At 69.6% G+C, this 54,565-nt stretch carries 54 protein-coding genes (2 of these 54 only partly in view); 31 read left to right on the forward strand and 23 right to left on the reverse strand.

Annotated elements, in window-relative coordinates:
* The 3 genes from AC1RAA_RS00780 to aspT (AC1RAA_RS00790) form a co-directional block, all read right to left on the reverse strand.
* Positions 1 to 1,190, reverse strand: partial view of a bifunctional aspartate transaminase/aspartate 4-decarboxylase gene (locus AC1RAA_RS00780; protein WP_070059429.1) — the 5' portion only. It extends 469 nt beyond the left edge of the window; only the first 1,190 of its 1,659 coding nucleotides appear in the window; it begins with the start codon at positions 1,188 to 1,190; its stop codon lies beyond the left edge, outside the window.
* A gap of 55 nt (positions 1,191 to 1,245) precedes the next feature.
* Complete coding sequence (aspT, locus tag AC1RAA_RS00785; protein ID WP_062475727.1) at positions 1,246 to 2,934, reverse strand: aspartate-alanine antiporter; 1,689 nt, start codon at positions 2,932 to 2,934, stop codon at positions 1,246 to 1,248.
* A gap of 73 nt (positions 2,935 to 3,007) precedes the next feature.
* Entirely contained in the window at positions 3,008 to 4,696 is a 1,689-nt protein-coding gene (gene aspT, locus AC1RAA_RS00790; protein ID WP_492725938.1) for an aspartate-alanine antiporter, read from the reverse strand.
* Between the two features lie 466 nt (positions 4,697 to 5,162).
* Between aspT (AC1RAA_RS00790) and AC1RAA_RS00795 the strand changes: the two genes are divergently transcribed.
* The 4 genes from AC1RAA_RS00795 to AC1RAA_RS00810 are packed head-to-tail and all read left to right on the forward strand — an operon-like array spanning position 5,163 to position 9,178.
* Positions 5,163 to 6,176 (forward strand): sugar ABC transporter substrate-binding protein, encoded by a 1,014-nt coding sequence (locus AC1RAA_RS00795; RefSeq protein WP_070059427.1) that lies wholly within the window; start codon positions 5,163 to 5,165, stop codon positions 6,174 to 6,176.
* A gap of 29 nt (positions 6,177 to 6,205) precedes the next feature.
* On the forward strand, positions 6,206 to 7,165 hold the full coding sequence (locus AC1RAA_RS00800) for an ABC transporter permease (RefSeq protein ID WP_095947395.1): 960 nt from the start codon (positions 6,206 to 6,208) through the stop codon (positions 7,163 to 7,165).
* Positions 7,165 to 7,962, forward strand: a complete 798-nt coding sequence (locus tag AC1RAA_RS00805) for an ATP-binding cassette domain-containing protein (protein ID WP_492725940.1) — start codon at positions 7,165 to 7,167, stop codon at positions 7,960 to 7,962. The genes AC1RAA_RS00800 and AC1RAA_RS00805 overlap by 1 nt, the downstream gene beginning before the upstream one ends.
* Positions 7,955 to 9,178 carry an ROK family transcriptional regulator gene (locus AC1RAA_RS00810; RefSeq protein WP_159272300.1) on the forward strand — a complete coding sequence of 408 codons (1,224 nt, stop codon included), beginning with the start codon at positions 7,955 to 7,957 and terminating at the stop codon, positions 9,176 to 9,178. The genes AC1RAA_RS00805 and AC1RAA_RS00810 overlap by 8 nt, the downstream gene beginning before the upstream one ends.
* A gap of 13 nt (positions 9,179 to 9,191) precedes the next feature.
* Here AC1RAA_RS00810 and AC1RAA_RS00815 read toward each other — a convergent pair whose 3' ends face one another.
* Together AC1RAA_RS00815 and AC1RAA_RS00820 are read right to left on the reverse strand one after the other, a co-directional pair.
* On the reverse strand, positions 9,192 to 9,623 hold the full coding sequence (locus AC1RAA_RS00815) for a hypothetical protein (RefSeq protein ID WP_492725942.1): 432 nt from the start codon (positions 9,621 to 9,623) through the stop codon (positions 9,192 to 9,194).
* Positions 9,608 to 9,865, reverse strand: a complete 258-nt coding sequence (locus AC1RAA_RS00820; RefSeq protein WP_062475704.1) for a hypothetical protein — start codon at positions 9,863 to 9,865, stop codon at positions 9,608 to 9,610. Before AC1RAA_RS00820 ends, AC1RAA_RS00815 begins: the two co-directional genes overlap by 16 nt.
* A 199-nt stretch (positions 9,866 to 10,064) precedes the next feature.
* On the opposite strand from AC1RAA_RS00820, the gene AC1RAA_RS00825 reads away from it, so the two are divergent.
* The 6 genes from AC1RAA_RS00825 to AC1RAA_RS00850 all read left to right on the forward strand — a co-directional run bounded on the left by AC1RAA_RS00825 (position 10,065) and on the right by AC1RAA_RS00850 (position 16,998).
* Positions 10,065 to 10,706, forward strand: a complete 642-nt coding sequence (locus AC1RAA_RS00825) for a hypothetical protein (RefSeq protein WP_492725944.1) — start codon at positions 10,065 to 10,067, stop codon at positions 10,704 to 10,706.
* 147 nt (positions 10,707 to 10,853) lie between these two features.
* A complete protein-coding gene (locus AC1RAA_RS00830) occupies positions 10,854 to 11,978 on the forward strand; it encodes a 3-deoxy-7-phosphoheptulonate synthase (protein WP_139703841.1) in 1,125 nt (374 codons plus the stop codon).
* 400 nt (positions 11,979 to 12,378) lie between these two features.
* Complete coding sequence (locus AC1RAA_RS00835) at positions 12,379 to 12,903, forward strand: Csu type fimbrial protein (RefSeq protein WP_492725945.1); 525 nt, start codon at positions 12,379 to 12,381, stop codon at positions 12,901 to 12,903.
* 33 nt (positions 12,904 to 12,936) lie between these two features.
* Positions 12,937 to 13,686: a fimbrial biogenesis chaperone gene (locus AC1RAA_RS00840; protein ID WP_159277426.1), complete on the forward strand. Its 750-nt coding sequence runs from the start codon at positions 12,937 to 12,939 to the stop codon at positions 13,684 to 13,686.
* A 25-nt stretch (positions 13,687 to 13,711) separates the two neighbouring features.
* Entirely contained in the window at positions 13,712 to 16,036 is a 2,325-nt protein-coding gene (locus tag AC1RAA_RS00845; RefSeq protein ID WP_492725947.1) for a fimbria/pilus outer membrane usher protein, read from the forward strand.
* Positions 16,024 to 16,998 carry a Csu type fimbrial protein gene (locus AC1RAA_RS00850; protein WP_492725950.1) on the forward strand — a complete coding sequence of 325 codons (975 nt, stop codon included), beginning with the start codon at positions 16,024 to 16,026 and terminating at the stop codon, positions 16,996 to 16,998. The genes AC1RAA_RS00845 and AC1RAA_RS00850 overlap by 13 nt, the downstream gene beginning before the upstream one ends.
* Before the next feature lie 33 nt (positions 16,999 to 17,031).
* Here AC1RAA_RS00850 and map read toward each other — a convergent pair whose 3' ends face one another.
* The 8 genes from map to AC1RAA_RS00890 form a co-directional block, all read right to left on the reverse strand.
* On the reverse strand, positions 17,032 to 17,823 hold the full coding sequence (map, locus tag AC1RAA_RS00855; protein WP_492725952.1) for a type I methionyl aminopeptidase: 792 nt from the start codon (positions 17,821 to 17,823) through the stop codon (positions 17,032 to 17,034).
* Entirely contained in the window at positions 17,823 to 18,083 is a 261-nt protein-coding gene (locus tag AC1RAA_RS00860; protein ID WP_062482851.1) for a ParD-like family protein, read from the reverse strand. Before AC1RAA_RS00860 ends, map begins: the two co-directional genes overlap by 1 nt.
* 66 nt (positions 18,084 to 18,149) lie before the next feature.
* Positions 18,150 to 18,554, reverse strand: a complete 405-nt coding sequence (locus tag AC1RAA_RS00865; RefSeq protein ID WP_492725955.1) for a DUF6194 family protein — start codon at positions 18,552 to 18,554, stop codon at positions 18,150 to 18,152.
* A gap of 15 nt (positions 18,555 to 18,569) precedes the next feature.
* Positions 18,570 to 19,589, reverse strand: coding sequence for a Bug family tripartite tricarboxylate transporter substrate binding protein (locus AC1RAA_RS00870; protein WP_492725957.1), 1,020 nt, complete (start codon positions 19,587 to 19,589; stop codon positions 18,570 to 18,572).
* A 22-nt stretch (positions 19,590 to 19,611) separates the two neighbouring features.
* The gene (locus tag AC1RAA_RS00875) at positions 19,612 to 21,027 is read right to left on the reverse strand and encodes a sensor histidine kinase (protein ID WP_492725961.1); all 1,416 of its coding nucleotides are present in this window, start codon (positions 21,025 to 21,027) and stop codon (positions 19,612 to 19,614) included.
* A complete protein-coding gene (locus tag AC1RAA_RS00880; RefSeq protein WP_095947407.1) occupies positions 21,028 to 21,693 on the reverse strand; it encodes a response regulator in 666 nt (221 codons plus the stop codon).
* A 26-nt stretch (positions 21,694 to 21,719) separates the two neighbouring features.
* Entirely contained in the window at positions 21,720 to 22,727 is a 1,008-nt protein-coding gene (locus AC1RAA_RS00885; protein ID WP_492725965.1) for a Bug family tripartite tricarboxylate transporter substrate binding protein, read from the reverse strand.
* 74 nt (positions 22,728 to 22,801) lie between these two features.
* The gene (locus tag AC1RAA_RS00890; protein ID WP_492725967.1) at positions 22,802 to 23,596 is read right to left on the reverse strand and encodes an IclR family transcriptional regulator domain-containing protein; all 795 of its coding nucleotides are present in this window, start codon (positions 23,594 to 23,596) and stop codon (positions 22,802 to 22,804) included.
* 199 nt (positions 23,597 to 23,795) lie between these two features.
* Between AC1RAA_RS00890 and AC1RAA_RS00895 the strand changes: the two genes are divergently transcribed.
* The 12 genes from AC1RAA_RS00895 to AC1RAA_RS00950 all read left to right on the forward strand — a co-directional run bounded on the left by AC1RAA_RS00895 (position 23,796) and on the right by AC1RAA_RS00950 (position 37,555).
* Positions 23,796 to 24,719 (forward strand): shikimate dehydrogenase family protein, encoded by a 924-nt coding sequence (locus AC1RAA_RS00895; RefSeq protein WP_095947409.1) that lies wholly within the window; start codon positions 23,796 to 23,798, stop codon positions 24,717 to 24,719.
* A 30-nt stretch (positions 24,720 to 24,749) separates the two neighbouring features.
* Positions 24,750 to 25,583, forward strand: coding sequence for a shikimate dehydrogenase family protein (locus tag AC1RAA_RS00900; protein WP_492725969.1), 834 nt, complete (start codon positions 24,750 to 24,752; stop codon positions 25,581 to 25,583).
* A gap of 14 nt (positions 25,584 to 25,597) precedes the next feature.
* Positions 25,598 to 26,812 (forward strand): 3-carboxy-cis,cis-muconate cycloisomerase, encoded by a 1,215-nt coding sequence (gene pcaB, locus AC1RAA_RS00905; protein WP_159277419.1) that lies wholly within the window; start codon positions 25,598 to 25,600, stop codon positions 26,810 to 26,812.
* Positions 26,809 to 27,255: a carboxymuconolactone decarboxylase family protein gene (locus AC1RAA_RS00910; protein ID WP_492725972.1), complete on the forward strand. Its 447-nt coding sequence runs from the start codon at positions 26,809 to 26,811 to the stop codon at positions 27,253 to 27,255. The genes pcaB and AC1RAA_RS00910 overlap by 4 nt, the downstream gene beginning before the upstream one ends.
* Entirely contained in the window at positions 27,252 to 28,493 is a 1,242-nt protein-coding gene (locus AC1RAA_RS00915) for a multidrug effflux MFS transporter (protein WP_492725975.1), read from the forward strand. Before AC1RAA_RS00910 ends, AC1RAA_RS00915 begins: the two co-directional genes overlap by 4 nt.
* Positions 28,490 to 29,266: an alpha/beta fold hydrolase gene (locus AC1RAA_RS00920; protein WP_070059403.1), complete on the forward strand. Its 777-nt coding sequence runs from the start codon at positions 28,490 to 28,492 to the stop codon at positions 29,264 to 29,266. The genes AC1RAA_RS00915 and AC1RAA_RS00920 overlap by 4 nt, the downstream gene beginning before the upstream one ends.
* A gap of 142 nt (positions 29,267 to 29,408) precedes the next feature.
* A complete protein-coding gene (locus AC1RAA_RS00925; protein ID WP_492725977.1) occupies positions 29,409 to 31,310 on the forward strand; it encodes a bifunctional sugar phosphate isomerase/epimerase/4-hydroxyphenylpyruvate dioxygenase family protein in 1,902 nt (633 codons plus the stop codon).
* Between the two features lie 49 nt (positions 31,311 to 31,359).
* Positions 31,360 to 32,781, forward strand: a complete 1,422-nt coding sequence (locus AC1RAA_RS00930; protein WP_095744853.1) for an MFS transporter — start codon at positions 31,360 to 31,362, stop codon at positions 32,779 to 32,781.
* Between the two features lie 47 nt (positions 32,782 to 32,828).
* Entirely contained in the window at positions 32,829 to 33,503 is a 675-nt protein-coding gene (locus AC1RAA_RS00935; protein WP_095747556.1) for a DsbA family oxidoreductase, read from the forward strand.
* A gap of 124 nt (positions 33,504 to 33,627) precedes the next feature.
* The gene (locus tag AC1RAA_RS00940) at positions 33,628 to 35,223 is read left to right on the forward strand and encodes a DUF1800 domain-containing protein (RefSeq protein ID WP_492725979.1); all 1,596 of its coding nucleotides are present in this window, start codon (positions 33,628 to 33,630) and stop codon (positions 35,221 to 35,223) included.
* A 14-nt stretch (positions 35,224 to 35,237) separates the two neighbouring features.
* Entirely contained in the window at positions 35,238 to 36,461 is a 1,224-nt protein-coding gene (locus AC1RAA_RS00945; RefSeq protein ID WP_492725981.1) for a DUF1501 domain-containing protein, read from the forward strand.
* 323 nt (positions 36,462 to 36,784) lie between these two features.
* Positions 36,785 to 37,555 (forward strand): tRNA-uridine aminocarboxypropyltransferase, encoded by a 771-nt coding sequence (locus AC1RAA_RS00950; protein WP_492725982.1) that lies wholly within the window; start codon positions 36,785 to 36,787, stop codon positions 37,553 to 37,555.
* Here AC1RAA_RS00950 and AC1RAA_RS00955 read toward each other — a convergent pair.
* Positions 37,552 to 38,439: an amidohydrolase family protein gene (locus AC1RAA_RS00955; RefSeq protein ID WP_492725984.1), complete on the reverse strand. Its 888-nt coding sequence runs from the start codon at positions 38,437 to 38,439 to the stop codon at positions 37,552 to 37,554. The genes AC1RAA_RS00950 and AC1RAA_RS00955 overlap by 4 nt on opposite strands.
* Positions 38,440 to 38,553: 114 nt before the next feature.
* Positions 38,554 to 38,844 carry a hypothetical protein gene (locus AC1RAA_RS00960; RefSeq protein ID WP_062474377.1) on the reverse strand — a complete coding sequence of 97 codons (291 nt, stop codon included), beginning with the start codon at positions 38,842 to 38,844 and terminating at the stop codon, positions 38,554 to 38,556.
* A gap of 155 nt (positions 38,845 to 38,999) precedes the next feature.
* Here AC1RAA_RS00960 and AC1RAA_RS00965 point away from each other — a divergent pair, with 155 nt between their 5' ends.
* On the forward strand, positions 39,000 to 39,200 hold the full coding sequence (locus tag AC1RAA_RS00965; protein WP_062474379.1) for a hypothetical protein: 201 nt from the start codon (positions 39,000 to 39,002) through the stop codon (positions 39,198 to 39,200).
* 16 nt (positions 39,201 to 39,216) lie between these two features.
* Here AC1RAA_RS00965 and AC1RAA_RS00970 read toward each other — a convergent pair whose 3' ends face one another.
* Positions 39,217 to 40,209 carry a Bug family tripartite tricarboxylate transporter substrate binding protein gene (locus AC1RAA_RS00970; RefSeq protein WP_492725985.1) on the reverse strand — a complete coding sequence of 331 codons (993 nt, stop codon included), beginning with the start codon at positions 40,207 to 40,209 and terminating at the stop codon, positions 39,217 to 39,219.
* 41 nt (positions 40,210 to 40,250) lie between these two features.
* The gene (locus AC1RAA_RS00975) at positions 40,251 to 41,471 is read right to left on the reverse strand and encodes a M20 aminoacylase family protein (RefSeq protein ID WP_492725987.1); all 1,221 of its coding nucleotides are present in this window, start codon (positions 41,469 to 41,471) and stop codon (positions 40,251 to 40,253) included.
* Positions 41,472 to 41,599: 128 nt separating this feature from the next.
* On the opposite strand from AC1RAA_RS00975, the gene AC1RAA_RS00980 reads away from it, so the two are divergent.
* The gene (locus AC1RAA_RS00980) at positions 41,600 to 42,586 is read left to right on the forward strand and encodes a LysR family transcriptional regulator (RefSeq protein WP_492725989.1); all 987 of its coding nucleotides are present in this window, start codon (positions 41,600 to 41,602) and stop codon (positions 42,584 to 42,586) included.
* Here the strand turns inward: AC1RAA_RS00980 and AC1RAA_RS00985 are convergent.
* The 3 genes from AC1RAA_RS00985 to AC1RAA_RS00995 form a co-directional block, all read right to left on the reverse strand.
* Entirely contained in the window at positions 42,577 to 44,181 is a 1,605-nt protein-coding gene (locus AC1RAA_RS00985) for a phospholipase D-like domain-containing protein (protein WP_492725991.1), read from the reverse strand. The genes AC1RAA_RS00980 and AC1RAA_RS00985 overlap by 10 nt on opposite strands.
* Before the next feature lie 100 nt (positions 44,182 to 44,281).
* Complete coding sequence (locus AC1RAA_RS00990; RefSeq protein WP_070095020.1) at positions 44,282 to 44,533, reverse strand: cell division protein FtsQ/DivIB; 252 nt, start codon at positions 44,531 to 44,533, stop codon at positions 44,282 to 44,284.
* Between the two features lie 89 nt (positions 44,534 to 44,622).
* Positions 44,623 to 46,719, reverse strand: coding sequence for a S8 family serine peptidase (locus AC1RAA_RS00995; protein WP_492725993.1), 2,097 nt, complete (start codon positions 46,717 to 46,719; stop codon positions 44,623 to 44,625).
* 107 nt (positions 46,720 to 46,826) lie between these two features.
* Here AC1RAA_RS00995 and AC1RAA_RS01000 point away from each other — a divergent pair, with 107 nt between their 5' ends.
* Complete coding sequence (locus tag AC1RAA_RS01000) at positions 46,827 to 47,096, forward strand: hypothetical protein (protein WP_492725995.1); 270 nt, start codon at positions 46,827 to 46,829, stop codon at positions 47,094 to 47,096.
* 11 nt (positions 47,097 to 47,107) lie between these two features.
* Here the strand turns inward: AC1RAA_RS01000 and AC1RAA_RS01005 are convergent, their stop codons facing one another.
* Positions 47,108 to 47,329, reverse strand: coding sequence for a DUF7661 family protein (locus AC1RAA_RS01005; protein WP_143599026.1), 222 nt, complete (start codon positions 47,327 to 47,329; stop codon positions 47,108 to 47,110).
* Between the two features lie 109 nt (positions 47,330 to 47,438).
* Between AC1RAA_RS01005 and AC1RAA_RS01010 the strand changes: the two genes are divergently transcribed.
* The gene (locus AC1RAA_RS01010; RefSeq protein ID WP_492725997.1) at positions 47,439 to 47,756 is read left to right on the forward strand and encodes a hemagglutinin; all 318 of its coding nucleotides are present in this window, start codon (positions 47,439 to 47,441) and stop codon (positions 47,754 to 47,756) included.
* 11 nt (positions 47,757 to 47,767) lie between these two features.
* Here AC1RAA_RS01010 and AC1RAA_RS01015 read toward each other — a convergent pair whose 3' ends face one another.
* Positions 47,768 to 48,487, reverse strand: coding sequence for a hypothetical protein (locus tag AC1RAA_RS01015; RefSeq protein WP_492725999.1), 720 nt, complete (start codon positions 48,485 to 48,487; stop codon positions 47,768 to 47,770).
* Between the two features lie 111 nt (positions 48,488 to 48,598).
* Between AC1RAA_RS01015 and AC1RAA_RS01020 the strand changes: the two genes are divergently transcribed.
* The 4 genes from AC1RAA_RS01020 (at position 48,599) to AC1RAA_RS01035 (ending at position 52,867) form a co-directional block, all read left to right on the forward strand.
* Positions 48,599 to 49,516 carry a protein NO VEIN domain-containing protein gene (locus AC1RAA_RS01020; RefSeq protein ID WP_070059389.1) on the forward strand — a complete coding sequence of 306 codons (918 nt, stop codon included), beginning with the start codon at positions 48,599 to 48,601 and terminating at the stop codon, positions 49,514 to 49,516.
* Positions 49,517 to 49,672: 156 nt separating this feature from the next.
* Positions 49,673 to 50,974: a UDP-N-acetylglucosamine 1-carboxyvinyltransferase gene (locus tag AC1RAA_RS01025; RefSeq protein WP_390344806.1), complete on the forward strand. Its 1,302-nt coding sequence runs from the start codon at positions 49,673 to 49,675 to the stop codon at positions 50,972 to 50,974.
* Positions 50,975 to 51,100: 126 nt separating this feature from the next.
* Positions 51,101 to 52,141 carry an NAD(P)H-dependent flavin oxidoreductase gene (locus AC1RAA_RS01030; RefSeq protein WP_492685322.1) on the forward strand — a complete coding sequence of 347 codons (1,041 nt, stop codon included), beginning with the start codon at positions 51,101 to 51,103 and terminating at the stop codon, positions 52,139 to 52,141.
* A gap of 48 nt (positions 52,142 to 52,189) precedes the next feature.
* Positions 52,190 to 52,867, forward strand: a complete 678-nt coding sequence (locus AC1RAA_RS01035; RefSeq protein ID WP_070059384.1) for an alpha/beta hydrolase — start codon at positions 52,190 to 52,192, stop codon at positions 52,865 to 52,867.
* Here AC1RAA_RS01035 and AC1RAA_RS01040 read toward each other — a convergent pair.
* The gene (locus AC1RAA_RS01040; protein WP_492726001.1) at positions 52,842 to 53,462 is read right to left on the reverse strand and encodes a TetR/AcrR family transcriptional regulator; all 621 of its coding nucleotides are present in this window, start codon (positions 53,460 to 53,462) and stop codon (positions 52,842 to 52,844) included. The genes AC1RAA_RS01035 and AC1RAA_RS01040 overlap by 26 nt on opposite strands.
* A 50-nt stretch (positions 53,463 to 53,512) precedes the next feature.
* On the opposite strand from AC1RAA_RS01040, the gene AC1RAA_RS01045 reads away from it, so the two are divergent.
* Positions 53,513 to 54,565, forward strand: the 5' portion of a protein-coding gene (locus AC1RAA_RS01045) for a DUF2855 family protein (protein WP_492726003.1). Its footprint extends 66 nt past the window's final position; the window shows 1,053 of its 1,119 coding nt (coding positions 1–1,053); its start codon is at positions 53,513 to 53,515; its stop codon lies off the right edge, out of view.

The following is a 54,565-nucleotide window of genomic DNA, read 5'->3' on the forward strand; positions in this document are numbered from 1 at the left end:
CAGAACAGCGAGAACATCACCATCTGCGCCTGCACCGGGGTCGACAGGCCGGCCGTGTGGTTCAGCGCCACGGTGCGGCTGTCGGCCACGAGGCGGTCGATGAACTTCAGCTTGCGCGGCTCGGTGGTGATGGAGCTGTAGCGTGCGTCGAGTTCCTTGCGCTTGGCCTCGGGCAGGGCGGCGATCTTGCGGTCGAGGATGTTGTCCTCGTGCGTGGCGACCACGCCCATGCGCCAGCCGGTGGCGCCGAAGTACTTGGAGAACGAATACACCAGGATGGTGTTCTGCGGGCAGATCGCGAACAGCGACAGGAAGTTGTCGGCGAAGGTGCCGTACACGTCGTCCGTGAGGATGATGAGGTCGGGCCGCTGCTTCACGATGTCGGCGATGTAGCCCAGCACCTCGTCGCTGATCTTCACCGAGGGCGGGTTGCTCGGGTTGCACAGGAAGAAGGCCTTGACCTTCGGGTCGAGCAGCTTCTGCAGCTCCTTCTTGGTGAACTGCCAGTTGTTCTCCGGCGGCGCGTCGATCAGCGCCTCGATGAGCTGGTAGTCGTTCAGGTGCGGGATCTCGATGTAGGGCGTGAAGATCGGCATGCCCAGCGCGATGGTGTCGCCGGGCGACAGCAGGTGGTTCTCGCGCAGGCTGTTGAACAGGTAGGTCATGGCGGCGGTGCCGCCTTCCACCGCGTACATGTCGAACTTGCCCACGAAGGGGTGGGTGCCGATCATTTCCTTGTGGATGTACTGGCCCACGACGATCTCGGTCAGGCGCAGCATGCGGTCGGGCACCGGGTAGTTGCAGCCCAGGATGGCCTCGCACATCTCGTAGATGAAGTCGCCGGCCGACAGCCCCAGCTGGTCGCGCACGTAGGACACGGCAGCCTCGATGAAGCGCACGCCGGGCTCGCCCTCGTGCGACTTGGCGAAGAGCTCGAAGCGCGCCTCGATGCCCTCGCGCTGCGGAAAGCCGCCCACGTCCGCCATGTAGATGTACGAACGCTCAGCCTCGGTCATGGCAAAGAGGCCGAACTGGAAGAAGCCGTGGCGCGGGGTGGTGGCCAGGAAGTTCGGGTTGCCGCGGCCGGCGTTGAGCATGAGGCGGTCACTCTGTCGTGCGACCTGGATCAGCGCATCCTTCAGTTCGAACGGGCTCAGGCCGCCCAGCTTTTTCACGTCGCCGAAATCCATGGAGTACTCCTTGGTTGATAAAAAGAAAGAAGAAAGAAAAGGGAAGGCGCGGTGCTCAGACCAGCGCCACGATCAGCGGCCCCAGCAGCGTGAGGAACACGTTGGCCAGCGCATAGGTGATGGCGAAGGGCACGGTGGGAATGGCGTTCTCGGCCTTGCCCAGCACTTCGCCGAAGGCCGGGTTGGCGCTGCGCGAGCCGCTCAGCGCGCCCGCGAAGACGGCCGTGTTGTCGTAGCGCAGCACGTAGCGCCCGAACAGCATGGTGAGGATCATCGGCACGAGCGTGACGACCACGCCGACGCCGAAGATGGTCAGGCCCAGCTCCTTGATGGTCTGCACGGCCTGCAGGCCCGACGTGAGGCCGACCACGACCACGAAGCCCGCCAGGCCCAGGTCTTTCAGCAGCTGCACCGCACTGGGCGGCAGCGCGCCGAAGGTCTGCTTCTTCGCGCGGTACCAGCCGAACAGCAGGCCCGACAGCAGCGCGCCGCCGCCGGCGCCGAGCGTCAGCGGGATGGCGCCGATCTTCACGCTCAGCAGGCCGACCAAGAGGCCCACCACCAGGCCCGCGCCCAGGTACACGAAGTCGGTCTTGGCACTGGGCACGATCACGTCGCCGACGAGGGACGCGACGCGCTTCACGTCCTGCTCGGCGCCGAAGATCGACACCAGGTCGCCCACCTGCACCACGGTGTCGGGCTTCATCGGCAGCACCTGGCCCATGCGGCTGAGCTGCACCACGAAGATGCCGTGGCGCACGCCGCCGGCGGTGGCCTGGCGGATCTGGTCGACGGTCTTGCCGCCGAAGTCCTTGTTGGTGAGCACGATCTCGCGCTTGTTCAGCGTCAGCTCCATGCCGTCGACGGCGTCGACCTCCTTGCCCAGCAGCGGCGCGCTCGCCACCACGGCGTCGCGCCGGCCCACGGTGAGCACGTAGTCGCCCTGGCGCAGCACGAGCGTGGGGCTGACCTCGACGAACTTGCCGTCGCGCTTCACGCGCTCGATGGTGATGGTGGTGGCCGGGTTGGCGTTCTCGATGTCGGCCACCGTGCGCTGCGGATCGCTCGTGAGCTGGTAGATGCGTCCGACCAGCGAGGGCGCGGCTTCTTCCTGGTCGGGGCCGAGCACCTTCACGCCGGCCTGCATCGCGGTTTCGGCCGCGATCGCGTCGTCGCGGATGCTGCGGCCCATGAGCTTGGGCAGGATGTTGACGCACACGATGATCGCGCCGAACGAGCCGAACACGTAGGTCACGGCATAGCCGATGGCCACGTTGCCCTGCAGCCGCGCCGTCTCGGCCGCAGCGAGCCCGAGCTTGCCGATGGCGTCGCCCGCCGTGCCGATGATGGCGCTCTGCGTGAGGCCGCCGGCCGCCACGCCCGCTGCCAGGCCCTTGTCGAGCCCGAACAGCTTAGCCATGACCACCACCGTGGCCAGGCCCGTGGCCGCCATCACGGCGGCCAGGATGATCTCCTTGATCGACTGCTTGCCCAGCGAGCTGAAGAACTGTGGCCCGCTCTCGAAGCCCACGGCGTAGATGAACAGCGCGAACAGCACGGCCTTCACGCCGCCGTCGATCTGCACGCCGACCTGGCTGACGATCACCGCCACCAGCAGCGAGCCGGCGACGCCGCCGAGCTGGAACTTGCCGAACTTGATCTTGCCGATCCAGTAGCCGACCGCCAGCGAGAGGAAGAGCGCCATTTCGGGCGACTTCTTGAAGAGTTCATGCAGCCATTCCATAGAGGAAGTCCTTTCAAGGCATCAATGAGAAGAAGAGAGAAGAGAAGGGCGTGGAGCGTCTCGGGTCGTTGTCTTATTTCGCGTGCTGCACCAGGCCGGCCAGGGCCACGATCAGCGGGCCCATCAGCGGCAGCACGACGTTCGAGATGGCGTAGGTGATCGTGTAGCCCAGCAGCGGCGTGGCGTTGCCCGCGGCGTTCTGCACGGCGCTGAGCGCGGGCGTGCTGCACTGCTGGCCGGCGATGGCGCCGAGCAGCACCGGCGCCTCGAGCTTGAGCAGGCGGTGGCCGACGAACAGCGAGATGCTGGCCGGCACCACCGCGACGGCGATGCCCACCAGCGGCAGTGCAACGCCGAACTTCTGGACCAGCGCCAGCGCCTGCGGCCCCGAGGCCAGGCCCACGCAGGCGATGAAGGTGGCCAGGCCCAGGTCCTTCATGAGCGCCAGCGCGTCGGCCGGCACGCTCAGGCGGTGCGGGTGCTTCGACTGGTACCAGCCGAAGGCCAGCCCCGTGAGCAGCGCACCGCCGCCGGTGCCGAGGGAAAACGGAATGCCGCCCAGCTTCGCGCTGAAGCTGCCGATGAACACGCCCAGCAGGATGCCCGCGGCGGCGAAGCTGATGTTGCTGCGCGTGGAGGCGATCACGCGGTCGCCGACCTGCGCGATGGCGCTCGCCACCTCGGGCGCGGGGCCGTAGAGCTTGAGCACGTCGCCGCGCTGCAGCGTCAGCGCGTTCACGAGCGGCATCGCGTGGCCGTCGCGCGCTACGCCGATCACCTGCACGGCGGACGGCAACTCGTTTTCCAGCATGCGCAGCCCACGGCCGAACCACTCGCGGCGGTTGGCGACGACCTCGGTGGTCTCGACCACGGTGTCGAAGGCAGTGGTGTCGGCGAACTCGTGGCCCAGCAGCTCGCCCACGTTGACGAGCGCGCTGCGCCGGCCGATGGCCAGCACCTGGTCGCCCACGCGCAGGTGCAAGTCGGGCTCGACCGCGAGGCTCTGGCCGTCGCGCACCACGCGCTCGATGCTGGCCTGCCGCCCGAGAATCGACGTCAGCTCTCCGACCGAGCGGCCGCGGCCCACGGTGACGCGGAACACGCGCCCGACCATCTCGGGCGTGGCGCTGGCGGCCTCCGGGTCGTCTGCGCCGCCGCCCATCGTCTTCCAGAGCTTGTCGGCTTCGGCGCGCAGGTTCACGCGCAGCAGCAGCGGAAACACCTGGCTCGTGACCACCACGATGGCGATCAGCCCGAACACGTAGGTGATGGAATAGGCCGTGACCACGTTGGCCTGCAGCTGCGCGATCTCGGCGGCCGGGAGCGACAGCTTCGAGATCGCGTCGGTCGCCGTGCCCACCACCGCCGATTCGGTGGCCGCGCCGGCCATCAGCCCGGCGGCCGTGCCGCGGTCGAGCGACAGCAGCACCGTGGCGCCGAGCACCAGCGCGAGCACCACCACCACCTCGACCAGGCACAGCAGGCCCAGCCGCAGGCCCTTGGCGTCGAGGTTGGCAAAGAACTGCGGACCGCCCGCGTAGCCGAGCGCAAAGATGAAGAGCATGAAGAACACGTTCTTCACGCTGTCGTCGAGCCGGATGCCCAGTTGGCCGACCACCAGCGCGGCAATCAGCGTGCCGCAGATGCCGCCCAGCTGGATCGGGCCGAAACGGATCTGGCCCACCGCGTAGCCGATGCACAGCACCAGAAACAATGCGATTTCCGGACTGTTTCTGAGTATTTCCACAAGGTGGCCGAACATGTGCCGCGATCCCTCCGGGTTATTTGTTCATTCGAGCGGGTCGGCGGATCGCAACGAAAAAAGGAGCACTGCATCCATTGGCATCAACGGCTGGCGAGTGGTGGGGCCCAGCGAAAACTTTATTTTTCGTTTTGCGAATTGCCGATTCTTTGCATCTTCGATGACGATAAATCAACATCCATGACAATTGTCAAAATCAGAAAAGAATTGAGCGAGCGGCAATAGAAACGAGGCCGTTTGAATTACAAATTACGCGCTGCACGGAATCCTCCGTCGCAGTCAGCTCTGACCGCACGAACCTGTCCGGCCTCGGGTTTCCGATAACTCAAGTTGCTTGATTTAGTCGGTCGACTGCTCGATAGTCCCCCTCGTCCGAATGCCTTCCCGCTCGTTGGCGGGTGGTCATCCGGTTCCATAGCAAGTACGGCAGGCGCTGTGCGCCCGCCCCCCTGAAGGAGACAACCTCATGTTCATCAGCCCGCGCTTCGTTCCCGCCCTGGCCGTCCTGGCCCTTGCCGCATCGGCCACGTCCACGGCCCTGGCCGCCGACCCGCCCGTCATCGGCCTGGTCACCAAGACCGAGACCAACCCCTTCTTCGTGAAGATGAAAGAGGGCGCGCAGGAGGAGGCCAAGAAGCTCGGCGCCAAGCTGCTGTCGGGGGCAGGAAAGGCCGACGGCGACAACGCGGGCCAGATCACGGCGATGGAAAACATGATCGCCGCCGGCGCCAAGACCATCCTCATCACGCCCAGCGACGCCAAGGCCATCGTGCCGGCGATCAAGAAGGCGCGCGACAAGGGCATCATGGTGATCGCGCTGGACAGCCCGGCCGATCCGCCGGACGCCACCGACGCGCTCTTCGCCACCAACAACTACACGGCGGGCGTGCTCATCGGCGAATACGCCAAGGCCGCGATGGCCGGCAAGACCCCGAAGATCGTCGCGCTCGACCTGCTGCCGGGCCACCCCGTGGGCGCGCAGCGCCACAACGGCTTCATGAAGGGCTTCGGTCTGCCGGCCAACGACGCCAAGTCGAACGAGCTGTCCAAGTCGCCCGAGATCGTCTGCATGGCCGACAGCTTCGGCGACCAGGCTAAGGCGCAGACCGTGATGGAGAACTGCCTGCAGAAGGCGCCCGACGTGAACCTGGTCTACACCATCAACGAGCCCGCCGCGGCCGGTGCCTACAACGCGCTCAAGCGCGCGGGCAAGGAGAAGGGCGTGATGATCGTCTCGGTCGACGGCGGCTGCCAGGGCATCAAGGACACGGCTGCCGGCATCATCGCCGCGACCTCGCAGCAGTACCCGCTGAAGATGGCCGCCATGGGCGTGGCCGCGGGCGTCGAATTCGCCAAGACCGGCAAGAAGGCCTCGGGCTACGTCGACACCGGCGTGACGCTCATCGCCGGCAAGAGCGTGGCCGGCGTCGACAGCAAGGACACCAAGACCGGCACCGAGCTGTGCTGGGGCAAGAAGTAAACGGCCCCGGTCTATAGGGAGGCACACCGATGGCGAAATCTCCGACGCACCACATCCCGTGGGGCGCCCTCGGGCCGTGGCTGGCCCTGCTCGGCGCCTGCATCTTCTTCGCGACGCAGTCCGAGCGTTTTCTCACGGGCGGCAACCTGTCGCTGATCCTGCAGCAGGTGATGGTGGTGGGCGTGATCGCCATCGGCCAGACGCTGATCATCCTCACGGCCGGCATCGACCTGTCGTGCGGCATGGTGATGGCACTGGGCGGGATCATCATGACGAAGTTCGCCACCGAGCTCGGCATGCCGGTGCCGCTGGCCATCCTGTGCGGCATCGGCGTGACGACGCTGTTCGGCCTGCTCAATGGCCTGCTGGTCACGCGCATCAAGCTGCCGCCGTTCATCGTGACGCTGGGCACGCTGAACATCGCGTTCGCGATCACGCAGCTGTATTCGTCGTCGCAGACGATCACCGACCTGCCCGCCGGCCTCACGGGCCTGGGCACCACCTTCACCATCGGCAGCGCCGAGGTGGCGTGGGGCTCGGTGCTCATGCTCGCGCTCTATGCGCTCGCGTGGTTCGTGTTGCGCGAGACGGCGGCCGGCCGGCATGTCTACGCGATCGGCAACAACGCCGAGGCCACGCGGCTGGTGGGCATTCCCACGCAGCGCGTGCTGCTCGCGGTGTACGTAGCGGCGGGCGTGTTCTACGGCATCGCCTCGCTGCTGTCGGTGGCGCGCACCGGCGTGGGCGACCCGAACGCGGGCCAGACCGAAAACCTGGACGCCATCACGGCCGTGGTGCTCGGCGGCACCAGCCTCTTCGGCGGGCGCGGCATCGTGCTGGGTTCGCTCATCGGCGTGCTCATCGTGGGCGTGTTCCGCAACGGGCTCACGCTGATGGGCGTGTCGTCGATCTACCAGGTGCTGGTGACGGGCGTGCTCGTGATCCTGGCGGTGGCGGCCGATCAACTCTCGCGCAAGGGAGCCCGCTGATGACCACCGTGGCCAACCCCAAGATCGTGATGCAGGCCAAGGGCCTGGTGAAGCGCTACGGCCAGGTCACGGCGCTTGACGGCGTCGACTTCGAGCTGCGCGAGGGCGAAATCCTCGCGGTGATCGGCGACAACGGCGCGGGCAAGTCGTCGCTCATCAAGGCGCTGTCGGGCGCCATCGTGCCCGACGAAGGCCAGATCCTGCTCGACGGCGCACCGGTGCATTTCCGCAACCCGCTGGACGCGCGGCGCGCCGGCATCGAGACGGTCTACCAGGACCTCGCCGTCGCGCCCGCGATGACCATCTACGAGAACCTCTTTCTCGGCCGCGAACTGCGCCGCCCCGGCTTCCTGGGCAACGTGCTGCGCATGCTCGACAAGAAAAAGATGCTGCTCGAAAGCACGGCGCGCATGGCCGACCTGAAGGTCGGCATCCAGTCGATGACGCAGGCGGTCGAAACGCTTTCGGGCGGCCAGCGCCAGTGCGTGGCCGTGGCGCGCAGCGCGGCCTTCGCGCGGCACGTGGTCATCATGGACGAGCCCACCGCCGCGCTCGGCGTGAAGGAAGGCAACATGGTGCTCGAGCTGATCCGCCGCGTGCGCGAGCGTGGCCTGCCCGTGGTGCTCATCAGCCACAACATGCCGCATGTGTTCGAGGTGGCCGACCGCATCCACGTGGCGCGCCTGGGCAGGCGCGCGGCCGTGCTCAACCCGAAGAAGATCAGCATGAGCGACACCGTGGCCGTGATGACCGGCGCCATGACCGCCGACCAGTTGCCTGCGGAGGCGCATGCTTGATACCGATGCCCTCGAGCGCCCGTCGGCCCTGCTGCGTCCGCGCGGCTCCAACCAGGTGGGCATGCGCCAGTTCAACGAGCGCGTGGTGCTGCAGGCGCTGCGCGTGCACACCAGCCTGCCCAAGGCCGACCTCGCGCGGCTCACGGGCCTGAGCGCGCAGACCATCGGCCTCATCACCGCGCGGCTCGAGGACGACGGCCTCATCGTCAAGCAAAGCCGCGTGCGCGGGCGCATCGGCCAGCCCTCGGTGCCGCTGGCGCTGAACCCCGATGGCGCCTTTGCCATCGGCGTGAAGCTCGGGCGGCGCGGGGCCGAGTGGCTGCTGATCGACTTCGCGGCGCGGGTGCGCGAGCACCACGCGATCCGCTACGAATTTCCGGACGCCGCGGCGCTGCTGCCCGTGATCGCCGAGCACATCCACCGCCTGCGCGATGGGCTCGGGCCGCTCGCTGCGCGCAATGTGGGGGCAGGGCTGGCGGCGCCGTTCCAGCTCGGCGGCTGGCACCGCACGCTGGGGCTGTCGAAGGCGCAGTCGGACGAGTGGAACCAGATGGACCTGCTGGCCGAGGTGCGCGCGCGCACCGACGTGCCCGTGGGCTTCGCGCGCGACACCGTGGCGGCCTGCGTGGCCGAGCTGGTGACGGGGCGCGGGCACGACCTCAAGAGCTTTCTCTACATCTTCGTCGACACCTTCGTGGGCGGCGGGCTGGTCATCAACTCGCACCTGCACACCGGCGCGCATGGCAACGCGGGCGCGCTCGCGTCGATCCCGATGCGCACCGAGAAGCCCTCCGAAGGCCTGTCGACGCAGGTGGTGGCCGAGGCGTCGCTGTGGGAGCTGGAGCAGCGCCTGCGCGCCGAAGGCCTCGACGCCACGGCGGCCTACGACGACCGCGCGCTCGAGGCGCCGTTTGCCGCAGCCACGCAGGCCTGGCTCGGCAGCGCGTCACGCGCGCTGGCGCATGCCATCGTCAGCAGCACCGCGGTGCTCGACCTGGCCGACGTGGTGATGGACGGATCGATGTCGCGCGCGCTGCTCGACGCGCTGCTGGTGCAGACCCGCGCGGCGCTCGCGCAGTGCAATTGGGAAGGCCTGTGGGCGCCGCAGCTGCATGGGGGCAGGGCGGGGGCGCAGGCCTGCGCGCTCGGCGGCGCGATGCTGCCGCTGCATGCCAACTTTGCGCCGGACCACGACGTGTTCTTGAAGGCGGGGTAAGCCGCTCAAGAGCTCAGGGACTCGCCGAGGCGTGCAGGTCGCGCGGCAATCGCAGCGTGCTCGCGCGTGCGCCCTCGGGGCACGGCCCGTCGGAGTAGGCCGCATCGCCCTCGGGCGTGACGCACTTGTGCACCTCGACGACGGCAGGCACGGACTTGGCTGCGGGGGCGATCACCGGGGGCTCGAAGTGCGTGTTCGTCAGCATGGCAGGTTCCTTGGATGCGCGGGTCACCGCATCCGGGAGCGTTTCGCGGGCGGCCGATCTGTCGGGCTCGGCCTCGACCGGAACGACTGCCGTGGTCAAGAGCGCAGCACGCGCTGCGCTCTCGTGCACCAGGTCTTTCAAGGTCACGTAGAAGAGCGACATCGCCACCAGCGCCACGCCCAGGCACGGGGCCCAGTACCGCCGGGGGTCGCCGGCCCGCGGGGTCAGCGCCGCGGCCATGCCAGGCCTCCGTTCTGCAACACGCCGGCCAGCTTCGCGATGCCGCCGGTGCCGCTTGCGGCCCGGCCGATCAGCGCGCCGCCGGCGGCGCCCGCGACGACTCGCATCAGGAACGACCGGCTGCGGCCCGCGGCCAGCAACAGCAGCACGCCGGCGCCGAGCACGACGAGGTGTTCGCCGGGGTAGTCGGCGCGCGCCGCATCCACCTGCTTGATCTTGTCGATCGTCTGTTTCAGGTCCATGGCTGAAGCTCCTTGTCGTGTTCAGCCGTTCTTACCGGTGGGCGCCGGGCGGCGCTGTAGGCCGGCGCCATGCGCGGTGACGGAATCCGCCGCGAAAACGCCGTGGAGAAAGCCGCATCGCACGGGAAGCGGGGCGCTCTCGATAATGCAACCCGCTTGTAGAGAACCCCACAGAAGCAGAGAACTAGAGAACCGCGAAATGAGTGCAGCAGATTTTCTTTTCGCCCCCGAGGTGCAAAAGCTCTTGATGGTCGCCTACGCGGCGCCCCAACAACCCTTGTCTTCCAGCGAGCTGGCCCATCGCTCGAAGCTCGACACGGCCGACGTGGAACGCACCCTGGCGCACGTCGTCGGCAGCGGCATCCTGAAGAAGCAAAAGCCGAAGGCCGAGGAGGCCGAGACCTTCTCGATCGACCGCGCGTTCATCTTCCACGACGAACTGCGCAACATCGCGCTCAAGTCGTTCGCCGCGGCCGAGCCGGTTCGCGCGATGCTGCGCGGCAAGTTCAAGGCCTCGGTCGTGCGCGCCTTCGTGCTCGCGGAGGACGAAGACGGCACCCTGGAGCTGCTCGTCGTGCACGGCCAGTCGATGCCCGACGAAGCCACCCTGGCGGCCGCCTGCCGGAAGCTCTCGAAGAACATCCACCGTCACCTGAAGGTGCACGTCATCTCGAACGCGAAGTTCAACGGCCTCACGCCGCGCGATGCGCTCATGCCGAAACCCGCGGCGCTCGAGATCATCAAGCTCGGAGATACGAAGGCGCCGCTGCCCGTCGAGAAGGTCGGCCTCTTGCAGAGCGCGAGGAAGAAGTTGGCGACGCTGTCGCGTTCGTCGGCGTGATCGCCTGGCTTGGGTCCCCTGAGGCCAGCTGCGGATGCCGGCCGCGACGGACCCCGACGGGTTCCTGAAGGCGGCCTGAGCCGGGGGAGGAGGGCGTGCTGGGGGACAATCGAAGCAACCCCCTCGACATCACAGCATTCCACGATCATGTCCCGCCTCGACGACCCCCGCCACGACGCCGAAGTCGGCTCCCGCGACAGCACCCTCGACACCACCCGCATCGACGACGTGCGCATCGGCGCCGTGCGTCCCCTCATGACCCCCGCGCTGCTGCAGGAGCGCGTGCCCGTGCGCGACAACACGCTCGCGCTGGTCGAAGGCAGCCGCGCGGCCATCGCCGACGTGCTGCACGGCCGCGACGACCGGCTGGTCGTGGTGGTCGGCCCGTGCTCCATCCACGACCACGACCAGGCCATCGAATACGCGCAGCGCCTGAAGAAGGTGGCCGATTCGCTGCAGGACGACCTGCTCATCGTCATGCGCGCCTACTTCGAGAAGCCGCGCACCACCGTCGGCTGGAAGGGCTACATCAACGACCCGCACCTGGACGGCAGCTTTGCCATCAACGAAGGCCTGGAGCGCGCGCGGCGCCTGCTGCTGGAGCTGACCACGCTGGGCCTGCCGACCGGCACCGAGTTCCTCGACCTGCTGAGCCCGCAGTTCATCGCCGACCTGATCGCCTGGGGCGCCATCGGCGCGCGCACCACCGAGAGCCAGAGCCACCGCCAACTGGCCTCGGGACTGAGCTGCCCGGTCGGCTTCAAGAACGGCACCGACGGCAGCGTGAAGGTGGCGGCCGACGCCATCCTCGCGGCGCGCGCGCCGCATGCCTTCATGGGCATGACGAAGATGGGCATGGCGGCGATCTTCGAGACGCGCGGCAACGACGACTGCCACGTGATCCTGCGCGGCGGCAAGGCGCCCAACTATTCAGCGGCGGATGTCGCTTCGAGCTGCGAGGCGCTGCTGGCCAACGGCCTGCGCCCGCAGGTGATGATCGACGTCTCGCACGGCAACAGCAGCAAGCAGCACCAGCGCCAGATCGTGGTGGCCGAGGACGTGGCCGCGCAGATCGCGGGCGGCGAGCGACGCATCACCGGGATCATGATCGAGAGCCACCTCGAGGAAGGCCGGCAGGACCTGAAGCCCGGCGTGCCGCTCAAGCACGGCGTGTCGATCACCGATGCCTGCATCGGCTTTGCGCAGACGGTGCCGGTGCTCGAAGGGCTGGCGTCGGCGGTGAAGGCGCGGCGGCGGTTGGCCAAGGCCTGAGACTGATGAGGGGGCAGGGCGACTCCCTGCCGCTTGCGCCCGGGCGGGTCCGGGCAACGCTTTGAGCCGGCCCGCATCGACTTCCTGAGGCTGCCCAGCCTCGGGCGCCACCAAGCCCTGCGCTTGTTGCGACCACTTCCCCACCCGCTATCGACCGCACCAAGGTCTCCACTTCGCGGAGGCAGGGGCGTCTTGACTGTGGTGGAAATGTAAACAATGCAAACAGTTTTCCAATTGTTACGAGAACTAGATCACGAAATTTGAGCCGAGGCGCCGTGAATCCGAGGGCAAACGGGCCGGTTGTGGGGCATCCTTGCGCCACTTTGTAGTCAAAACGTATGCAAAATGATTACAAAATACCGACCTGTCAGGTCTTATTGATTACATTTGGAGTGCTTTCATGCTCAAGCTCGCAGTCGCCGCGGCGGCCACCGCCACCCTCGTTTTCGCATCCGGTTCGGCCCTGGCTGACACCGCCGGTGCCAGTTTTCAGGTCAAGATGACCATCGTCCGCAGCTGCTCGGTGACCGCCGGCAACGCCTCCGACATCAGCCTGGGCACCACCGTGCAGCCCACCGCCACCAACCAGACGGGCAACAACACCATCTCGGTCACCTGCTCCAAGACCACGCCCTACACCGTCGGCCTGCTGCCTTCGTCCACGAACGGCGGCACCACCGACGGCACGGGTGCCATGTCGTCCGTCGCCAACTCGGCCACCAACACCGACAAGGTGCCCTACGCGCTGTACTCCAACGCGGGCAACACCACCGTGTGGGGCAACACCGTCGGCACCGGCGCCAATGTGGTCGGCGGCACGGGCACCGGTGCGGCGATCACGCACACGGTCTACGCCAAGAACACCAACGCCAACTTCACCCCGGACAGCTACGCCGACACCGTCACGGTGACGGTCACGTACTGAGCCAGAGCTGAATCACCGAGCCAGAGCTGAATCGTGAGACGTGCACTTGCCATCCTCGGACTGTGGGGCGCATGCCTGCTTGGCGGCGGTGCGGTCCAGGCGGCCGGCCTGCAGGTCTCGCCCGTCACCCTGACGCTGGCGCCGACACGGCAGGGCGACGGGCTCTGGCTGAGCAACACGGGAACGGCGCCGCTGGACGCGCAGATCCGCGTCTTCCGCTGGACGCAGGTCGACGGACAGGACCGCATGGAGCCGGCGGACGGACTGGTCGTCAGCCCGCCCATGCTGCAGCTGCCCACCGACGGGCGGCAATTGGTGCGCGTGATCCGCAACGGCCCGCCGCCCGCGGGGCCGGCGGAAGAGGCCTACCGCGTGCTGGTGGATGAGCTGCCCGTGCCCCAGGCAGCAGGCGCGGCGGTGGACGGCAAGAAGAGCAACCTGAACTTCGTGATGCGGCACTCGCTGCCCATCTTCGTGTCCCCGGCGGGCGCGGAGCCGGCCCCCGCGCAGTTGCGCTGGAGCCTGCGGCGCGAGGACGGCAAGGCCGTGCTGGAAGTCAGCAACAGCGGCGGGGTGCATGCCCAGCTGGCGGACCTCGTGTTCACCGGCGCGGACGGCCGCGCCGTCGCCGCCTACACCGGCCTGCTGGGCTACGTGCTGCCCGGTGCCACCATGCGCTGGCCGCTGAAGACGTCGCCCGCCGCCCTGGCCGGGGCGGGTCGCTGGCAGGTCATGATCGATGGCAGAACGACGGACGCCAACCTCGCGCCGCTGGCGCGCTGAGCGGGCCGGGTTCGCTGCGAGGGCCTTGCTGGCTCCGTTTGCACTGGCCCTGACCACGCTCCCCGCCCACGCAGCGCCCGCCGCGCAGTCCGTGCCGGGGGCCATGACGCTGTACCTGGAGGTCAGCCTCAACGGCATGGCCCGCGGGCTGCATCCGTTTCGCCTGCAGGCCGGGGCCTTGTCGGCCTCCCGCGCGGTGCTGCGCGAACTGAGTTTCTCCCTGCCCGACAACGGCGCTGAATGGCTGCCCCTGCGCGACCTGCCCGGGCTGGTGGCGGACTACGACGCCGCGCGCCAGCAACTGAGCCTGACCGCGCCGCTGGCGATGCTGCAGCTGCCCACGGCCACGGTGGGGCAGGCGGCAGTCACCGCGCAGCCCCTGAGCACGTCCACCGGCCTGCTGCTGAACTACGACCTCTACGGCACCCAGGGCAGGGGCGGCAGCGCCAGCCTGAGCGCCTTCGGCGAGCTGCGGGCCTTCCGCGGCGCCAGCGTGCTCAGCACCACCTGGCTGATGCAGCGCACGCACGACACCCAGGGCTGGAAGGACCAGTCCGTGCGCATGGACAGCACCTGGAGCATGGCCTTCCCCGACAGGATGCTCACCCTGCGCGTGGGCGACACGCTCACCGGCGCCGTGCCCTGGTCGCGCGCCACGCGCATCGGCGGTATCCAGCTGTCGCGCGACTTCGGCCTGCAGCCCTACCGGCAGACCGCACCGCTGCCCAGCTTCATCGGCTCGGCCACGATGCCTTCGGACGTGGAGCTGTTCATCGACGGCATCCGCCAGTACAGCGGCCAGGTGCCGGCGGGGCCTTTCCAGCTCAACGCGCTGCCGCGCATCAACAGCACGGGCACGGCGCAGGTGGTGGTGACCGACGCGCTGGGCCGCGCCGCCACGCTGAGCTTCTCACTCTTCGACAGCAGCCGCCTGCTGGCGCCCGGGCTGAGCGACTGGACGGTGGACCTGGGCGTGGTGCGCCGCAACTACGGCCTGCGCTCCTTCGACTACGGCAAGCAGCCGGTGCTGACCGGCACCTGGCGCCGGGGCCTCAGCGACAGCTTCACGATCGAAGCGCATGGCGAAATGACGCGCGGCCTGGCGCTGGCCGGTGCGGGCGGCGTGTGGCAGCTGGGCGCCGCGGGCACGCTGTCGGCGGCGCTGGCGGGCAGCCGGCACGACGCTGACACTCCGGGCGGCAGCCGCAGCGGCACGCAGACCAGCCTGGGCTACCTGTGGCGGCAGGAGCGCCTGTCGGTGGGCCTGAACGGCACGCGCACCCAGGGCGATTACCGGGACGTGGCCACGGCCTACGGCTCGGCACCGGCCAAGGGCAGCGCCAGCGCGAGCGTGGGCTACGACATGGGTGGCCTGGGCAACGTCAGCGTCAGCTACCTCTACCTGCGTCCGGTCGGGCAGAACGCGTCGCGCTACGCCAGCGTGAACTGGTTCCGTTCGATCGGGCGCACGACCTCTGTCTCGGTGGGCATGAACCAGAACCTGGACAAGCGCAGTGACCGCGGCATCTTCGTAGGCCTGAGCTGGTCGTGGGACGCACAGACCAGCGTGAGCGCCGGCGTGCAGCGCAGCGGCGACCAGGGCACCGTGGGCACCGTCAGCGCGCAGCACTCCCCCCTCGGCGACGGCGGCTGGGGCTGGCGCGCCACCGCGCGCACGGGCGGCGGTACGACCGGTGGCCAGGCCGAGATCAACTACCTGGGCCCCTACGGCCGCGTGCAGGCCGGGGTGAGCGAGATGGGCGGTGGCCGTGCCAGCCGCTACGCCTACGCCGGCGCCAGCGGTGCGCTGGTGCTGATGGGCGGTGGGGTGCTGGCCGCGCGGCGCATCGACGACGCCTTTGCGGTGGTGGACACCGACGGCGTGGCCGGCGTGCCCGTGAAGCTCGAGAATCGACCGGTGGGGCAGACCAATGCGAGCGGCCTGCTGCTGGTCGTGCCGGTGAACGCCTACCAGAACAACAAGCTGGCGATCGACCCGATGGACCTGCCCGCCGACGTGCGCATCGAGCGCGCCGAGAGCCTCATCACCCCCGCCGGCCGGTCGGGCGCGCGGGCGCATTTCGGCATCACGCCCGTGCGGGCCGCCCACGTGGCACTGACCGACGCGCAGGGCCAGCCCTTGCCGCTGGGAAGCCGCGTGCAGGTGAACGGCCAGGAGGGTGGCGGCGCGGTGGTGGGCTACGACGGCTGGGTGTACCTGGACACGCTCGACGTGCGCAACACGCTGGCCGTGCGCACGCCCGACGGCGCGGTGTGCCGGGCGCAGTTCGACTGGCGGCGTCCCGAGGGCGGTGGTTTGCAGAAAGAGCGGTTGACATGTGGACGTTGAGATTCGTGAAACTGGCGCTGGCACTCTCGTGCCTGCTGGGCATGGGCGCGGCGCATGCCGACCCGAATTGCTGGGTCGCCGAGCAGCCGAACTTCGCCTTCGGCACTGTGACGGCGTCGGCGGCGGTGGACACCACCGCCACGGTCGGTTTCACGTGCCAGAACGACACCGGCCAGACCATGTACATGAACTACTGCGTGTACGTCTCCCAGGGCAGCGAGATCGCCGGCTACGCCCCGCGCTACATGACCAACTGGAACGGTTCGCAGATGGCCTACAACATCTACTCCGATGCGGGCCGCAGCAGCATCGTCGGCCCGCCGCCGGGCGGCGGCACCTACAGCAGTGCGGCGGGCGTGTTCGTGCTGCCGGCGGGTGGCGGAAACGTCGCGTTGAACATTCCGCTGTATGGCCGCGTGCCGTCCGGGCAATCGCTGGCGGCGGGCAGCTACCAGGCCAACATCCACGGCTCCGAGGTCGCCTGGGGCATGAAGAGCGGCAATGCGCCCGGCAGTTGCACAGCGAGCTCGGCCAAATACACCGGCAAGGCGGCTTTCTACACGCAGGTCACGGCCCTCTATTCCAACGCCTGCACCGTCAGCGTGGCGGCCACCGACCTGGACTTCGGCAGTGCCAGCTCGCTGAGCGCCGCGGTCAACGGCACGGCCGCCATCACGATGGCCTGCCCGCCCAGCACCGCCTGGAAGGTGGGACTGAGCAATGGCGTGAACGTGGCGGGAACACAGCGGCGCATGGCGGGCGGCACCGGTGACTACATCCAGTACGAGCTGTACCGCGATGCCGCGCGCTCGCTGCGCTGGGGCAACACCGTCGGGACGGACACGGTCGACGGCAGCGGCAACCCCGGCAGCAGCATTCCGGTCTATGGGCGGGTGCCGGCCCAGACCAATGTGACGCCGGGCAGCTACAGCGACACGATCACGGTCACCGTGACCTACTGAAGAATCGCCATCGCCCCGGGGCCGGGCTGCGCATCAGATCGGCGCGTAAGTCCCCGTGCCGCCCGGCCAGGCCGTCAGCACCTCGTAGCCGTCGGCCGTGACCGCCACCATGTGCTCCCACTGCGCGGACAGCGAGCGGTCCTTGGTCACGACGGTCCAGCCGTCGGCCAGCTGCTTCGTTTCGGCGCGGCCCGCGTTGAGCATCGGCTCGATGGTGAAGACCATGCCCGGCTCGAGCACGAGGCCCGCTCCGCGCCGCCCGAAGTGCAGCACCTGGGGTTCGTCGTGGTAGATGCGGCCGATGCCGTGCCCGCAGTATTCGCGCACCACGCTGAAGTGCTCGCGCTGGGCGACCGACTGGATCGCGTGGCCCACGTCGCCCAGCGTCGCGCCGGGCTTCACCTGTCGGATGCCGGCGCACAGGGCTTCGTAGGTTGTTTCCACCAGCCGGCGCGCGAGCACGCTGGGCGCACCGACGAAGAACATGCGGCTGGTGTCGCCGAACCAGCCGTCCTTGTTGACGGCGACGTCGATGTTGACGATGTCACCCGCCTTCAAAATCTTGTCGGCCGAGGGAATGCCGTGGCACACCACCTGGTTCACCGAGGTGAGGATGGTCTTCGGATAGCCCAGGTAGCCCACGTTGGCGGGAATGGCGCCTTGCACCTTCACGATGTGTTCGTGGCAGAGGCGGTCGAGCGCTTCGGTGCTCACGCCGGGCACGACGTGGGGCTCGATCATCGCCAGGACCTCGGCGGCCAGCTGTGCGGCGCGTCGCGCCATCACCAGCTCTTCGGCGGACTTGAGTGGAACGTCGTGTGCCATCAGTGCTGCTTGCCGTTCGCGGGGGCGCGGGGTTTGCCGGGTGGCGCCGCAGTGACTGTCGCGGCAATGTCCAGCCCGCCCGAGAGCTCGGCCTGGATCAGCAGCTGGCAGACCTCCCGGTAGTCGAGGTCGGGATGCATCTCGGTCAGCATGCCGACCCGCATCCAGTGCTCTGCCTGCGCATTGATCGACCGGCTGAGGGCGTTGCCCGCCACGCGCAGGTTCTCGTGCATCAGGTCTGAAATCTTGACGATGCCCATGGGTCACCTCTGTATGAAACGTATATGGATTGTATGCGTTTCATATGGACCAGTGTTTGGGGTGGACTACGCGCTCTTGTCCCGCGCGATCAGCAGGTTGCGCGCTTCCGCCAGCAGCGGCTTCACGGTCTCGAAGGTCGCGGCGCTCGGGTTGATCACGCTGACCCAGTGCATCTTGGCGTACACCGGGTGCGGCATCAGCCGGTCGAGCGCGGTGTAGTCGATGTCGACTGGTGGCTGCTCGCCGAACAGCGCGCGAAAGGTCTCCTTGCCCACGCCGACGTTCAGGCGGAACACGCCGGGCCGGTTCAGCTTCGAGGCGCTGTCGAAGTCGTTGTCCTTCGTCACGATCGTGGCGAAGGGAAACTTGTTGTCCGCGCCGTGGAAGAAGAAGGTGTTGTCGTCGGCCACTTCGAAATGGCCGCCGCCGAGCGTGTCGATGAGGTGTTGGGTGATGTCGTCTTCGGTCATGAATTGCAGATGTGTTCAGGGCTTCCAGCGCCGCAGGCCAAGCTCGTCGGCGAGCGCCTGGTAGGCCTTGATGCGCGCCTGCACGTAGTCGTCCAGTGCGGCGCCGGTGAGCGCGAAAGGATAAAGGCCGTGCCGTTCGCGCAGCGCCGCGTAGCCCGGCGCGGCGGTGGCCTCGGTGAAGGCAGCGGTCCAGGCGCGCACGGCGGCGTCGGGCACGTTGGCGCTCAGGTAGACGCCGCGCACGGTCGGCCAGACGATGTCCGCGCCTTGCTCGCGCGCGGTGGGCACACCGGTGAGCGCGCCGCCCAGCCGCGCTTCGGACAGCACCGCGAGCAGGCGCAGCGGCGCGCCGCCGGCGATGGCCTGCAGCGCCTCGGCGGCGTCGCCGGGGAACGCGTCGACGTGCTTGCCCTGCAGCGCGCCCAGCGCATCGCCGCCGCCTTCGAAGGACACGAAGCGCATCGCCTTCGGTGCGCCGCCGGCCGCGCGCACCAGCAGCGCGGCCTTCACCCAGTCCTGGCTGCCGACCGTGCCGCCCGCGCCGAAGACCACGCGCGACGGGTCCTGGCGCAGCGCGGCGATCAGGTCCTGCAAACGGCGGTAGGGCGAGTCGCGGTGCACGGCGACCACGCCGTAGTCGGTGCCCAGCGTGGCGATCCAGCGCACGGCCGAGGGCGGGTGCGGCCCGAACCGGCCCTGCGCGAGGTTGAGCAGCGAGCCGCTCGAAAACGCGACCAGCGTGCCCGGCCCGCCGAGCTGGCCGCTCGCGATGCGGTCGAAGGCCACCGCGCCGATGCCGCCCGGCAGGTAGCGCTGCGCGAGCGGCGTGCGCGCGGGGCGCACGGCCTGCAGCGCATCGCGCGCCAGCGCGCAGGTCAGCGCGAAGCCGCCGCCGGCCTTGGCGGGAATCACGCATTCCGCCGGGCCTTCGGACGCATCGCCTGCGGCCGCCGTCGCCTGCAGCGCGACAGGCGCGAGCCACGCGGACAGCGCGCGCAGCACATGGCGACGGGTGAAGGCGAAGGGGCGTGGCATCGAAGGGAAGGAGGGCGGTGGTTCACCCCGCGGGACGGGGCCACCAGATGATGGCATGCAGGCCCGGCCCCGCGCCGCGCGCTTCGAGCCGCAAATCGCCGCGATGCCGCTGCGCGATGGAACGCACGATCGCCAGGCCGAGTCCGAAGCCGCCCTGGTCCGCGCGCGCGCCACGCCGGAAGCGTTGCCCCAAGGTGGCGCGCTCGTCCTCGCTCAGGCCGGGGCCGTCGTCCTCCACGTTGAGGCTCCAGCCCGCGGCGTCGCCGGCAGCAAACAGCGTGATGGTGCCGGCCGCCGGCGTGTAGGCGATGGCATTGGCCACGAGGTTGCTCAGCGCCTCGCGCAGCAGGCCCCGGTCGCCCACCGCGTGCAGGTCGGGCGAGGGCGCGTGGATGCCCAGGTCGATGCGCTTGGCGCGTGCCAGCGGCAGCAGGTCGACCGCCACCTCGCGCAGCAGCTCGGCGGTGTCGAATTCGGCGGGCGCCACGGCCACGGTGTCGCTGCGGCCCAGCGCCAGCAGCTGCTGCGCGCTGCGCGTGGCGCGGCCGATCTCGGCGCCCAGCGCATCGAGCGCGGCGCGCACCTGCGCCGGGTCGTCCTCGCGGCGCGCGTAGTCGGCCTGCATCTGCAGCGTGGTCAGGTGCGTGCGCAGCTGGTGCGAGGCGTCGTCGAGAAACTGCCGTTGTTGTGCCACCAGTTCCTGCGTGCGCGCCATCTGCTGGTTCACGGCGGCCACCAGCGGGCGCACCTCGGCGGGCAGGTCGGTCTCGGCGATGCGCGTGAGGTCGTCGGGCGTGCGTGCCTGCACCTCGCGCGCCAGCCGCGAGAGCGGGCGCAGCGCCGCCGCCAGCGCCAGCGCGGTGCCGCACAGCAGCATCGCGAGGATCAGCCCGTCGCGCAGCGCCGCGCTGCGCACGAAGCGCCGCGTGAACTCCTGGCGCGAGCCCGTGCTCTCGCCGACCTGGATCAGCACGCTGCGCCCGGTGCTGCCGGCCGGCGCGCGGTCCAGGTCGCGCCGGTAGGCCGCGAGCCGCACGGCCTCGCCGAAGTAGGTGGCGTCGTAGAAGGCCGGCACGCCCATCGCCGGCTCGACCGGCGGCGCGGGCAGGTCGGCGCTGCCCAGCTCCACCAGCCCGTCGGAGGTCGCGACGCGAAAGAACACCTGCCCGCTGGCCGTGAGCTCGAAGAACTCGAACATCGTGTACGGCAGCTCGACCGACAGCCCGCCCGAGGCCGTGGAGATGTTCGCGTCGATCGACTTGAGCGCGCCGAGCAGCGAGCGGTCGTACGCCGCGTTGGCGGCGGCCAGCGCGTCGTGGCGCGTCATCCACAGCTCGATGCCCGTCACCAGCAGCAGGGCGGGGAACAGCAGCAGCGCGAGCCGCTGCCACAGGCTGGTGCGGCGCAGGCGGTCGGTGAAGCGGCGCAGCGCGCTCACTCAGTCCGCTTCCAGCACGTAGCCCAGGCCGCGCAGCGTGACGATGCGCACCCCGCTGCCATCGAGCCGCTTGCGCAGCCGGTACACCAGCACCTCGATGGCTTCGAGGTGCACCTCGTCGTCGTCGGAGAACACGCGGTCGAGGATCTGCTGCTTCGACAGTGGCTCGCCGCTGCGCTGCACCAGCGCGCGCAGCACCGCCTGTTCGCGCGGTGACAGGGCGAGCGCCTCACTGTTCAGCGTGAACTGCCGGCGCGCGCCGTCGTACACCAGCGGCCCGCAGGCCAGGCGCGGATGCTCCACGCCGCGCGCGCGCCGCACCAGCGCGTGCAGCCGCGCTTCCAGTTCGGCCAAGGCGAAGGGCTTGGCGAGGAAGTCGTCCGCGCCCGCGTTGAGGGAGGCGACGCGCTCGTCCAGCGAATCGCGCGCCGTGAGGATCAGCGCCGGCAGCCGCTGGTCGCGTTCGCGCAGCCGCTGCAGCACGGTGTGGCCGTCCATGCCCGGCAGGCCCAGGTCGAGCACCAGCGCGTCGTGGTCGCGCTGCTGCAGCGCCCGGTCGGCCAGCCGGCCGTCGTCCACCCATTCGACCTGGATGCCCGCATGCTCCAGCGCCTTGCAGAGCCAGGTGCCCAGGGTGTGTTCGTCTTCGGCCAGCAGGATGCGCATGGCGCCGATGCTAGAGCCTCGGATGCTCAGTCCGGCTTGATGTTTGCCCTTGCGATGACCTTCTGCCAGCGGTTCTGTTCGGCGGTGATGAACTGCGCGAACTGTTCCGGCGTGCCGCCCACGGCCTCGGCCGCATCGGCCGTGAGGCGCTGCATCGAGTCGGGCGATTTCACGGCCTTCATGGTCTCGGCCGAGAGCTTGGCCATCTGCGCGGGCGTGATGCTGGCCGGCGCGAGCATGCCGTACCACTGCGTCATCTCGAAACCGGGGAAGCCTTGCTCGGCCACGGTCGGCACGTCGGGCAGCTGCGCCAGGCGCTTGGCCGAGCCGGTCGCGATGCAGCGCACCTTGCCCGCCTTGATGAACGGGATGATCGCCGCCGCGCCGATGGCCGAGGCATCGAGCCGGCCCGAGAGCAGGTCGGTCACCATTGGGCCGGTGCCGCGGTAGGGCACGTGCAGCATGAACACGTCGGCCGTCATCTTCAGGTACTCGAAGGCCAGGTGGCCGGCGCTGCCGTTGCCGGCCGAGCCGTAGCTCAGCTTGCCGGGCTTGCTCTTGGCGTAGGCGATGAACTCCTTGAGGTTCTTCGCCGGCACGTCGGGGTGCACCACGTACAGGCTGGGCACCTTGGCCAGCAGGCTCACGGGCTTGAAGTCCTTGTTCGCGTCATAGGGCAGCTTGGCGAAGATGTAGGGGTTCACGGCCAGCGTGCCGATGTGGCCGAGGATCAGCGTGTGCTGGTCGGTGGCGCGTGCCACCTCGCTCATGGCGATGTTGCCGGCTGCGCCGGGCTTGTTGTCCACGAACACGCTCTGGCCCAGCGTGCGCGACAGTTCGGCGGCGGTGGAGCGCGCCACGATCTCCGAGCTGCCGCCCGGCGCGAAGGGCACGACGAAGCGGATCGATTTGCTGGGCCAGGCATCTTGCGCCGAAGCCATCGAAGGCAGCAGGCCGCCGAGGGTGAGGGCGCCGCCGGCTTGCAGCCAGTGGCGGCGGCTCAGGGGAACGTCGGTGGGGAAGCGGTCGGACATGGCTTGTCTCCAGTATTTTTTGGATGGAAGCCCGCATCCTGCCGGGCGGATGCTGTCGGAATGCTGTCAGTGCCTCAGATCAGGTTGCGCATCGCCTGCGCCGTCTCGCGCAGCACCGGCAGCACGCGGGCCACCGCGTCTTCCGAACTCTCGTGCCCCATCGGCATCGTGATGTTGAGCGCGCCCACCAGCGTGCCGTGGCGGTCGCGCAGCGGCACGGCGATGCCGCGCGAGTTCAGGTCGAGCTGCTGTTCCGACAGCGCCCAGCCCTGGGCGCGGATGCGTGCCAGTTCGAGCTTCATGCGCTCCATGCTCGCGATGGTGTGTGAGGTGAACACCGTGAGCTGGCGCGTCGCCAGCCAGTCGTTCAGCTCGGCGTCGCTGCGCAGCGCCAGCATCAGCATGCCCGAGGCCGTGACCTGCGCCGGCACGCGCGCACCGAGCACGTAGCCGGTGCTCATGCTGCGGTTGGGGCCGTTGCGTGCGATGTAGACCACCTCGTCGCCGTCCATCACGCTGAGGTAGGCGATCTCGTTGGTGCCGGCCGCCACGCGCTGCAGGAAGGGCTGCACCACGCGCGGCAGGCGGGCCGACTCGAGGTACGACTGTCCCAGCCGCAGCACACGCGGCGTGAGCCAGAACAGCTTGCCGTCGCTGGCCACGTAGCCCATGTGCTGCAGGGTGAGCAGGTAGCGCCGCGCGGCGGTGCGCGTCATGTTCGTGCGCTGGCCGGCCTGGCTGGCCGTGAGGCGCGGATTGGCGTCGTCGAAGGCCTCGATGATGCTCACGCCGCGCTCCAGCCCGGCGATCCAGTCGCGCTTGTCCAGGCCGGCGGGCGGCGTCGAGTCGTCGGGGCTGCTGCTGTTCATGGGCGGAAGTGTGCCCGCGTCCGGCACGGCGGCGGAGTCCGAATGGCTAAGTAAAAACCCGCAATTTGATCGATTGACGAACTTAAAAGATCGATCATCGAACGTTTCGCGTCTCGTATGCCAGCAGGCTGAGCGCGAAGGGACTATAAAGCCCGCTGTTCCGCCCCGAAACGAGCGATTGACGAACGGAAGCACGCCCATGAGCCCCATCATCACCGGCAGCACCCAGGCCTACCTCATCCCCGGCGACCCGGTCCGCAACGTGCGGCTGCCGCGCATGTTCAACGCGGCCTTCGCGCGCTACGGCATCGACGCGGTGCTGGTGCCCATGCAGGTGCCGGTGCGCGATTTCGCGGTGTTCATGAAGTCGGCCTTCCTGGCGCGCAACGTGCGCGGCATGGTGATCGCGCCGCCGCACAAGCCGCGCGTGGTCGACCTGCTCGACGGCTGCGGCCTGTTCGGCCGCGTGGCCGGCTCGGTCAACGTGGTGCGCCGCACCGAGGGCGACCAGCTCGAGGGCGACCTGTTCGACGGCGAAGGCCTGATCGGCGCGCTCGACCGCTGCAACGTGCCGTTCCGCGGCAAGCGCGTGCTGATCCTCGGCGCGGGCGTGAGCGCCGCCGCCATCGGCGTGGCGCTGGCCGAAGGCGGCACGGTGAACGGCGCCGAGCACATCGCCTTCTTCGACACCGCCTCCGGCAAGGCCGCGGGCGTGGCCGCCAAGCTCGACGCTTTCTTCGACGCGACCGTGGTTGCCGTGGACAGCAACGCGCCCGAGGGCTACGACCTCGTGATCAACGCCACGCCGCTGGGCCTGGCCGAGGACGACGCGCTGCCGCTGGACGTGGCGCGCATGGAACCGCACGCCGCGCTGTTCGACATCCTGCTGCGCAACCAGCCCACGCCGCTGGTGCGTGCGGCACGTGCGCGCGGGCTCAATGCGCAGGCCGGCTTCGAGATGCTGGTGCAGCAGATGCCGCACTACTTCCGCTACTTCGGCCACATCGACGCGGCCGATGCGATGCAGGCCGACGCCGACTTTTTGCGCGAGCTCATCTATCCGCCGGCGATGCACGCCGAGATCGCAACGCCATTGCGCTACCAATCCCCGAGCGTGGCCTGACCCCGTACCTTCCTGAACAAGACGACTCCCATGATCTCCGGCAAGACCACGCTCATCGCCCACATCGGCTACCCCACCGAAGCCTTCAAGGCGCCGATGATCTACAACCCCTGGTTCGACAAGCAGGGCATCGACGCGGTCGTCGTGCCCATGGGCGTGAAGCCCGAGGACTACGCGGTGTCGCTCGCGCAGATCTTCAGGTTCTCGAACCTGCGCGGCGCGTTGGTCACGATGCCGCACAAGGTCACGACGATGTCGCTGGTCGACGAGGTCACGCCCACCGCGCGCGTCGCAGGCGCCTGCAATGCCGTGCTCAAACGGCCCGACGGCAGCCTGCTGGGCGACCAGTTCGATGGCGCGGGCTTCGTGCGCGGCGTGGAGCGCAAGGGGCGCCTGTTCAAGGGCACGCGCGTGCTGGTGTCGGGCACGGGCGGCGTCGGGTCGGCCATTGCGGCGTCGATCGCGGCGGCCGGCGCGGCCGAGCTGATGCTGTTCGACATGAGCGACGCCTCCGCGCAGGCCCTGGCCGCGCGGCTGCGCGAACACTATCCGCAGATGAAGGTCGCCACCGGCTCGAAGGACCCGGCCGGCTACGACGTGGTCGTCAACGCCACGCCGCTGGGCATGAAGGACAGCGACCCGCTGCCCTTCGACGTGGACCGCATCGCCCCCGAGACCTTCGTCGGCGAGGTCGTCATGAAGACCGAATACACGCCGCTGCTGCAGGCCGCCAAGGCCAAGGGCTGCCAGGTGCAGGTGGGCACCGACATGCTGTTCGAGATGATCCCGGCCTACCTCGAGTTCTTCGGCTTCGGCACCGCCTCACCTGAAGAGCTGCGCGCTGTGGCGCAATTGAAATACTAGACATCGGAATACGCATGAGCATTTTTGAAGGCTTCCTTTCCACCTCCGAAACGCTGGGCGCATTCAGCGACCGCGCCTTCGTCGACGCCATGCTGCGCTTCGAGGCCGCGCTCGCGCGCGCGCAGGCGGCCGAAGGGCTGATTCCCGAGAGCGCCGCGCATTCGATCGTCGGCAGCTGCAAGGTCGAGCTGTTCGACGTGGCCAAGATCGTGCGCGAGAGCGGACGCGCGGGCAGCGTTGCCATCCCGCTGGTGAAGGCGCTGCGCGAAGCGGTGGGCCTGTTCAATGCCGAGGCCGTGCCCTTCGTGCACTTCGGCAGCACCAGCCAGGACGTGATCGACAGCGCGATGGCGCTGGTCACGCGCGAAGCCGTTGCGCTGGTCGAGGCCGACCTGGCCAAGGCGGCCGACGCACTCTTGCGCCTGGCGGTGCAGCACGCCGACACGCCGATGCTCGCGCGCACGCTGATGCAGCCGGCCTCGGTCACCAGCTTCGGCTTCAAGTGCGCCGGCTGGGCTGCGCCGCTGGTGCGCAGCCGCACCCGCCTGCGCGCCGCCGCGAAGCACGCGCTGCAGCTGCAGCTCGGCGGCGCCGTCGGCACGCTGGCGCAGATGAAGGGGCAGGGTGCCGCGGTGCGCCAGCGCATGGCCAAGGAACTGGGCCTGGGCGACCCCGGCGCCACATGGCACACGCAGCGCGACGAATGGGTCGCGCTCGGTTGCGAACTCGGCCTGCTCACGGGCAGCCTGGGCAAGGTCGCGGTCGACATTTCGCTGCTCGGCCAGTACGAAGTGGCCGAGGTCGCCGAGCCCAGCGAACCCGGGCGCGGCGGCTCGTCGGCGATGCCGCACAAGCGCAACCCCGTGGCCTCGATGGTCGCCATCGCCGCCGCGCACCGCGCGCCGCAGCGCGTGGCGGCCTTGCTCGGCGCCATGCCGCAGCAGCACGAGCGCGCGCTCGGCGCCTGGCAGGCCGAGCTGGCCGAATGGCCGCAGCTGTTGATGTCGGCGCACGGCAGCGTGCGCGCCATGGCCGGCGCCTTGCCCGGCCTGCAGGTCGATGCGGCGCGCATGCGCGCCAACATCGACCGGCTGCGCGCCGAGCTGCCGCGCGACGCGGCCGACGAATGGTTCGACCCCGCGCTCGCCGTGAACGCGGGGCAGATCGCTGTGGCAGAGGTGAAAGCCCTGCAAGCCCAACTCTCATCCGACAAGGAACTCTCGCCATGACCGCCCCCGACACCCCGAGCAACCCCTACGAAGACGGGCTCGTCAACCGCCGCCGCGTGCTCGGCGACGCGTGGGTCGACAAGTCGCTCGCCAACCGCAACGGCTTCAACGCCGAGTTCCAGGAGCTCATCACGCGCCACGCGTGGAACGACATCTGGGGCCGCCCTGCGCTGGGCGACAAGACGCGCCGCTTCATGGTGCTGTCGATGATGCTGGGCATCCACGCCTACGAAGAATTCGCGATGCACGTGCGCGCCGCGCTCGACGGTCCGCCCGAGTCGCGCCTCACGCCCGACGAGATCAAGGAAGTGATCATGATGGCCGCGATCTACTGCGGCGTGCCGGTGGCCAACCACGCCTTCGGCATCGCGACGAACATCCTGCGCGAGAAGGGCCTGCTGCCCGCAACGCTCGCTCCGTCCGCTCCGTCCGCGGCGCAGTGACCGCGCCGGTCGCCCCGAAGAAGGGCCGGTTCGACGTCAGTTTCACCTTGCTGCTGCCGTTGCTGTTGGCCGCGCAACCGGTGGCCACCGACAGCTATCTGCCCGCGCTCCCCGCCATCGCTAAGGAGTTGGGCTCGGCCAGCACCAGCCTCACGCTGTTCGTGCTGGCCTTCGGCTTTGCGCAGCTGCTGTGCGGTCCGCTGGCCGATCGCTTCGGCCGCCGGCCGGTGCTGCTGGCGGGGCTGGCCTGTTATGTGGTCGCGGCTTTCGGCGGTGCCTTTGCGGGCAGCGTGGCGGTGCTTGCGGGCTGGCGCACGCTGCAGGGTTTTTCGATGGCGGCGATTCTCGTGTGCTCACGCGCCGCGGTGCGCGACCTGTATCCGGCGCACGAGGGCCCGCACGTCATGGCGCGGGGCCTCACGGGCCTGGGCATGGTCGGGCTGGTGGCGCCGCTGTTGGGCGCCTGGCTGGTGCAGGGCGCGGGCTGGCGCTGGGTGATGGTGGCGATGGCGCTCTATGCCGTGGTGCTGTTCGCGCTGTGCTGGCGCTCGTTCGGCGAAACCCGCCGGCCGTGGGGCGAGGGCGAATCGTCCGCGCCACGCGGCAGCGCGCGCGCCGTGTTCGCGAGCCGCGCCTTCCGCGCCTGGGCCTCGGTGGCGGCCGCCACCTATGGCGGGCTGTTCTGCTTTTTGCTGCTGTCGCCGATGGTCTACATCGGCTACCTCGGCTGGTCGCCCGCGTGGTACGGCTGGATTCCGGCCGGCGGCTCGCTGGTCTACATCTTCAGCACCACGATGTGCCGCAGCCTGCTGCGCCGCTTCGGGCCGATGCGCACCGTGCGCCTGGGTGCGGTGCTGAGCATCACCGGCGCCGTGATCCAGGCGCTGGGCTGCTGGCTGATGCCGCACAGCGCGGTACCGCTGCTGGCGGGCCACGCCGTGTACTGCCTCGGCCACGGCATCCACCAGCCCTGCGGGCAGGCCGGCGCCGTGGGCGACCTGCCGCACCTGGCGGGGCGGGCCGTGTCGTGGTCCGGTTTCGGCATGATGATGGTCGCGTTCTGCGTGGGGCAGGTCGCCGCGCTGTTCGTCGACACGAGTTTTTCGTACGGCGCCTGGCCGATGGTCGTGCCGATGCTGATGGCCGGCACCGTGCTGCTGGCCATCGCGTTCCTGTGGCTGCCGCGTCTCTCTCAACCTGCTTCTCCATCCTCCCCAAAGAAGGACTCCACCCCATGACCACTTCCACCCCCCGCCTGAATGTCGTGCGCGAAGGCGACGGCCCCTTCGTCGTGCTCAGCCATGCGCTCGGCTGCGACCTGCACATGTGGGACGGCGTGGCCGCGCAGCTCGCGCGCGCCCACACGGTGATCCGCTACGACCACCGCAACCATGGCGGCTCCGAGGTGGTGCCCGGCGTGCTGCGCGTGGAAACGCTGGCGCAGGACGCGTCCGAGCTGATCGCGCGCGAGACGGGCGGCGAGCCCGTGCACTTCGTGGGCCTGTCGATGGGCGGCATGACCGCGCAGGCGCTGGCGGTGCGGCACGCCGCGCAGCTCAAGACCGTGGTGATCGCCAATTCGGCCGCGCACTACCCCGACCAGGCCCCGTGGCGCCTGCGCGCGGAAACCGTGGCCGCCAAGGGCGTGGCCGCCATCGCCCCGGGCGCCGTGGCACGCTGGCTCACGCCGGCCTATGCCGCCACGCCCGAGGGCGCGGTGGCCGCGCGCACGCTGCACGACACGCTGGTGCGCACCGACGCGCAGGGCTACATCGAGAGCTGCAACGCCGTGGCCGCCATCGACTTTCGCGACAGCAACCGCCGCATCGCCACGCCCACGCTGGTGATCGGCGGGCTGCAGGACGAGGCCACGCCCCTGGCCATGTCCGAGGCCATGGTGGCGCAGATCCCGGGCGCGCGGCTGGCGACCATCGACGCCGCGCACCTGAGCGCGGTGGAGCGCCCGGTCGAGTTCGCGCAGATGCTGATCGATTACTGGCGCAGCCTCTGAAAAAAACGCCCGGCCCGCACCCCCGTGCGGGCTAGGTGTAACCCCTATTTCGTGCGAATGATGATCGATGACGTGCGATCATCGATCAGGAAGGGCTGATTTGCGTTGTGGCGCGCCCGGGCTCTTTCTACAGTCCATCCCCATGCACCGCGCCATCGCCACCGTCTCGCTCAGCGGCACCCTCCGCCAGAAGCTCGAAGCCATTGCGGCCGCGGGCTTCGACGGCATCGAGCTGTTCGAAGCCGATTTCGTCAACTTCCGCGGCACCGCCGCCGAGCTGCGCCGCATCGTGGCCGACCTGGGCCTGTCGATCGACCTGTACCAGCCGTTCCGCGACTTCGAAGGCATGCCCGAAGCGCAGTTCCACCGCAGCCTGGAGCGCGCCGAACGCAAGTTCGACCTCATGGAAGCCATGGGCGCGCCGCTGGTGCTGTGCTGCTCCAACACCTCGCCGCTGTCGGTGAACGACCCGGCGCGCGCCGCCGCCCAGCTGCACGAACTGGCCGAGCGCGCCGCGCGCCGCAACCTGCGCTTGGGCTTCGAGGCGCTGGCCTGGGGCCGCCACACCTCGCGCTACGCCCAGGCCTGGGACATCGTGCAGCGCGCCGACCACCCGCACCTGGGGCTGATCCTCGACAGCTTCCACACGCTGTCGCTGAAGGACGATCCGGCGGGCATCGCCGCGATTCCGGGCGAGAAGATCTTCTTCGTGCAGATGGCCGATGCGCCGCTCTTGTCGATGGACGTGCTGCAGTGGGCGCGCCACCACCGCTCGTTCCCGGGGCAGGGCGATTTCGACGTGGTCGGCTTCTTCGAACAGGTGCTGCGCGCGGGCTACACCGGGCCGCTGTCGCTGGAGATCTTCAACGACATCTTCCGCGAGACGCCGAACCGCCGCACCGCCGTCGATGCGATGCGTTCGCTGCTGTACCTCGAAAGCGAAACGCGCGAGCGGCTCGCCAACGGGAATGCCCCCGTGCAGCCGCAGCGCGTGGAGCTGTTCAACCCGCCGTCGGCGCCGGCGCTCTCGGGGCTGTCGTTCATCGAGTTCGCGGCCGACGAGGCCTCGACCGTCACGCTCGGCGCGCTGCTCGGGCAACTGGGCTTTCGCCGCGTGGGGCGCCATCGCTCCAAGGCCGTCACGCTGTACCGCCAGGGCGGCATCCACTTCATCGTCAATGCGCAGCCCGATTCGTTTGCGCGCCAGCGTTTCGAGGCGCACGGCACCTCGGTGTGCGCGCTGGGCGTGCGCTGCGCCGACCCGCTCGCGGCCGTGGGCCGCGCCAGCGCCATGCGCTCGCAGCGCCACGACAGCCCGGTCGGGCCGAACGAGCTGCGCGTGCCGGCCATCGTGGCGCCGGGTGGCAACCTGATCCATTTCGTGCCCGAGGCGCTGGGCGCCAACGGGCTGTACGAGACCGACTTCATCCTCGAAGACGCAGGGCCGGGCGACAGCGATGCGGGCCTCACGCGCATCGACCACGTCGCCCTGGGCCTGGCGCTCGACCAGCTCGACACCTGGGTGCTGTTCACGCGCGCCGTGCTCGGCCTGGAGCCCGGCGAGAGCCTGGAGCTGGCCGACCCCTTCGGCCTGATCCGCAGCCGTGGCGTGGCCAATGCCGACCGCAGCCTGCGCCTGGTGCTGAACGTGTCGCTGAGCCAGCGCACGCGCACCGCGCGCACGCTGAGCGTGACCGGCGGCGGCGCGGTGCACCACATCGCGCTCGACTGCGACGACATCTTCGACACCGTGGCCCGGCTGCGCGCCAACGGCACGCGCTTCGTGCCGATCTCGGACAACTACTACGACGACCTGGCCACGCGCATCGACGTGGCGCCCGAGCTGCTGGCGCGCATGCGCGAAACGGGCGTGCTGTTCGACCGCTCGGCGGCCGGCGACTACCTGCACATCTACACCGAGAGTTTCGACGGCGGCCTCTTCTTCGAGGTCGCGCAGCGCGTGGGCGGCTACGACGCCTACGGCGCGCTCAACGCACCCGCGCGCATGGCGTCGCAGGCGCAGCAGCCCCAACAACAAGACTGATTTTTTCCCCTCGCATCCGACACCTTCGTCACACCACTGGAGACAACCCATGGCCCACCCATCCGCCAAAGAGCCGCAAGGCAAGCACCAGTCGAGGAAAGCCGCCGCCAGCGGCTGGATCGGCTCGGCGCTGGAGTACTACGACTTCTTCATCTACGCCACCGCCGCGGCGCTGATCTTTCCGCAGATCTTCTTTCCCAAGGGCGACCCGACCACGGCCATCATCGCGTCGCTCGCGACCTACGGCGTGGGCTATGTCGCGCGCCCCATCGGCGCCTTCGTGCTCGGCCACTGGGGCGACACGCACGGGCGCAAGCAGGTGCTGGTGCTGTGCATGTTCCTGATGGGCTTCTCGACCGTGGCCGTGGGTCTGCTGCCGACCTACGACCAGGTCGGCCTGCTGGCGCCGGCGCTGCTGGTGTTCCTGCGCCTGGTGCAGGGCTTCGCGGTGGCCGGCGAAATCTCGGGCGCGAGCTCGATGATTTTGGAGCACGCGCCGTTCGGGCGTCGCGGCTTCTTCGCGAGCTTCACCTTGCAGGGCGTGCAGGCCGGCCAGATTTTGGCGGCCGCCGTGTTCCTGCCGCTGGCGCACTACATGCCTGAAGAGTCCTTCAACTCGTGGGGCTGGCGCATTCCGTTCCTGCTGAGCTTCATCGTGATCGTGGCCGGCTACATCATCCGCCGCGAGGTCGACGAGACGCCGGCCTTCGCCGAAGTCGACCAGAAGGGCGAAGTGGCCAAGGCGCCGATCGTCCAGGCGCTGACCGACAGCTGGGGCGACATGCTGCGCGTGATCTGCATGGCGCTGATGAACGTGATTCCCGTGGTCGCCACCGTGTTCGGCGCGGCCTACGCGGTGCAGGCCGCCTACGGCATCGGCTTCCAGAAAGACGTGTACCTGTGGATTCCCGTGCTGGGCAACATCCTGGCCGTGCTGGTGATCCCGTTCGTGGGCAACCTGTCGGACCGCATCGGCCGCAAGCCGCCGATCATCGTGGGCGCACTGGCCTCGGGCCTGCTGTCGTTCGTGTACCTGTACGCCATCAGCATCAAGAACGTGCCGCTGGCCATCTGCATGTCGCTCTTGATGTGGGGCATCGTGTACCAGGGCTACAACGCGACCTTCCCGAGCTTCTACCCGGAGCTGTTCCGCACCCGCAACCGCGTGTCGGCCATGGCCATCTCGCAGAACATCGGCACCACCTTCACCGCGCTGCTGCCCGCGCTGTTCGCCGCCGTGGCGCCTCCGGGCTCGACCAACATCTGGTTCACCGTGGGTGCGATCACCTTCGCCGTGACCGTGCTGGCCGCGCTGGCCGCCATGAGCGCCCGCGAGACCTACCGCGTCCACATGCACGACCTGGGCAACCCGAACGCCGTGCCGGTCGACAAGGCCGAGTACGACCGGCTGCGCGAAGAAACGCTGGCCAGCGCCCGCACGGAGCGCGAGCGCCGCAAGGCCATGGCCTGAAGACCCCGCGCGCACAAAGGGGTTGTGGCGCCATGAAGAATGGCGCCATGACCGCCCATCTCAAGATCGATTTCGTTTCCGATGTGTCCTGCCCCTGGTGCGCCGTGGGCCTCGGCTCGCTCGAGGCCGCCCTGAAACGGGTGGCGCCGGAGGTCACGGCCGAGCTGCATTTCCAGCCCTTCGAGCTGAACCCGCAGATGCCGCCCGAAGGCCAGGACACCTTCGAGCACCTGAACCAGAAGTACGGCTCCTCGCGCGAGCAGCAGGCCCAGGCCCGCGAGGCGATCCGCCAACGCGGCGCGGCCGTCGGCTTCGAGTTCAGCGCCGGGGGCCGGCCCCGCGTGTACAACACCTTCAACGCCCACCGCCTGCTGCACTGGGCCGAACTGGAAGACCCGGTCAAGCAGGTGGCGCTCAAGAAGCTGCTGCTGAAGGCCTACTTCACCGACAGCCAGAACCCTTCGGATACCGACGTGCTGGTGCGCGCGGCGACCGAGGCGGGGCTCGACGCGGCGCGGGCCCGCGAGATCCTGGCCGGCGACGAGTTCGCGGCCGAGACCCGCGAACGCGAGCGCCTGTACACCGACGCCGGCATCCATTCGGTGCCCGCAATCATCATCAACGACCAGCACCTGATCTCCGGCGGCCAGCCGGTCGAGGTGTTCGAGCGTGCGCTGCGGCAGATTGCGGGCGCGGAGCCCAGCCGCACCGCCACGGCCTGACGATGCGGAGGGCGCAGGGCCGCGGCCCTGCCGTTTCGTCCTGAAACGAAGCTGACCTTCAGCTTTACCTGAGCGCGGGCCGAGGTCGGTCAACCGCCTACATCGCGAAGCGGTTGATCGGTTCATGATCGACCGCATGCCGTTTCCGAAGCTGCACCGTTCGCGCGCGATCGCCGTGACGCTGGCCGCCGCGCTGGCGCTCACCGCCTGCTCCACCGGCCTGCTGCGCCCCGAGGGCCCGCCGCTCACGGCGCTGGGCCATGCCGCCGACACGCCCGCCGCGCAGCTGCGCTGGCTCGACCGTGTGAGCTGGGGCGCCAACGCCGGCAGCCAGGCCGAACTGGTGCGCGACGGCCTGCCGCGCTGGATGGGCCGCCAGTTGCGCCCCGCGCCGCGCCCGCTGCCCGCGGCGGCGCAGGCGCAAATCGACGCCATGGCCATCTCGCGCACGCCGCTCGATCAGCTCGTCTTCGCGCTCGATGCCCGGCGCAAGGCCGCCGACGCCATGCCCGACGAAGAAGCGAAGAAGGCGGCACGCACGGCCTACCAGCAGGAACTCAACACCCTCGCGCGCGAGGCGCAGCAGCGCTTCCTGCTGCGCGCGCTGTATTCGCCGAACCAGCTGCAGGAGCAGATGACCTGGTTCTGGATGAACCACTTCAGCGTCAGCATCCGCAAGGACCTGGTGCGCGCGATGGTCGGCGACTACGAAGAGAACGCCATCCGCCCGCACGCGCTCGGCAAGTTCCGCGACCTGCTGGGCGCCACCGCGCGGCACCCGGCCATGCTGCGCTACCTCGACAACGCGCAGAACGCCGCCAACCGCATCAACGAGAACTACGCACGCGAGCTCATGGAGCTGCACACGCTGGGCGTGGGCGGCGGCTACACGCAGGCCGACGTGCAGGAACTGGCGCGCGTGCTGACCGGCGTGGGCGTCAGCGTGCAGCCGCCCGACGCGACGCCGCCCGCGGTGCGCCCGGCCGTGCGCGCCGACTACGTGCGCCAGGGCCTGTTCGAGTTCCACCCGAACCGGCACGACTACGGCCCGAAGACCTTCCTGGGCCAGCCCATCCAGGCGCGCGGCCTGGCCGAGACCGACGAGGCGCTCGACCGCCTGGCGCGCGCGCCGGCCACCGCGCGCTTCATCTCGCGCAAGCTCGCCGTCTACTTCGTGGCCGACGAGCCGCCGCCCGCGCTGGTCGAGCGCATGGCCGCCACCTTCACGCGCAGCGACGGCGACATTGCCGCCACCTTGCAGACGCTGTTCGAATCGCGCGAGTTCGCGGCCTCGCTGGGCCGCAAGTTCCGCGACCCCGTGCACTACGCGGTGGCGGGCGTGCGGCTGGCCTACGACGAGCGCGTGGTGCTCAACACCACGCCGATGATTGGCTGGATCAACCGCATGGGCGAGACCCTGTACGCCCACGAGACGCCCGACGGCTACCCGCTCAACGAGGCCGCCTGGGCCAGCGCGGGCCAGATGAACACCCGCTTCGAGATTGCGCGCGCCATCGGCACGGGCGGCGCCGTGCTGTTCCGCACCGACGACAAGGCGCCGCTCGAGAAGCCGCCGTTTCCGCCGCTGGCCGAATCGCGCGCCGTGCATGCGCTGCAGCCCGGCCTGAGCGCCGACACGCAGCAGGCGCTCGCGCAGGCGAAGAACCCGCCGGAGTGGAACACCTTCCTGCTCGCATCGCCCGAGCTGATGCGGCGCTGAAAAGAGGGACCGTCATGCAACGTCGACACCTGCTGCAACTCATGGCCGCCACGCCGCTGGCCGGTGCCGCCGCGCGCGTGGTTGCCGCGCCCGCGGCCGAGGGCACCAAGCTGCTCGTCGTGTTCCTGCGCGGCGCCTACGACAGCACCAGCCTGCTGGTGCCCACCGCGAACAGCGACTTCTATTACGCCTCGCGGCCCAACATCGCCATCCCCCGGCCCGGCACGCCCGACGGCGCGTTGCCGCTCGATGGCGGCGACTGGGGCCTGCACCCCGCGCTCGCGCAGAGCGTGCTGCCGCTGTACCAGCGCAAGCAGGCGGCCTTCATCGCCTTCGCCGGCACCGACGACCTCACGCGCAGCCACTTCGAGACGCAGGACGCCATCGAGCTCGGTGTGGCGCCCGACAACGCGCGGCGCGACTACCGCTCGGGCTTTCTCAACCGGCTGGCCGGCGTGCTCGGCGCCGGGCCGCTGGCCGACGTGTCACCCATCGCCTTCACCGACCAGCTGCCCATCGTGCTGCGCGGGGACGACGCCAAGGCCGCCAACATGGCGCTCGCGGGCGTGGCGCGGCAGGCCCTCGATGCGCGGCAGAGCCAGATCATTGCGTCGATGTACCGCAACACCGCGCTCGCGCAGCCCGTGGCCGAGGGCTTCCAGGTGCGCGACGAGGTGGTGCGCGCCATGCAGGCCGAGATGGACGCCGCCAGCCGCAACGCCATGAGCCCCAAGGGCTTCGAGCAGGTCGCGCGCCGCATGGCGCTCTTGATGCGCGAGCGCTTCGACATCGGTTTTGTCGACGTCGGCGGCTGGGACACGCACGTGGGGCAGGGCGCGGCCAAGGGCTACCTGGCCAACCGCTTCGAAGAACTGGGCCGCGGCGTGGCCGGCTTCGCGCAGGAGATGGGCGAGTCCGCCTGGCGCCAGACCGTGGTGGTCGTCGTCAGCGAGTTCGGCCGCACCTTCCGCGAGAACGGCAACCGCGGCACCGACCACGGGCACGGCACCGTGTACTGGGTGCTCGGCGGCGGCTTGGCCGCGCAGGCGGGCGGGCGCGTCGTGGGCGAGCAGCAGCCGCTGACGCAGGCCACGCTGTTCCAGAACCGCGACCACGCGGTGCTCAACGAGTACCGGGCGGTGCTGGGCGGGTTGTTCCAGCGGATGTACGGGCTGTCGACGGCGCAGGTGGCGCGGGTGTTCGGCGGTGCGGCGGTGAAGGACCTGCGGCTGGTCTAGGGCCTGTTCACAATATTTCTGGCGTCGCGAAGGTCTGCCACGGCGGGCCAATCAAGGCGCGTGACGCCGCGTGTGCATGCGCACACGCAAGGAGCGCAACGCCGAGTGGCCCGCCGTGGCAGACCTTCCCTTCGGGTTGGCTGGCAAAGGGGCCGTCTGCGGCGTTGCCCGCGCTTGCAAGGCTTCAGCCTTGCTGCGCACGGGCGCCTTGCAGCCAGCCCCTTTGCCAGCCAACGCGACGCTAGAAATAGTGTGAACAGGCCCTAGCGATCCGGCGCATGCCGCCGCACGGCGCTGGCGGCCACGCCACCGAGAATCGGCGCATGCCTCACGCCGTCTCCCTCCTTCGCGCCGCGCGCCTGGCGCGCAGCGCCAAGCCTTTTCTTGCCCGTGGCGGTTTCAAGCGCGAGCGCTGTGCGGGCTGCCGCCTGGTGCCCAGCCACTGCATGTGCGCCGTGCGCCCTCCGGTGGCCACGCGCGCGGGGGTGTGCCTGCTCATGGCCGACATCGAGCCGCTCAAGCCCACCAACACCGGGTGGCTGGTCGCCGACGTGGTGCCCGACACCTTCGCCTTCGGCTGGGCCCGCACCGAGACCGATCCCGCGCTGCTGGCGCTGCTGGGCGACCCGCAATGGCAGCCCTATGTGGTGTTCCCGGGGCAGTACGCGGCGCCCGAGCGCGTGGTGCTGGGCGTTCCTTCGTCGCCTGATGCGGCCGGTGGCGGTGTCGCGAAGCGTCCGCTCTTCATCCTGTTCGATGCGACCTGGGCCGAGGCGCGCAAGATGTTTCGCCGCAGCCCCTACCTCGACCCGCTGCCGGTGCTGAGCCTGCAGCCGGCGCAGATCACGCAGTACAAGCTGCGCAACTCCGGCCGCAGCGACCACTTCTGCACCAGCGAAGTGGCGGCGATGTGCATGGACCTGGCCGGCGAGCAGGCCGCGCAGCAGACGCTGGACGCCTACCTGGGCGTGTTCACGCACCACTACCTGTGCGCGAAGAACCAGCAGCCGGTCGCATGGGACGGCGCCGCGCACCAGCGGTTGCGCGAGGTGGCCGCGCGGCGCGATCAGGTCGCCTCAGACGGTCGGTCTTAGCGCAGGTCGAACAGCGCCGCCGCGTTGCCCCAGGCGATGCGCTGCGCCACGGCGGGCGGCAGGTCGCCCAGCCAGGTGCGGTAGCCGCGCATGATCTCGTCGTAGGCGCTCCAGCGCTGGTTGACCCAGGTGTCGGAGCCGACCATGAAGCGGTCGGGGTGCTTGAGGATCAGCGCGCGCCACTCGGGGCACAGACGCCCGCCCTCGCAGGTCAGGCCGGGGCGGTACGAGAGTTCGCCCATCAGCAGCGGGTAGCGCTCCAGCATGGCCTGCACGCGCTCGACCGGCGTGCCGCCGATGCCGGTATGGGCCCAGATGAGGCGCAGCGCACGGCCCTTCGACGGCGCGTTCGCCATCAGCAGGTCGACGGCCACGTCGTCCACGTGCGCGAGCACCGCGAGCTTTTTCTCTTCGGCCAGCGCGATCAGCTTCTTCGCCACGGGGCCGTTGGCGTTGGCGCTCTCGTACAGGTGGAATTCGCCGAGCCCGCGGTAGGGGCCGCTGGCGGTGCCGCGCGCCAGTTCGGCCAGCACCATCTCGTGAATGCTTTCGTCGCGGAACCAGTTGTTGTAGTCGTCGCGGTTGCGGTACAGGCGCACGAAGGGCACCACGGTGACGCCGGCGGCGCGGGTTTCGCGCGCGGCGGCGAGGGTCTGCGTGCCGGCATTGGGCCGCGAGTTGGCGATGATGGCCTTCACCTGGTTGCGCTGCATGCGCGCGAGCGCCTCGGTGGGCGGGAAGGGGCCGGTATTGCCGTCCCAGGCTTCCTGGTTGTAGTGCAGATGGGTGTCGAACAGCGGGCCGTCGTAAGGCGCGGCGGTTTGCCCGTGGGCTTGGGACAGGGCCAGGGCCGCGCAGGCGGCGAAGCGGGCAATGAAGCGCATGGGGTTCTCGCGGTGAGGGCCGGGGAGCCGGATTACATCACCACAGACCACCGCATCGGCGCAGCCGCGCCCTTGTCGCCGGGCGCGACCTCGAGGCGATCGCGCGGGCCGGCGTCAGCTGCCGGCCGGATGCGTCGTCGCCTTGCGGCTGCCATCCAGCGAGTACAGCTGCGGGCGGTCTTCCACCGCGACCGCCACTGCCTCGGTGCCGTGCTCCGCGGCGCGCGGTTGCCGGTACAGCTCGTTCTCGAGCCGCCGGGCACGTTCCGCGTACATGCGGGCGAGGGCGCTGTGATGCTCTGCGGCAGCCTGGTGTTCGATGCGTGCCATCTGCGCCTCTTCGAGCAGTGCCGAGGCACGTTTCAAATAGGCTGTGTGGGTGGGCCGAAACAAGAAGTCGAACATGGTTTCACACTCCTTTCCGCTGCAACAACGGTGCAATCATTGTGAACGAATGGCCTCAAAACGCCATCGGTTCCTGTGGCTGCGACGCATCGAAGAAGCGTTCTGTTTCACTTGAGTCAGACAGAATCGGTGGCAGAGAGAGGGTTCGATCACCGATGAGCAATGAGGTTCGTTTTTGTCTGGAATACCGGCTTGCCGAAGGCGGGCCCGCGCATGCCGTGCAGACCGCGTGGATGGTCGATTCGCCGGCCACGCGTGCGCAGATCGAGGAAATGATTGTCAACGCGCGCGCGATGAATGCCGCGCAGGCGAAGTGGTGGGTGGAGGAGCGGCAGGGCGGTGACGCCCCGCGCTGAAACGGGCCGGCGGGCCTCAGTCGCGCATGTTCGCGAACTTCACCAGCGTTGCGTACTTGGCAGTGTCCTCGCGCATGATCTGCCCGAGGTCCTCCTTGCCCGTTGCGGGAATGGAGCCGCCTTCTTCCAGCCGCCGGCGGATCGCCGGGTCGGCCAGGCCGGCCTGCAGCGCCGCGCGCAGGCTCTGCACGATGGGCGCGGGCAGGTCCTTCGGGCCCGCGAGCGCGAACCAGCCGCTCAGCTCATAGCCCTTCAGCTGCGGATGCTCGCCGAGCGCCGGCACCTGCGGCAGGCCGGGAAAGCGCTTGGCCGACGAGACACCCAGCGGCACGATCCGCCCGCCCTGCAGGAAGGGCGCCGCGGCGGTGGGCGACACGATCGCGAAGTCGAGCGTGCCGCCGACCAGGTCGCTCGTGAGCGGCGCGGTGCCGCGGTAGGGAATGTGCGTGAGGAACAGGCCCGCGCGCTGCTTGATCTGCTCGCCCACGAAGTGCAGCGTCGAGCCCACGCCCGAGCTGCCGTAGCTGTACTTGCCGGGGTTGCGCTTGGCCAGCGCGATGAACTCGTCGAGGTTCTTCACGCCCACCTTCGGACTCGCCACCAGCAGCACGGGCGCGACGGCGAGCAGGCTGACGGGGGTCAGGTCTTTCACCGGGTCGTAGCGCTGCGCCGGGTTCACGAGCACCGTGGCCGCCATCTCGTTGCTGGAGCCGGCCAGCAGCGTGTAGCCGTCGGCCGGGCTGCTCACCGCGCGCTGCGCGGCGACCACGCCGGCGGCGCCGGTCACGTTCTCGACCACCACCGTCGCGCCGAGCTTGGCCGAAAGAATGTCCGCCGCCACGCGCGCGGCCATGTCGACCGAGCCGCCCGGCGCGTAGCCGACCAGCAGCTTGATGGGCTTGGCGGGGTAGGTACCCTGTGCGAACGCGGGGGCGGCGGCACAGAAGGCGGCGGCGCCGAGCGCGCTCAGTGCCACGCGGCGCGAAACGGAAGAAGGAAGACGGGTCATCGCGGTTCCAGTACGAAAGAGTGGGAAAGGAGAAGGCCCGCTCAGGCCTGCGCGGCGAGGAAGCGGCGCACCAGCTGCACCCAGTAGCTGGCCGCGATCGGCAGGATCGCGTCGTTGAAGTCGTAGCCGGGGTTGTGGACCATGCAGCCGCCGGTGCGGTGGTGCTCGCCTTCGCCGTTGCCCACGATCAGGTAGCTGCCGGGGCAGCGCTCCAGCATGAAGGAGAAGTCCTCGCTGCCCGTGAGCGGCGCCAGCGGCGGCAGCAGGCCGTCGTCGCCCAGCCAGTCGTGTGCGACCTGCCGTGCGAAGCGCGTGGACTCTTCGTCGTTCACCAGCGCGGGGTAGCGCCAGTGGTAGTCCACCTCGGCCTTCACGCCGAGCGTGGTGGCCTGCGCCTGCGCCAGTTCGGTGATGCGCTCGCGCAGCATGGCGCGGATCTCGGGGCGGTAGGCGCGCACCGTGAGGCGCATCTGCACGCTGTCGGCAATCACGTTGGGCGCGTCGCCGCCGTGGATCGCGCCCACCGACACCACCGCCATCTCGCGCGGGTCGACGTTGCGCGACACGATGGTCTGCAGCGCCACGACGATGTGCGCCGCCGCCACCACCGGGTCGGCCGACAGGTGCGGCGCCGAGCCGTGTCCGCCGCGCCCCGTCACCGTGATCGTGACCGAGTCGGACGAGGCCATGAACGAGCCTTCCTTGAAGCCAAATTTGCCGGCCGGAAAGCCGGGCATGTTGTGCAGCGCGAAGATGGCGTCGCAGGGAAAGCGCTCGAACAGGCCTTCTTCCACCATGCGGCGCCCGCCGCCCAGGCCTTCCTCGGCCGGCTGGAAGATCAGGTGCAGCGTGCCGTCGAAGTTGCGCTCCTGCGCGATGACGCGCGCGGCGGCCAGCAGGATGCTGGTGTGGCCGTCGTGGCCGCAGGCGTGCATCTTGCCGGGCACCTGGCTGGCGTAGGGCAGGCCGGTGGCTTCCTGGATCGGCAGTGCGTCCATGTCGGCGCGCAGGCCCAGGCGCCGCGTGCCCGTGCCGCATGTCAGCGTGCCCACCACGCCGGTGCCGGCCAGGCCGCGGTGCACTTCGTAGCCCCACTCGGCCAGGCGCGTGGCCACCAGCTCGCTGGTGACATGCTCTTCGTAGGCCAGTTCGGGGTGGGCGTGGATGCGGTGGCGCAGGCCGACCATCTCGGGCGCGACCTCGCGCACGGCGGGCAGCACGCTCTCGAGGGCGGCGGCGTTGTCGACGGTGTAGGTCGTCATGGGGGAATCTGTCTCCTTGCTGTCTTGCGGCGAGTCTAGGAATTCGCTGCCCGCCGGGGCAGACAGGCGCCGCCATGCGGAGGTGGGCGGCGCCTGTCGCTGCGGACGGCTGCGGATAATCGGCCGCCATGAAGCTGCACCAGCTCCGCTATCTCGCCGCCGTCGCCTCCGAAGGCAGCATCCGCGCCGCCGCGCGGGCACTGGGCGTCACCCAGGCCACGGTCACGCAGGGCCTGCGCGAACTCGAGGCGCATGCGCAGGTGGCGCTGTTCACGCGCCACGGCGGCGGCATCGCCTTCACGCCGGCCGGGCTGGAGCTGCTGGAGCATGCGCAGCGCGTGCTGGCCCAGTTGCGCCAGGCCGAAGACACGCTCTCACGCCACCGCGACACCGGCGCGCAGCAGCGCCTGACCGTGGCCATCACGCCCTGGATCACGCAGACCCTGCTGCCGCGCGTGGTGTCGCTGTTCCGCGAAGAGCTGCCGCACGTGCAGCTCGAGATGTTCGACGGTCTGTCGGCGCTCAGCTACCCGCGGCTGCGCGAAGGCAGCCTCGACCTGCTGATCGGCCGCATCGGCCCCGACGAGGCCATGCAGGGGCTGCAGGCGCAGCCGCTGTTCCGCTACGACATGACGGTGGTGGCGCGCCGCGGCCATCCGAGGGCCGGCGCGCAGTCGATGGCCGAGCTGCTGCAGGACGACTGGGTGCTCAACTTCACGCCGGGCGAGGGCGCGAGTTTTCTGGACAACCTGTTCCGCCAGCACGGCCTGGCCGCGCCGGTGCAGCGCATCCAGCTGGCGCATTCACCGTCGATGATGCTGGGCCTCGTGCGCAAGACCGACATGCTCACCTTCTGCCCCTGGCCGCTGGTGGAAACCGAGAGCCTGCGCCATGCGCTCGTGACCTTGCAGCTGCGCGAGCGCTTCCACAGCAACGTGGTGGGCATCGTGCGCCGCGCGCAGGAAGCGCCGTCGCATGCGGCGGCGCGCTTCATCGCGCACTTCCTGGCGCAGCTGCCGGCGTGGCAGGCCTCGGACGATCCGGAGCTGCGGCGGGTGCTGCACTCGGTGGATTTCATCGAGGCGGCACCGGACGCCCCGTTGCCTCACCCGTGATAGTCGCTCCACGACATGCGCACCATGCCCGGCGGCGTAGGCGCGCCGGCTGAGGCCAGCGTCACCGGCGGATCGTCGTCCACGCGGCTTTTGGCGCGTGAATCCCAGTCGTCGAGAAAGACCTGCTGGTAGTACTGCGCCACCTCTTCGTTGTGGATGATCAGCCCTGCGTCGCGGTTGCGCAGCACGCCGTCACCCGACCAGTTGGTGCTGCTCACCAGCACCGCCTGGCCGTCCACGATGATGCCCTTGTTGTGGATGCTGCCCTGGACGCGGAAGACGTCCTGGTTGCAGCCCGCCTCGACCAGCTTGCGGATGTTGTCGGCCGCGCTGGTGCTGCCCAGGATGATGCGCAGGTCGAGGTCCGGCTCGGTGCTGCGCTGTGCGAGCTTGCGCAGCAGCGCGCGAAAGTCGGCGTCCTTGTTGGCATCGCTCCAGGTGATGTACGCGAACTGCAGGTACAGCGAGGTCTGCGCGCTGTCGATGAGCGCGTTGATGTGCGGCAGGTAGTTGTCCGGCGTGAGCACGGGCTGGACTTTCACCGTGGTCTTCACCGCCGGCAGCCGCGCGGGTTCGACCGGCACGACGGGGCCTGCGAAAGCCACGGCCTGTTCCAGCAAGTGGTCGAGCGGCACGAACACATCGGGCAACGTGAGCTTGGGCGCCACGTCCAGCGCCGCGTCGGCCGCGCCGTCGGCTTCTTCCTTCTCGGAGGCCTTGAGGTCGTGCAGGATGTACTTCTCGAACACTTTCGAGAGCACGGCGTCGTTGCAGATCACGTGCCACTCGCGGTTGCCCTTGCTGAACATTCCCTTGGCCTGCGCGGGCGTGGCCACGGGGTCGATGTCGGGCTGGCTGCGCTTGCTCCAGTTGCCGCTGGAGAGCCAGAAGGCCTTGCCGTCGCGCACCGCCACTTTCTCGTGGTATGCGCTGGCGAAGCGGCGGCCCTTGCCGCACTGCACGAGCCAGGCCCTGAAGTCGGCCTCCTGCTGCAGCTTGCGCAGCTTCTTGCGGATGACCTGTTCTTCTTTCGTCATGCCGTCGTCCCAGCTCAGCGCCGCCGCGATGCCGCCGTCGCGCACGAGGTCGATGAAGACCTGGGCGACGTGGTCGGCGTTGAAGTCGTACATCGCCACCGACAGCGAGCGCGTGGTGCCTTCGAGAAAGGGCCTCAGCACCGGCCACCCCGCATCGGGGCCGACGTGGCACAGGAAGGGCTGCTTCACGTTGTAGACCTTGTCGATGGGCTGGCCCGCAGGCGGCTTGTAGACGAGGCCGACGGCGGCTTCGGCGAGCGCGTTCACCGTGTCCTCGAAGTCCGCACTGGCGGCCAGCTGCCGCGCCGGGTCGGCCTGCATCACGCAGACGCGGTACGGGCCGAGCTGCCGGGGCACGCGCTCGGCCACGGGAACCTCCGACAACGGGCGCTTGCGGTCGACCAGCACGATCACGGCGGGCTCGCGCAGGAACCGGCCATCGACCAGCGGAAAGCCCGGCTCCGCCGCCACGTAGCCGGGCAGGGCGGCCAGCTGCGCCTGGTGGGTGGCGATCACCGACCGGACCGCCGCGCGCGCGGCATCGTCGAGCACTTTCATGGGTGTTCCTTGGGAGGGGTTGTGGGGCACGCGTGTGCGGGCGCCTGCCGGCATGGCATGCGCGAAGGCAGCGACCCGGGTGGGTCGCTTGTCAGGGGAATCAGGAGATGTTGGGCAGCCGGCGCGACAGCTCGACCGACTCGACGGCCGGGTCGGCTTCGAGCTGCTGGAGCTTGTCGAGCGGAATCTCGGCAGAGAACAGGCCCGGCGAGATGTCGGCGCGCGCGGCGATGTAGTCCGGGCGCTCGGCGCCCTCGCACAGCTTGACCAGCACGACGACGCGCTCGCCCGACACCGGCGCGGGGGCGGCCGAAAAGTCGAGCTTCTTGAGCGAGCGCAAATCGATGGGCATGAGAGGGCAGATGGGGGCGGGAACACAGATTACACCCCCCGCTCGGGTTCGGCACAACCGCACCGGGCGTGGGGGTCATGGCTGGATCGTCAGATCGCGCCGCTGCCGGCGCGGCCGTCGCCGCGCTGCGGGTCCCCGCCGGCCGGCCCGGCGCCGGGCTTGACGCCCGCCTTCAGCCTGGCGCGGATGTCGGCGATGGTCAGCTTCTTTCCCGCTTTGTGGGCCTTGGCCAGCATCAGCGCGACCAGCCCCGTCACCGCCGGTGCCGCCATGCTGGTGCCCGACTTCTTCACCATGCCGTCCTTCGTGCGCGACTGCGCGGCCTTCACCTGCACGCCGGGGGCGCTGACCTCGGGCTTGGGCCGGCCGTCGCGCGTCGGGCCCGCGCTCGAGAAGCTGGCGGCGGGCTCGCCCGTCTTGCGCGCGTCGTAGGCGCCGACCACGATCGACAGCTTGCCCGTCGACAGCGAGCCCAGCAGGTGCGACTTCACCGGCTGGCCGAAGTACGATTGGCCGCTGTCCAGGCGCTCGATCCAGGCGTGGAACGGCACGTCGTCGGCGGCCAGGGCGTGCAGCCGCACCTTGAACTCGCCGTCGGGCCAGTTGGGTGCGAGCCAGATGCCGATCACGTTGTCCTTGTTGTTCGGGTCGGTGATGCGGCTGCTGAGGAACGCGGCGATCTCGCCGTTGCCCGCGCCGAGCGGAAAGTTTTCTCCCGGTGCGACGCTGGCCAACACCTCGCCGTCGGGGCCCAGCAGCTCGGCGCGCAGGCGCTGGCCGCCGCCGTACCAGAGCTCGAACTCGCCGCCCTTGCCGTTGACCAGGGTCCACGACACGTCGAGGTGCCCGTTGCCGGGCACCGTGCCCGCCGTGTGCGTGTTGTCTTCCTGCGAGTTGCCGGCCGCCAGCACGATCGCGCGGTTGGGCTTTTGCGACACGAGCGCATCGAAGCCCTGCTCGACCAGCGAGGTGCCGTCGTGCGGGCCGCCGTTGGTGCCCAGGCTCAGGTTGACGACGCAGGGCCTGTCGCCGGCGCGGTCGAAGATGAACTTCACCGCCTCGAGCATCTGCACCGAATCGCCGAAGGAGCTGAACACGGCGTTGTGGCCGGTCCAGGCGATGTCGCGGGCCGACATCTCGACGAAGATCAGGTCGGCCTTCGGCGCCACGCCGGGTTGCAGCGACCCCCGGCCGTTGCCGCCGGCAATGTCCATCACATGCGTGCCGTGCGAACCCGGGCTGCCCGGCATGCCCGCGCCGGGGTCGTAGCCCAGCGCCTTGTACGGATCGGCCTTCTTCAGCGCCTTGTCGATGTCCGCCGCCTCGAAGAGCCGGCCGTAGCCGTAGGGGCTGTTCGCCTTGGCCGGCGCGCCTTGCTGCCACAGCGCCAGCAGGCGCGTCTTGCCGTTGGCCTTCAGGAAGTTCTGGTGCGCGAAGTCGCCGCCCGAATCGACCACGCCGATCACCACGCCGGCGCCGCCCGCCGTGCCGGCGAGCGCGGGGTTGTCGGCCTGCACGCCCATCGATGCGATGGTGTTGTTCAGCGCCGGCAGCACGGGTTGCGAGGCCTTCATGCTGAGCACGGCCGGATGCTGGCGAATGACTTCTGCCTTGCCCAGCGGAATGCGGCCCGTGACGAGCACCGTGCCGTCGTCGGCGGTGCCGATGTCGGAACCCGCATCGACGTCGGGAATGTCGGCCCACTCGGCATGGCTGGTCACGCGCGCCACCACCGGCACCGAGTCGCCGTCGGCCGACGAGATCGGCATGCTCTGCTTGCCCGCGCGGCGGTTCATCACCGCCAGCTGCAGGCGTGGGTCCATCGAGGTCTCCACGTCCATCGGTAGGCGCTGCAATTGCGCGAGCCCGAAGGTCGACACCGGCGAGAGCCGCGTGCACAGCGCGTCGGCCGTGCCGGCGAGTGCGGCGGTGAGGGCAGGGGAGGCCTCGCCCGGCAGGTGGCCCGCGGCGGGCGCATCGGCATGGGCCGACTGCGCCACCATCGCGGCGGCCATCTCGGGCGGGAGATCGACCCAGCTGTTGAGCAGCTTGATCTGCCCGGTCACGTGGAGCCGCACGCTGCCGGACGACAGCGCCGGCGTCAGCACCCCGTGCGGCATCTTGGGGACTTTCGTATCAGCGGGCGAGGGCTTCTTCGCGGCGACGCGCTTCTTGGCTGGGGCCATCGGTCGGATCTCCTTGCGCAGGGGGACGGGTGGGTACCGCGAGGTGTAGCAGATTGCCGTGTCATCTGTCACCCCGGCTTGGGCAAGGAGGCGGTCAGAATCGCAGCATGAAAGTGGTGTTCAAGCTTCTGTTCGCGTACCTGGTGGCGAGCCTGCTGTCGACGGGCCTTGCGCTGGTTCTCTTTCCGCTGCACGCGCATGTGCCTGCGGTGGTGGTGCTGCTCGCGTTTCCGCTGGTGCCGTGGACCTTGCTTGGCAACCTCGTGAGCGAGGGCTTCAGGGCCCGGGAGGTGGGGCCGTTGCTGGTGTTCGTGCTGGCGTTTGGCGGCGTGGCCTGGCTGGCGTTTCGGTCGTCATCGAAGGCCGCGCAGCGATAGCCGCGCCGGGCTCACTTCGCCCCGATCTCGAAGACATCGCCGTTCGTCGGCGTCGCGTTCTCGTGGTAGATGTCGTAGAGGTACTGCGCGAGGTCGGCCGGCGCCACGTCCGGTGGAATCGCGAGCTGGGCGAGGCCCAGTTTTCCGTCGGCACCGACCCAGTGGCTGCGCCAGCGGGCATCGGTCATTTCGACGCGCAGGGTGCGGCCGAACACATTGAAGAGGTGGCGCATCGTCGGGGCTCCGGGCATGCACGAAAAGAGATGAGGGGACAGCCACTGTAGCGCCCTCGTCGTATGCACAATGGGCCGACTCGCCCGTCACATCCACTCCAGAGTCCGCATGGCAGACCTCAACGTACGCCAGACCTACGAAGCGGCCGTGGCCGAGCTGGGGCCTGCCGCTGCGCGGATGCTGGCCGATGGCGTGAGTGAAGAACAGGTGGCGCGCTGGATCTTCGCGCAGCGGGACGATCTGAAGCTGCACTACCGCGCACTGACGCCCTCGCACGAGCTGCAGGCCCTCGAAGCCAGGTCGCACAGCCGCTACGGCAACACGCTGGGCCCGTCGATCGAGCAACTGCGCAGCGCGGGCAAGTCGTGGCGGGACATCATCGATTCGGCGGCGCGGCCGGGGACTCACTACCGCCAGGGCGATTGATCGTTCGTTCGCTACGTGCCGCTGCGCCAGCGCCCGGAGTTCGCGCAGATCTCGGCCTGCTCGCCGTTCACCCGCACCTGTTCTTCATCGAGCCGCGACGCGGTGACCGGATCGACATCGAAGCCGACGCCGAGCAGGCGCGCCACCTGTGCGTCTTCGATCGACAGCTCCCAGGTCAGGAACAGCTGCGTGCGATCGATCGAAGACGGGAAATCGGCTGCATCGAAGCCGTGGACGCTGCCGCGCGGCACGACGGCGTGGGGCTGGCCCGTGTCGAACAGCAGGGCCGTACCCCGGGTGAGCGGAATTCGATGGCCCGTGACGGGGAAATGCACGTCCAGGCCCTTGTCTTCGCTGAGGAACAGGTTGCAGAAGGCCGCGCCGCCGTACTGCGCGCCGTCGTGGTGGTAGCGCGCGCCGCGGCAGGCCATCAGGGCGACGTCGCTGGCGGGCAGCAGCGACGCGGGCAGGCCCAGCGTGCCCAGCCAGCCGGACATCGCCTGCACGCACTGCGCGTAGTCGGGCCAGCGCGTGCGCGCACGCGCCAGCGGCATGGGCTCGACATCGCCGGGTTCGAGCGGCACGTTCGTGGCGATCTCCCGCTGCCAGTCGGCCACGAGGCGGGCCGGGGGCTCGGGCACGTCGAGCAGGGCCGCGTGCACGACGCCGCTCACGCTGCGGCTGCGCAGCGTGTCGCCGTGCCAGAAATAGGAGGTCAGCAGGTCGTGCATGCGGGGGCTTTCAAGGCACGGAGGGTACACGCGGCGCGGCGCCGGGCACCGGGGAGCGACGGCCGATGCGGCATACTCCCACCCCCTCCCAACTCGCCAGAATTCCGCTGAATGGACAAGGAAGTCGACCCCTCCGTGCTCGCCGCCATCGATGAGATGCGGCTCTCCGGACCGCGCCTCACGCCGGTCGAAATCGTCGCCAAGATGGGGGTGTTCGACGCACGCGACAAGCCGTTCGAGCACGCCTGGCTCGCCACCGGCGACAACGTCATCGCCACCATCTGGGGCGAGTACGTGAGCGTGGCGGCCGGTGGCCGCTGGTTCTACCTGGAATCGCTCGACGCCCAGCGCCGCCCCGGCGGCGGCGTGCGCAGCGCCCAGCAGGCGCAGCGCGCCAAGGACCGCCTGGCCCTGCTCAAGCGCACCTTCGACGCCGGCCAGGGCTTCCGCGCCGTGCTGCAGACCAACCGCGTCGCCATCGCCGAGCTCGAGAGCAACAAGAGCGCCAAGGTGTCGACCCGCGTGCGCGACGACGCCGAATGGCACGTCGCGAGCTGGGAGCCCGAGCAGCAACTCGCCGTGCTGGTGCGCGGCGCGCGCGGCTGGGTGCCGACCGAGGCCGACATCACGGCCGCCAAGGCCCGTGGCGGCGTGCCGGCGGCCGACGACGCCGACGCGGCCCCGGCCGGCCCGACCACGACGGACGCCGTGCAGGCCGCCGCCATGGCCTATGTCATGGGCCACTTCAAGGGCTACGGCTACAACGCGGAAGACGTCACCAGCAAGGCGCTGGGCTACGACATCGAGGTGTCGAACGCCAAGGGCGCGATGCTGCTCAAGGTGGTCGTGAAGGGCACCGCCCCGGCGCTGCCGACCTTCGCGCTCACGCCCGACGAAAGCATGTGCGCCGTGCGCGAGCCGCTGTGGCGCCTGCTGGTGGTGGCCGACGCGGGCAGCGCGACGGCAGCGCACAAGATCTACAAGCCGACCGAAGTGGACCAGGCGCCGGGCTTCCAGCGCAAGGCCTGACGGGCCTCCCGGGCAACGCCGCGGCCGCACCGGCGCGCCGCGGGCGTTTCCAAATTCTTACAACTGAGCCCCCGGAAACCCGTCGTTTCCAACGGTAAAGTTCCGCCGTCCGGCGCGAACAGTTCGTGCCTTCGCCCCCTCTGTTCGCCCCCCTTCATGTCCAACCTCATCGTGCACGGCGGTACGCCCCTTCGCGGCCGCATCATTCCCTCCGCCAACAAGAACGCGGTGCTGCCGGTGCTGTGCGCCACCTTGCTCACCGGCGAGCCGCTGCGGCTGCACGGGGTGCCCGACATCACCGACGTGCGCAAGATCCTCGACATCTTCCGCACGCTGGGCAGCGAGGTCCGCATGGACCACGAGAGCGGCACGCTCGAGCTGCACCACCGCGCCACCACCTTCGATGCGGCGCTCCACCGCCTGCCCGAGGAAATGCGCTCGTCGATCATGCTGGTGCCGCCGCTGCTGGCGCGCTTCGGCGTGGCGCGGCTGGAAGACAACGTCAAGGGCTGCACGCTGGGCGTGCGCGAGATCGATCCGCACGTCGAGGTGTTCCAGCGCTTCGGCGGCCAGGTGGAGCGCACCGAGGGCTCGCTGCTGGTGTACGCGCCCGGCCGGCTCACGCCTACCGACCACTGGCTGGACTACGCCTCGGTGACGACCACCGAGAACTTCGTGCTGTGCGCGGCCGCCGCGGGCGGCACCTCGACGCTCACCAACGCGGCCTCGGAGCCGCACGTGCAGGAGTTCTGCCGCTTCATGGCCATGATCGGCGTGCGCATCGAGGGCATGGGCACGTCGCGGCTCACGGTGCATGGCGGGGGCACGCTGGGCGGCGGCGAGTTCCGCTTCGACGAAGACTTCCACGAGATCACCACCTTCCTGGCGCTGGGCGCGATCACCGGCGGCGACGTCGTGGTGCGCAACAGCGCGCCGGGCAACTTTCCGCTCATCGACCGCACTTTTGCCAAGTTCGGCGTGCAGATCGAGCATGCCGACGGCTGGTCGCGCGCCATCCGCAGCGGCCCGCTGAAGGTGCAGACGCCGTTCACCAGCAACGTGCTCACCAAGGTGGAGGCCGCGCCGTGGCCGTACTTCCCGGTCGACCTGCTGCCGATCTTCATTGCGCTGGGCGTGCGCGCGCAGGGCAACGCGATGTTCTGGAACAAGGTGTACGACGGCGCGCTGGGCTGGACCGGCGAGCTGTCGAAGTTCGGCGCGCATGTGTTCTCGTCCGACCCGCACCGGCTCATCACCTTCGGCGGCCACGCGCTCACGCCGGCGGTGGTCGAGAGCCCCTACATCATCCGCGTGGCGATCGCGCTGTTCATGGTGGCCGCCAGCATCGAAGGCAAGTCCGAGATCCGCAACGCCACGCCGATCCGGCGCGCGCACCCGCGCTTCGTGGAGAACCTGCGCAGCCTGGGCGTGCAGGTGGAATGGACCAGCGAGGAGTGAGCCTGCGGCAGGCTGCGCGCTGCTGCTGACCTGTCCCGCTGCCCGATGACCCCGCGGGCGCCGCGCTCAACGGCTTGGCCGGACAATGCCGTGCATTCGACACACGGACACAGGAGCGCACCCCGAATGACGACGTTGCAACAGATCCTCGGCACCGAACTTCCATTGATCCAGGCGCCGATGGCCGGCGCGCAGGCCAGCGCGATGGCGATCGCGGTGTGCAACGAAGGCGCGCTGGGGTCGCTGCCGTGCGCGATGCTCGGCCCCGATGCGATGCGCAGCGAGCTCGCGGCGATCCGCGCGGGCACCGACAAGCCCTTCAACGTCAATTTCTTCGCCCACACACCGCCCACGCCGGACGAGGCACGCGAGGCCGCCTGGCGCGCCGCGCTGGGGCCGTACTACGCCGAGTTCGGCATCGACCCCGCGGGCATCCCGACCGGCCCCGGGCGCAACCCCTTCAGCGCCGAGGTGGCCGACCTGCTGGCCGAGTTCAAGCCGCCGGTGGTGAGCTTCCATTTCGGGCTGCCGCCCGAGCCGCTGCTGGCCAAGGTGCGCGGCTGGGGCGCGAAGGTGCTGGTTTCGGCCACCACCGTCGATGAAGCGCTGTGGCTCGAGGCGAAGGGTGTCGACGCGGTCATTGCGCAGGGGCTGGAGGCCGGCGGGCACCGCGGCCATTTCCTGTCGCACGACCTCACGAAGCAGCTCGGTACCTTCGCGTTGCTGCCGCAGCTGGTGCGCGCATTGAAGGTGCCGGTGATCGCGGCCGGCGGCATCGCGGATGCCGACGGCGTGGCTGCGGCCATGGCGCTGGGCGCGGCCGGCGTGCAGGTCGGCACGGCCTATCTGCTGACGCCCGAGGCCATGACCAGCGCACTGCACCGCGCGGCGCTGAAGAGCGAGGCCGCGCGCCACACGGCGCTCACCAACCTGTTCACCGGCCGACCCGCGCGCGGCATCGTCAACCGCGTGATGCGCGAGCTGGGGCCCATCGGCCCGGCGCCGGAATTTCCGCTCGCCACCTCGGGCATCGCGCCGCTACGCGCGAAGGCCGAGGCGCAGGGCAGCGGCGATTTTTCTCCGCTGTGGTCGGGGCAGAACGCCACCGGCTGCCGCGAGGTGTCCTCGGCCGAGGTCACGCGGGCGCTGGCCAAGGGCTTTCGCTGAGCCGCGCCGTCCGTCATTTTTTCGAGGCTTTCGAGACCCTTCCGACCCATGACATCGCTCCACCTGCCCCTGCAGTTCCTGCACCATCCCGCACCCTCGGGCGGCCCTGAACCCTGGCTGCTCGTGCTGATGCACGGCGTGGGCAGCAACGAGCAGGACCTGTTCGGCCTGGCGCGCATGATGCCGCCGCAGTTCCACGTGCTGAGCCTGCGCGCGCCGTACGTGCTGTCGCCCGGTTCCTACGCGTGGTTCGAGTTCCAGGTGCTGGCCGACGGCGGGCGCCGCATCGACGAAGAACAGGAGCGCGAAAGCCGCTTCCTCATCGGCGAGATGGTCACGTCGGCGTCGCAGCAGCTGGGCATCCCGCCCGAGCGCGTGGTGGTCGGCGGCTTCAGCCAGGGCGGGATCATGTCGCTGTCGCTGCTGCTCACGCAGCCCGAGAAGCTGCGCGCCGCGCTGGTGTGGCACAGCCGGCTGCTGCCCGAGGTGGTGCCGCACATCGCACCGCCCGAGGCCTTCGCGGGCAAGGCGCTGTGGGTGAGCCACGGCAGCGCCGACAACGTGATTCCGCCGAGCGCCGCACAGGCCACGCGCGAGCTGGCGCGCGGGCTGCCGCTGGCGCTGTCGGGCTCGGATTTCCCGGGCGCGCACGAGATCCGCCCGGCCGAGCTGCAGGGCACGCTGGCGTGGCTGCAGGCGCTCAGCGCGCCAACAGCCGCGCCCTGACCATCGCTTCCATCTCGTCGATCCAGGCATCCCCCGCCGCATCGTCGGGCTGCACCAGCAGCCGGTAGCGGCGCCCGCCCCAGGCGGCGGTCAGCAGCGCCTGCACGGCGGCGGGCGAGGGCGGCGGCTGCAGGTCGCGGCAGGCGGCGAAGGCCTGCGTCCAGCGCGCGAGCAACTCGTCGTACACGCGCCGATGGTGCTTGGGTTCGGCCACGCGGTGTTCGAGCATCAGCATCTCGTGGTCGAAGGCGGGCAATTCGTCGATGCGCGTGTCGCAGGTGAGGCGCACGAGGCGCTGCGTGCGTTCGCGCCAGTCGATGTCGGGTGGCGCGATCACGTCCGCGTCGAGCCGCGCCAGCAGCGCCTCGACGCAGTGGCGCACATAGCCCGAGAGCAGGGCTTCCTTGTCGGGAAAGTAGTCGTAGAAGGTGCCGACGGCGATGCCGGTTTCGAGCGCCACGGCGCGCGTGGTCACGCCTTCCCAGCCCTGCGCGCGCCAAATCCGAACAAAGGCGTCGTAGATCGCCTGCACGGTGAACTTGCCGCGCGCCTGCGTGGGGCGTTTCAGGGGCTTGGAGCGGGGTGCGGCGGGCATGGACCGGGTTTCCGAACCCGCGGCGAAGCGGGCCGTCCTACAGTTTGCGAATGAACAACGCATTCACTTTAACCCGCCTCGAAACGCGCAAGAACGCACTCGGAACCACCCGCATCGTCACTTCGGAAGACGACGGCAGCCTGCAGCCGGGCGAGGTGCTGATGCAGATCGAGCGCTTCTCGCTCACCACCAACAACATCACCTACGCGGCCTTCGGCGATGCGGTGATGAAGTACTGGCAGTTCTTTCCCACCGGCGATGCCGACTGGGGCCACATGCCGGCCTGGGGCTTTGCCGACGTGGTGGCCTCGAATGTCGAAGGCGTGGCGGTGGGCGAACGCTTCTACGGCTACTTTCCCATCGCGAGCCACCTGCGCATGCAGCCGGTGCGCGTGACGCCGCGCGGCTTCTACGACGGCGCGGCGCACCGCAGCGAGCTGGTGTCGGCCTACAACCAGTACATGCGCTGCAGCCACGACGCGGGCTACGTCGCCGCGCTGGAGGACTACCAGATGCTGGTGCGTCCGCTGTTCATCACCTCGTTCATGCTGGCCGACTTTCTCGAAGACAACGCCTTCTTCGGCGCGACGCAGGTCGTGGTGTCGAGCGCATCGAGCAAGACGGCGTTCGGCACGGCCTTCTGCCTCGGCCGGCGTGAAGGCCTGCAGCTGATCGCCGCCACCTCGGAAGGCAACCGCGCCTTCGTCGAAGCGCTGGGCTGCTACGACCGCACGGTGGCCTACGACGAGATCGCCACGCTCGCGGCCGACGTGCCCACGCTGTACGTCGACTTCGCGGGCCACGACGACCTGCGCGCCACCGTGCACCACCACTTCGGTGAATCGCTGGTGTACGACTGCTATGCGGGCTCGGCGCAGAAGACCGAGTTTCTCGGCGACACCAGCGCGCTGCCCGGCCCCACGCCGAAGCTCTACTTCGCGCCCGTGCAGATCCGAAAGCGCAATGCCGACTGGGGGCCGCAGGAGGTCAACCGCCGCTTCAACGATGCGCAGGGCCGCTTCATCGCCGAGCTCAGCCGCCCGGGCAACCGCTGGATGACGCTGGCGCAGGGCCGCGGCTTCGCGCATGCGCAGGCCGTGATC

This window comes from Variovorax sp. GW823-FHT04F07, assembly GCF_058795995.1.

What these genes read in the sequence shown, in the direction of transcription:
- aspT (WP_062475727.1), bottom strand. Translation starts at nt 2,934, where the DNA reads ATGGAATGGCTGCATGAACTCTTCAAGAAGTCGCCCGAAATGGCGCTC.
- aspT (WP_492725938.1), bottom strand. Translation starts at nt 4,696, where the DNA reads ATGTTCGGCCACCTTGTGGAAATACTCAGAAACAGTCCGGAAATCGCA.
- AC1RAA_RS00795 (WP_070059427.1), top strand. Translation starts at nt 5,163, where the DNA reads ATGTTCATCAGCCCGCGCTTCGTTCCCGCCCTGGCCGTCCTGGCCCTT.
- AC1RAA_RS00800 (WP_095947395.1), top strand. Translation starts at nt 6,206, where the DNA reads ATGGCGAAATCTCCGACGCACCACATCCCGTGGGGCGCCCTCGGGCCG.
- AC1RAA_RS00805 (WP_492725940.1), top strand. Translation starts at nt 7,165, where the DNA reads ATGACCACCGTGGCCAACCCCAAGATCGTGATGCAGGCCAAGGGCCTG.
- AC1RAA_RS00810 (WP_159272300.1), top strand. Translation starts at nt 7,955, where the DNA reads ATGCTTGATACCGATGCCCTCGAGCGCCCGTCGGCCCTGCTGCGTCCG.
- AC1RAA_RS00815 (WP_492725942.1), bottom strand. Translation starts at nt 9,623, where the DNA reads ATGGCCGCGGCGCTGACCCCGCGGGCCGGCGACCCCCGGCGGTACTGG.
- AC1RAA_RS00820 (WP_062475704.1), bottom strand. Translation starts at nt 9,865, where the DNA reads ATGGACCTGAAACAGACGATCGACAAGATCAAGCAGGTGGATGCGGCG.
- AC1RAA_RS00825 (WP_492725944.1), top strand. Translation starts at nt 10,065, where the DNA reads ATGAGTGCAGCAGATTTTCTTTTCGCCCCCGAGGTGCAAAAGCTCTTG.
- AC1RAA_RS00830 (WP_139703841.1), top strand. Translation starts at nt 10,854, where the DNA reads ATGTCCCGCCTCGACGACCCCCGCCACGACGCCGAAGTCGGCTCCCGC.
- AC1RAA_RS00835 (WP_492725945.1), top strand. Translation starts at nt 12,379, where the DNA reads ATGCTCAAGCTCGCAGTCGCCGCGGCGGCCACCGCCACCCTCGTTTTC.
- AC1RAA_RS00850 (WP_492725950.1), top strand. Translation starts at nt 16,024, where the DNA reads ATGTGGACGTTGAGATTCGTGAAACTGGCGCTGGCACTCTCGTGCCTG.
- map (WP_492725952.1), bottom strand. Translation starts at nt 17,823, where the DNA reads ATGGCACACGACGTTCCACTCAAGTCCGCCGAAGAGCTGGTGATGGCG.
- AC1RAA_RS00860 (WP_062482851.1), bottom strand. Translation starts at nt 18,083, where the DNA reads ATGGGCATCGTCAAGATTTCAGACCTGATGCACGAGAACCTGCGCGTG.
- AC1RAA_RS00865 (WP_492725955.1), bottom strand. Translation starts at nt 18,554, where the DNA reads ATGACCGAAGACGACATCACCCAACACCTCATCGACACGCTCGGCGGC.
- AC1RAA_RS00870 (WP_492725957.1), bottom strand. Translation starts at nt 19,589, where the DNA reads ATGCCACGCCCCTTCGCCTTCACCCGTCGCCATGTGCTGCGCGCGCTG.
- AC1RAA_RS00880 (WP_095947407.1), bottom strand. Translation starts at nt 21,693, where the DNA reads ATGCGCATCCTGCTGGCCGAAGACGAACACACCCTGGGCACCTGGCTC.
- AC1RAA_RS00885 (WP_492725965.1), bottom strand. Translation starts at nt 22,727, where the DNA reads ATGTCCGACCGCTTCCCCACCGACGTTCCCCTGAGCCGCCGCCACTGG.
- AC1RAA_RS00890 (WP_492725967.1), bottom strand. Translation starts at nt 23,596, where the DNA reads ATGAACAGCAGCAGCCCCGACGACTCGACGCCGCCCGCCGGCCTGGAC.
- AC1RAA_RS00895 (WP_095947409.1), top strand. Translation starts at nt 23,796, where the DNA reads ATGAGCCCCATCATCACCGGCAGCACCCAGGCCTACCTCATCCCCGGC.
- AC1RAA_RS00900 (WP_492725969.1), top strand. Translation starts at nt 24,750, where the DNA reads ATGATCTCCGGCAAGACCACGCTCATCGCCCACATCGGCTACCCCACC.
- pcaB (WP_159277419.1), top strand. Translation starts at nt 25,598, where the DNA reads ATGAGCATTTTTGAAGGCTTCCTTTCCACCTCCGAAACGCTGGGCGCA.
- AC1RAA_RS00910 (WP_492725972.1), top strand. Translation starts at nt 26,809, where the DNA reads ATGACCGCCCCCGACACCCCGAGCAACCCCTACGAAGACGGGCTCGTC.
- AC1RAA_RS00920 (WP_070059403.1), top strand. Translation starts at nt 28,490, where the DNA reads ATGACCACTTCCACCCCCCGCCTGAATGTCGTGCGCGAAGGCGACGGC.
- AC1RAA_RS00925 (WP_492725977.1), top strand. Translation starts at nt 29,409, where the DNA reads ATGCACCGCGCCATCGCCACCGTCTCGCTCAGCGGCACCCTCCGCCAG.
- AC1RAA_RS00930 (WP_095744853.1), top strand. Translation starts at nt 31,360, where the DNA reads ATGGCCCACCCATCCGCCAAAGAGCCGCAAGGCAAGCACCAGTCGAGG.
- AC1RAA_RS00935 (WP_095747556.1), top strand. Translation starts at nt 32,829, where the DNA reads ATGACCGCCCATCTCAAGATCGATTTCGTTTCCGATGTGTCCTGCCCC.
- AC1RAA_RS00940 (WP_492725979.1), top strand. Translation starts at nt 33,628, where the DNA reads ATGATCGACCGCATGCCGTTTCCGAAGCTGCACCGTTCGCGCGCGATC.
- AC1RAA_RS00945 (WP_492725981.1), top strand. Translation starts at nt 35,238, where the DNA reads ATGCAACGTCGACACCTGCTGCAACTCATGGCCGCCACGCCGCTGGCC.
- AC1RAA_RS00950 (WP_492725982.1), top strand. Translation starts at nt 36,785, where the DNA reads ATGCCTCACGCCGTCTCCCTCCTTCGCGCCGCGCGCCTGGCGCGCAGC.
- AC1RAA_RS00955 (WP_492725984.1), bottom strand. Translation starts at nt 38,439, where the DNA reads ATGCGCTTCATTGCCCGCTTCGCCGCCTGCGCGGCCCTGGCCCTGTCC.
- AC1RAA_RS00960 (WP_062474377.1), bottom strand. Translation starts at nt 38,844, where the DNA reads ATGTTCGACTTCTTGTTTCGGCCCACCCACACAGCCTATTTGAAACGT.
- AC1RAA_RS00965 (WP_062474379.1), top strand. Translation starts at nt 39,000, where the DNA reads ATGAGCAATGAGGTTCGTTTTTGTCTGGAATACCGGCTTGCCGAAGGC.
- AC1RAA_RS00970 (WP_492725985.1), bottom strand. Translation starts at nt 40,209, where the DNA reads ATGACCCGTCTTCCTTCTTCCGTTTCGCGCCGCGTGGCACTGAGCGCG.
- AC1RAA_RS00975 (WP_492725987.1), bottom strand. Translation starts at nt 41,471, where the DNA reads ATGACGACCTACACCGTCGACAACGCCGCCGCCCTCGAGAGCGTGCTG.
- AC1RAA_RS00980 (WP_492725989.1), top strand. Translation starts at nt 41,600, where the DNA reads ATGAAGCTGCACCAGCTCCGCTATCTCGCCGCCGTCGCCTCCGAAGGC.
- AC1RAA_RS00985 (WP_492725991.1), bottom strand. Translation starts at nt 44,181, where the DNA reads ATGAAAGTGCTCGACGATGCCGCGCGCGCGGCGGTCCGGTCGGTGATC.
- AC1RAA_RS00990 (WP_070095020.1), bottom strand. Translation starts at nt 44,533, where the DNA reads ATGCCCATCGATTTGCGCTCGCTCAAGAAGCTCGACTTTTCGGCCGCC.
- AC1RAA_RS00995 (WP_492725993.1), bottom strand. Translation starts at nt 46,719, where the DNA reads ATGGCCCCAGCCAAGAAGCGCGTCGCCGCGAAGAAGCCCTCGCCCGCT.
- AC1RAA_RS01000 (WP_492725995.1), top strand. Translation starts at nt 46,827, where the DNA reads ATGAAAGTGGTGTTCAAGCTTCTGTTCGCGTACCTGGTGGCGAGCCTG.
- AC1RAA_RS01005 (WP_143599026.1), bottom strand. Translation starts at nt 47,329, where the DNA reads ATGCGCCACCTCTTCAATGTGTTCGGCCGCACCCTGCGCGTCGAAATG.
- AC1RAA_RS01010 (WP_492725997.1), top strand. Translation starts at nt 47,439, where the DNA reads ATGGCAGACCTCAACGTACGCCAGACCTACGAAGCGGCCGTGGCCGAG.
- AC1RAA_RS01015 (WP_492725999.1), bottom strand. Translation starts at nt 48,487, where the DNA reads ATGCACGACCTGCTGACCTCCTATTTCTGGCACGGCGACACGCTGCGC.
- AC1RAA_RS01020 (WP_070059389.1), top strand. Translation starts at nt 48,599, where the DNA reads ATGGACAAGGAAGTCGACCCCTCCGTGCTCGCCGCCATCGATGAGATG.
- AC1RAA_RS01025 (WP_390344806.1), top strand. Translation starts at nt 49,673, where the DNA reads ATGTCCAACCTCATCGTGCACGGCGGTACGCCCCTTCGCGGCCGCATC.
- AC1RAA_RS01030 (WP_492685322.1), top strand. Translation starts at nt 51,101, where the DNA reads ATGACGACGTTGCAACAGATCCTCGGCACCGAACTTCCATTGATCCAG.
- AC1RAA_RS01035 (WP_070059384.1), top strand. Translation starts at nt 52,190, where the DNA reads ATGACATCGCTCCACCTGCCCCTGCAGTTCCTGCACCATCCCGCACCC.
- AC1RAA_RS01040 (WP_492726001.1), bottom strand. Translation starts at nt 53,462, where the DNA reads ATGCCCGCCGCACCCCGCTCCAAGCCCCTGAAACGCCCCACGCAGGCG.